This is a genomic window from Kitasatospora sp. NPDC059812 (genome assembly GCF_042732075.1).
Classification (GTDB): domain Bacteria; phylum Actinomycetota; class Actinomycetes; order Streptomycetales; family Streptomycetaceae; genus Kitasatospora.
Genome location: NZ_JBHWIO010000010.1, coordinates 73,363 through 131,033, shown reverse-complemented (window position 1 = coordinate 131,033; position 57,671 = coordinate 73,363). Strand labels below are relative to the sequence as shown.

The window sequence follows — 57,671 nt, the reverse complement described above, 5'->3', positions numbered from 1 at the left end:
GGTTCCGGCCGATGGACAACGAGCAGGGCTTCGACCGGATCATCACGCCCACCGCGACCGTCGACGTGCCGGCCGGCTGGGACGCCTACCGCGACCGGCTGCGGCAGGCCCTGCCCGAGGAGGCCGACCGGATCGCCGGCTTCCTCGAACTCGCCGAGAACGTGGCCGGCTCGACCCGCGCCGGCCTGAACGGCGAGTCCCTGGTCGACCTGTTCCGCAAGTCCCCGCAGACCATGCGCTGGTCCCGCCGCACCTTCGCCGACGCCCTGGGCCACTTCGGCCTCTCCGCCAAGGCGCGCACGCTGCTCGCGGCGCAGGCCGGCAACTACGGCACCATGCCCGACGGCATCAGCCTGGCCCACCACGCCTCGATGATGGACCACTACCTGCGCGGCGCGTACTACCCCGAGGGCGGCGGCCAGGCGATGGTCGCCGCGTTCGTCGAGGCGCTGGAGGCGCACGGCGGCGAACTGCGCACCCGCTGCGACGTCCGCCGCATCCTGGTCGAGAACGGGCGCGCCACCGGCGTCGAACTCACCGACGGGCAGCGGGTCTCGGCCCCGCTGGTCATCTCCAACGCGGACTACCGGCGCACCGTCCTCGACCTGTGCGGCGGCGAGGACGCCTTCCCCGCCGAGGTGGTGGCCCGCACCCGCGCGGCGACCATGCGCGGCTCCTTCGTCTCGGTGTACATCGGGCTCGACACCGAACTGCCGGGCCTGCCCAACGCCAACCTCTGGTGGCACGACAGCGACGACATGGAGGGCGCGCACGCCGCCATGCTGGAGCGGTACGCCCGGGACGGCTCGATGGACTCGGTGCCGGCGCTCACCTTCTCCTTCGCCTCCCTCAAGGACCCGGGCGCCACCGCCGTCTGCCCGCCCGGCCACAGCAACTTCCAGCTCATGACGGGCCTGCCGCCCGGCTACGAGTTCTGGGGCCTGGAGAGCGGCCCGGCCGACGGCGAGCCCTACCGCCGCAACGCCGCCTACCTCGCCCGCAAGCAGCAGCTCACCGAGGTCATGCTGGCCACCGCCGAGAAGGTCATCGGCCCGTTCCGGGAGCGCATCACCCACCTGGAGACGGCCACCCCGCTCACCCACGAGCGCTACATCCGGGCCACCGGCGGCACCCCGTACGGCATGGCCAGCTGGGGCGGCTCCAACCAGCGGCCGGACGTGCGCACCGAGGTCGAGGGCCTGTACGTGGTCGGCCAGAGCGTCCGCTACGGCAGCGGCATCGCCGCGGTCGCGAACAGCGGCATGGCCGCCGCCTCCGACATCATCGGCCGCGGGCTGCTTCGCGAGGTGTTCGGCGGCGCGGTGCTCGGCGACCCCTCCCGGCTGCCCGACCGCGGCCCGGACTGGGACCCGCTGGTGGTCTCGCGCGGGCGGGCGCGGCAGCGCGCCAAGGGCCTGGCCCGCATCGGCTGACCCCTCCTCCGCCCCTCCCGTTTCCCCACCCTCCGATCCGCACCCCTCCGACCAGGAGCACTGTTCCCATGAATCAGGTCCCTCCCTTCGCCGTGGTCTCCGGCGCCCAGGTGCACGAGGCCCTCGACGGGCACGAGGACGAGGTCGTCGCCACGGTCGAGGCCGCGTACCGGCTGCACGGCGAGGGGCAGACGGTCAACCCGGACTCGTACTTCCTGCGCTTCCCCGACCGCCCGTCCTCCCGGATCATCGCGCTGCCGGCCTCGGTCAAGGGCGAGGTCGGCGTGCACGGCATCAAGTGGATCTCCAGCTTCCCGGACAACGTGGCGGCCGGCCTCCCGCGCGCCTCGGCCGTCCTGATCCTCAACGACGCCGAGACCGGCTACCCGTTCGCCTGCCTGGAGAGCTCGATCATCAGCGCGGCGCGCACCGCCGCCTCCGCGGCCCTCGCGGCGGCCCGGCTCGCTGACGCCCGCGGCCAGCGCCCGACCCGGGTCGGCTTCTTCGGCGTCGGCCTGATCGCCCGCTACGTGCACACCTACCTCGCCGCCAACGGCTTCGACTTCACCGCGGCCGGCGTCCACGACCTGTCCGCCGAGCACGCCGAGGGCTTCTCCGACTACCTGCGCCGGACCGAGGGCGAGGGCGTGGAGATCACCGTCCACGACAAGGCCGAGGACCTGATCCGCTCCAGCGACCTGGTGGTCTTCGCCACCATCGCCGGCGAGCCGCACGTGACGGACCCGCAGTGGTTCTCGCACAACCCGCTGGTGCTGCACGTCTCGCTGCGCGACCTCTCCCCCGAGATCGTCCTCGACTCGTGGAACGTCGTCGACGACATCGAGCACTGCATGAAGGCCGGCACCTCGCCGCACCTGGCCGAACAGCGCGTCGGCCACCGCGAGTTCGTCGCCGGCACGCTCTACGACGTGCTCACCGGCACGATCACCCCGCCGTCCGACCGGCCAGTGGTCTTCTCCCCGTTCGGCCTCGGCGTGCTCGACATGGCCGTCGCCAAGCACGTCTACGACCGCGTCCTCGCGACCGGGCAGCTGCACACCGTCCCGGACTTCTTCCACGAGCTCAAGCGCTACGGCTGAGCCCTCCCCGCCCTGCCCCAGAGGCCCGCCCGCGCTCCCGGCGCCGGCGGGCCTCCGGCCTTTCCCGCCGCCCCGCCCCCTCCGCTGACGGCCAACTGACGGCACGCTGACCGAACGGCCCCCCGGCCTCCCGACGCCTTGTCCGCGCCATGGACGGCCGCCCAGAATCACCCGCATGAGATCCTTTGCCAACCTGGCCGAATTCACCGGGGCGACCGGGGAGCACCTCGGCTACAGCGAATGGCTCGACGTCACCCAGCACAGCGTCGACCAGTTCGCCGACGCCACCGGCGACCTCCAGTGGATCCACGTGGACCCGGAGCGCGCCGCCACCGGCCCGTTCGGCGGGACCATCGTCCACGGCTACATGACGCTCGGCCTGCTGCCCGCGATGATGCGCGCGATCTTCGAGATCCACAACGTCAAACTGGGCGTCAACTTCGGCCTGGACAAGGTCCGCTTCCCCCGCCCGATCCCGGTCGGCGCCCGGGTCCGCGGCGGCGCCAAGGTCACCAGCGTCCGCGAGACCCCGATGGGCCACCTGGCCGCGGTCCGGATGACGGTGGAGGTCGAGGGCCAGCAGCACGCGGCCTGCGTGGCGGACACCCTGTCCCTCTTCGTCGCCGCCCCCGACACCGCCGAGGGCGGCTCGGACGGCTTCTGAGCCCGCCCGCCGACGTCACCGCCGCCGCCAGGTAGAAGAACCTCCCCCTCCGGTCGTGCAAGAGGGGGGTTATTACTACCGATTCCGGCACGCCGTCCCCGCCAGAATGGTCACACGGCCACCACGGCCGCGGCACAGCGAACGGCACAGAGAGGAGCGGGTCATGGACCGCACGATGAAGCTCGGGGGAAGCCCCTCGGCGGTCGAGATCAGGGGATTCTCCGTCCCCGCCGGATTCACCGGGCTGCGGCGGGCACTGGCCCTCTGCTGGATGTCCGTCGCGGCCTTCGGGCGCTCGCTCGGGGTCACCGGCGCGATCTCCCTCGTCGGCCCCGGCCTCGGCCTGGTGCCGCGGGCCATGGAGCGCGTCCGGGCACTGGCCGCCCGCCAGCGCGGCCTGTCCGAGCGCTGGTCCGGCGTGCAGATCCCCGGCCCGCCCAGCGGCCTGCCGGCCGCCCCCGAGGGCGCCTCGGGGGCCGTCGCCCGCTACCGCTGGATCATGAGCGACCCGCAGACCAAGCGGGAGTTCACCTGGGTGCTCACCGACCCGATCGCCGGCGGCTTCCTCGCCTTCATGCCGATCGCCGTCCTGCTCAGCGGCTTCTGGGGCATCTTCCTGGCCTTCTTCGGCGTCCCGCTGTCGACCCAGTGGGACGGCCTCTGGTACCAGTTCATCCCGATCGACGGCCAGGCCACCGCGGTGCTGGCCGGCGTCCTCGGCGTCCTGCAACTGCCGCTGGCCCTGTGGATGGCCCCCCGCGCCGTCCGCAAGCACGCCCTGTACACCCACTCCATGCTCGCCCCCAGCGAGCAGGAACTGATGGCCAGCCGGATCCAGCACCTCACCACCACCCGCAGCACCGCCGTCGACACCCAGATGGCCGAGATCCGGCGGATCGAACGCGACCTGCACGACGGCGCCCAGGCCCGCCTGGTCGCGATGGGCATGACCCTGGACGCCGCCGAACACCTGCTGGAGACCAACCCCGAGGCCGTCCGGGCCCTGCTCATCGAGGCCCGCCAGTCCTCCTCCAAGGCCCTGGAGGAGATCCGCAACCTGGTCCGCGGCATCCACCCGCCGGTCCTCGCCGACCGCGGACTCGCCGACGCGGTGCGGGCGCTGGCCATGGTCTGCCCGGTCCCCACCGAGGTCGTCGTCGACCTCCCCGGCCGCCCCGAGATGCCCGTCGAGTCCGCCGCCTACTTCGCGATCTCGGAGATCCTCACCAACGTCGCCAAGCACTCCGGCGCCGACCGGGCCTGGATCGACATCCGTTACGATCACGGCATGCTGCGCATCACCGTGACCGACAGCGGCCGCGGCGGCGCCGACGCCACCCGGGGCACCGGCCTGCGCGGCATCGAGCGACGACTCAGCACGTTCGACGGGGTCCTGGCCGTGAACAGCCCCGTCAACGGCCCGACCATGGTGACGATGGAGCTTCCGTGCGTATTGTCCTCGCCGAAGACCACTTCCTCCTGAGGGACGGCCTGATCCGCCTCCTCCAGGCCTACGGACACGAGGTGGTGGCCGCCGTCGACAACGGCGCCGACCTCCTCGCAGCCCTCACCGAGCAGCAGCCGGACGTCGCGGTCGTCGACGTCCGGCTTCCGCCGAACTTCACCGACGAGGGCCTGCGCGCCGTCCTCACCGCCCGCCGCACCATGCCCGACCTCCCGGTCCTGCTCCTCTCCCAGTACGTCGAACCGCTCTACGCCCGCGAACTCCTCGCCAGCGGCGGCCGCGGCGTCGGCTACATGCTCAAGGACCGCGTCACCAACGGCTCCCAGTTCCTCGACTCGATCCGCCGCGTCGCCGACGGCGGCACCGCGATGGACCCCGACGTCATCTCCCAGCTCCTCGTCCGCAAGGAACGCGACGAGAACGTCGGCAGCCTCACCGACCGCGAACGCGAAGTCCTCGAATGGCTCGCCCAGGGCCGCTCCAACGCCGGCATCGCCCAGGGCCTCTTCATCACCGAGAAGGCCGTCGCCAAGCACATCAGCAACATCTTCACCAAGCTCGGCCTCCTCCCCACCGACGGCGACAACCGCCGCGTCCTCGCCGTCCTCGCCTACCTCGACCAGTGACGTCCGTCCACGGCGAGCAGGCCGTCAGCCGTGGCGGGCGCCCGAGTCCCAGACCCAGGCCGCGATGCCGACCCGGTTGTTCACCTTCAACTTCCGCTGCACGTGGGCCATGTGGGTCTTCACCGTGCCAGCCGAGATGAACAGCGCCTCCGCGATGTCGGCGTTGGTCAGGCCGTCCGCGACCAGCCGCGCGACCTCAAGCTCACGCGGCGTCAACTGCTCGACCTTGGGCGCCTTCTTCTGCTTCGGGCCGGCCAGGCTCCGCAGCAGCCGGGTGGTGATCTGCGGGCTGATCAGCGAGTCGCCCTCGACGGCGGCGCGCACCGCCTCGATCAGCAGCGGCGCACCGGAACGCTTCAGCAGGAAGCCGTACGCGCCCGCCTTCAGTGCCGAGTGGACGTACTCGTCGAGGTCGAAGGTGGTGACGATGACGACCCGTACGCCCGGGCTCTCCTCGGCCAGCCGGCGGGTCAGCTCCAGCCCGTCCATCCGCGGCATCCGGATGTCGGCGAGCAGGACGTCCGGCCGCAGCGTTCGCGCGATCTCGAGCGCCTCGTCACCGTCGCCCGCGACCGCGAGCACCTCCATGTCCGGTTGCAGGTCGAGGATGTGTCGAAAGCCTTCCCGCACGGTTGCCTGGTCGTCAGCGATCACGATGCGTGTCGTCATAGGCTGATCCTCGCACGGGGTAGCATCCGAGCACATGACAAATCAACTGGCCAGGATCGGACGCCCAGTTGGCACGGCGTTACTCGCGGCGGTCGCCATCTCGGTTGCGGTGTGGGCGGGTTCACCGGTTTCGGTACTGATCCGGGGCTCGACGACGGTGGCGGTGCTGGCCGCCGCGGTCCTGATCGTGTGGCTGCCGGGGCAACCACGGACCCGGAACCTGGTGACCGTCCCGGCGGCCTGCGCGATCTCGCTGTACGCGACGTTCCGCTACGAGGGCCCCGCCGACAACACCTCGGGGCTCTGGATCCTGGTCGAGTCGGTCGCTCTGCTGGTCACCGTCATGCCCGCGGTGCGCGGGTCCGCTCCGGCGGTCGCCGCCCTGCTGGGGCTGCTCCTGCTGGTGACCGCGACCCTGCTGCCGCTGCGGATCGCGCTGACCCTCGACCCGCCGGCCGGGCCGCGCGAGACCATCGGGCTCTGCGTGGTCTGGGGCCTGGCCGCGGTGGCCGCGGTGGGGGCGTCCTGCTACCTGCGCTCACTGGACAGCCGGCGCAGGCTGGCGGTCACGGAGGAGCGGCGCGCCCAACGGCTGCACGTCGCCCGGGATCTGCACGACTTCGCCGCGCACGACGTGACCGGGGTGATGGTGCTGGCGCAGGCGGCCCAGATGCTGGCCAAGGTGTCGCCGGAGAAGGCGCTGGCGCTGCTCCCGCAGATCGAGAACGCCGGCATCCAGGCGCTGAAGTCGATGGACCGGACGATCCGGATCCTCAGCGAGCTGGAAGAGGACCGCCGGCCGGGCCGGGACGGGGACGGGACGGCGGCGGACGATCCCGAGGAAAACACGGCGGCCCGGCCCCACTCGCTGGACGAACTGCCGGACCTGATGAACCGGTTCGAGCACACCGGGCTGATCCCGGCCCGGCTCGAACTCTCCCCCGGCGCCGTGGACGGCCTGCCGGAGCTGGTCGACGCCGTCGGCTACCGGGTGGTGATGGAGGCGCTCACCAACGTCCGCCGACACGCCCCCGCCTCGCCCAGGGTGACGGTCACCGCCGAGCGGGTGGCCGACGGCGGCGCCCTGCGGGTCCTGATCCACAACGAGCCGGTTCCGGCCGGCGCCCGGGCGGACGCCGCGGCGGCGGCCGAGCGCGAGGGCGGCGGCACCGGCATCCGGGAGCTGCGTCGGCGGGTCGCGGGGCTGGGCGGCGAGCTGACCGCCGGGGCCTGCGCGAACGGCGGCTGGCAGGTCGCCGTCGTCCTGCCGCTGGACGGCATCCCGGCCGCCCGCGGCATCGGCGACGGGGCAGGCGCCCCGGCCGGGCACGCTCGGGGCGCTCTCACCCGTCCGGGCGATCAGTCCTCTCCGGGTTGACCGACGTCCTCACCTGATCGGAGGACGGCAGCCGCAGCGAACCCGCCGCCGCGCCGGCCAGCCCGAGCATCGCCAGGCCGACGGCGCAGCCGAGCATCGCCTGGGTGCCGCTCAGCCACTGCGAGAGCAGCCCTCCCAGGGCCGCGCCGCCGGCCTGCGCGCCGCCGTTGAACAGGTTGGTCGCCGAACTCAGCCGGCCGCGCATGCCGTCCGGGGTGAGCAGGATCTGCTGCGTACCGACGACGGTGTACGCGGTCGGCGCGAGGAAGGCCATGGCGGCCAGGAAGCCGCCCCAGACCAGCGCGCCGCTGGTGACGGACATCAGCGGAACAAGCACCGCGAGCAGCCAGATGATCCCGACCACGGCCTGGTAGGGCGTGATCGAGCGGGAGATCCGCGGCGCCGCGAGCGCGCCGATCAGGCCGCCGACACCGAACATCGCGGCCATCGTGCCGACCTTCCCCGGCGAGGCCCCGTTCTGCTCGGCGGCCACGATGACGACCAGGTAGAGCGCCTGGAACAGCAGGTTGAGGCCGAGCAGCAGCAGGGTGGTCGAGCGCATGAACGGCTGGCGCACCAGGAAGGCGAAGCCGGCCACGATGTCACGCGGGATGGTCGAGATCGGGGAGGGCTTGCGCTCCTGCTTCGGCAGCCGGACGAACAGCAGCGTCACGAAGGCCACCAGGTGGGCGACGGCGTCGGCGAGGAACGGAACGGCCCGCCCCAGGCCGAACAGGAACCCGCCGCCCGAGGTGCCGACCAGCTGCCCGAGGTGCATCCGCGCGGTGTTCACCGAGAGCGCCGTGGGCAGTTGCTCGCGGGTCACCACCAGTGGCAGCGAGGCCCGCTCGGCCGGGTCGAACAGGCTGGTGGCCGCCCCGGCGACGGCCGCGGTGAGCAGCAGCAGCCAGGTGGTGACGTGCCCGGTGGCGGCGGCGAGCGCGAGCAGGCCGAGCATCACCGCCCGGACCAGCACGCAGACCACCATGATCTTCTTGCGGTCCCAGCGGTCCACCAGCGCGCCGGCCGGCAGCCCGACGGCCACCTGGGCCACCGCGTTGACCGCGCTCACCGCGCCGGCCACCCCGGGGGAGCCGGTCGTGGCGAGGGCGAGCAGCGGGAAGGCGATGGTGGAGACGTTGAGACCGGTCTCGGAGGCCGTGGTGCCGATCCACAGCAGGTGGTAGACCCGGTTGCGGCGGAGCGGGAGCTCCGGTTCCGTGACGGCCACCGGGCGGTCGGCGGCGGGTGCGAGCTCACTCATCCCCGCACCTCCCGGCACTCGCCGGCGATCGCGCGCAGCACGTCGGCGAACTCCGCGGCCAGCCGCTCCACCGTCCCGTGGTGGTGGACCGCCGGGGAGTAGTACCAGGTGAACTCCAACCGTCCGTCGTGGATCCCGCCGACGATCTCCAACACGTGCTCCATCCGGTCGTCCGGGCCGAGGTCCTGGCCGATCGCGCCGTGCACGGTGTGCACGAGCCCGCTGCCGGGCCCGCCGTCGCTGCGGTGCCGGCCGAGGAAGTTGAACACCACGTCCGGGTCCGGCCCGGTGAGCACGGTGTCCGGGTGCAGGTGGCGCAGCGGGCCGTGGCCCAGGCCCTTGCCGGGGACAGCACGCAGCTGCCGCCGCACGATGCGGGTGAGGGCCCGCCAGTCGTCGCCCTCGGGGACGGTGAGGCGGACGGGGTGCACCGCGGTGAACCAGCCGACCGTCCGGGACAGGTCGACGTCGTCGAGCAGCCGCTCGCGGCCGTGGCCCTCCAGGTCGACGGTGACCTCGTCCTCGCCGGTCCAGCGGGCCAGCACCCGGGCGAGCGCGGCGAGCGCGATCTCCTCGACCCTGGTGCGGTAGACGGTCGGCGCGTGCTCGGCCAGCTGGGCCGAGTCTTCGGCGCCGAGCCGCACCCGCACCTCCCGGCCGCCGCCCACGGTGGCGACGCCGTCGAGGTCGCGGGGCACCGGCCGGGCGGCGCCGACCCCGTTCCAGTGGTCGAGCTCGTGGTCCAGCGCGCCGGAGCGCACGTGCTCGACCAGGCGGGCGGACCACTCCTGGAAGGTGGTGCTCCGCGGGCCGAGGTCGACCGGCCGCCCGGCCGCCGCCTGGGTGTGGGCCGCGTCCAGGTCGTCCAGCAGGATGTTCCAGGACACGGTGTCGACCACCAGGTGGTGGGCCGTCAGGAACAGTCGGTCGCGGCGGCGTCCACCGGACTCGAAGAGGACGGCGGCGAGCAGCGGGCCGCGGTCCAGGTCGAATCCGGCCTGGGTGGCGCGGGCCTCCCGGTCCAGCAGCGCGCCCAGTTCGCCGTCGGGGGTGGCGGAGGTGTCCACCACCCGCAGCAGCGGCTCGCCGGCCCGGTAGGGCGGGTTCTCCTGGGCCCAGCCGTCGACGGTGCGGGTGTAACGCATCCGCAGCGCGTCGTGGTGCTCGACCAGGCTCTCCAGCGCGGCGGTGAGCGCCGCGCGGTCGGCCGGCGCGCCGAGCTCCAGCAGCACCGACTGGTTGAAGTGGTGCGGGTGGTCGTGGGTGTCGAAGAACCAGCGCTGCACCGGGGTCAGCGGGACGGGCCCGACGGCCGGCGGCCGGCCCTCGGCCGCGCCGTCGCCGATCTCGGTGGCGACGGCGGCGAGTCCGGCCACGGTCTGGTGCAGGAAGACGTCCTGGGCGTCCAGCCGCAGCCCGGCCCGGCGGGCCCGGGCGACCACCTGGATGCTGAGGATGGAGTCGCCGCCGAGGTCGAAGAAGCTGTCTTCGACGCCGACCCGCTCGATGCCGAGCGTCTGTGCCCAGATCCGGGCGAGCAGTTCCTCCTTCCGGTCGCGCGGCGCCACCCGGGCCGCCACGGCGGTGTCCGGTCCGGTCGGCGCCGGGAGCCTGCGCCGGTCCACCTTCCCGTTGGTGCCGACCGGGAGCTGGTCGAGCACCTGGACGGCGGCCGGCACCATGTAGCCGGGCAGGGCGCGGGCCACCGCGTCCCTGAGCACCGCGGGCGAGAGCTCGGAGGCACCCGACCGGGCGCCCGGGGCCACGTACGCGGCCAGCAGCTCGCGGCCGCCCTCCGGCTTGAAGACCACCACGGCGGCGTCCCCGACGCCGGGCTCGCGCAGCAGCACGGCCTCGATCTCGGAGGGCTCGACCCGGTGGCCACGAACCTTGAACTGCGTGTCGGTGCGGCTGACGAACTCCAGCTCGCCGCCGGCCACCCGGCGGACCAGGTCGCCGGTGCGGTACATCCGGCTCCCGGGCCCGCCGAACGGGTTGGCGACGAACCGCCCGGCGGTCAGGCCGGGCTGTCCGGCGTAGCCGCGGCCGAGCCCGGGGCCGTCGATGTAGAGCTCGCCGGGCACGCCGTCCGGCACCGGCCGCAGGTGGCGGTCGAGGATGTGCAGGCCGACGCCGTTGAGCTCGGTGCCGACCGGCACGGGGGCGCCCGCGGGCAGCTCGCCCGGACTCCACAGGGTGGAGACCAGCGTGGCCTCGCTCGGCCCGTACACGTTGAAGAACTCCCGGCCCTGTGACCAGGTGCGCACCAGGTCGGGCGGGCAGACGTCGCCGGCGGCGGCGACGGTGGGCAGCCGGCCGCGCAGCCGCTCGGCGTCCATCACCGCGAGCAGCGCCGGGGGCAGCACCGCCACGGTGGCACCGGTCCGGATGATCTCCCCGGCCGGGTCGGGCGCGGGGCGCGGGCTGGTGAGGCAGAGCGCGCCGCCTGCGGTGAGGGTGCAGAACAGGTCGCACACCCCGCCGTCGAAGCTGGCCGGCGCGTACTGCAGCACCCGGCTGTCGGCGGTGATGTCCCAGGCCTCGCGCAGCACCCGGGCGGTCCGGGCGATCGCGCCGTGGCTGATCACCACGGCCTTGGGGCGGCCGGTGGAACCGGAGGTGTGCACCACGTAGGCGACGTGGTCGGCCTCCACCCGGTACGGGGAGCCCGGCTCGCCGGGCAGCGCGGGGCCGGCCGGGGCCACCTCGCCGTCCGACCCGTCCGACCCGTCCGACCCGTCCGACCCGTCCGACCCGTCCATCCGCAGGACGGTGAACGGCCCCTCGGGGAGCCGCTCTGCCAGGTGCGCCTGGGTGAGCAGCAGCGGGACCGCGGTGCCGCTGATCATCGCGCCGATCCGGTCGGCCGGGTACTGCGGGTCCAACGGCACGTAGCCGCCGCCGGCCTTGAGCACCGCGAGCGCCGCCACCACCATCTCCACCCCGCGGTCGGCGAACACGCCGACCAGGGTGTCCGGGGTGACGCCCCCGGCGACCAGGCGGCGGGCCAGGCCCCCGGCCCGGGCGTCTAGTTCGCCGTACGAAACCTCGGTGCCGTCGTCGGCGACCACGGCCACCGCGTGCGGGCGCTCCTCGGCCCGCCGGCCCACCAGCTCGTGGGCGAGCACGCCGGCTTCCCCGTCCGGATCCCGGTGCCAGCGCCGGGGCTCCAGCACGAGCTCCTCGGCCGGGACGTAGGGGAGTTCGCGCAGCGGGTCGCCCGGGCGCTCGGAAATGCCGCCGAGCAGCAGGACCAGGGCGTCGGCCATCCGGCGGGCGGTGCTCCGGTCGAACAGGCCGACGCTGTACTGCAGGGCGGCGTCCAGGCCGCGGTCGGTCTCCTGGAACTGGAAGGTGAGGTCGAACGCGGCGCCGCCGGTGGGCAGGCCGAACTCCTCGGTGCGGGCGCCGTCGAGGCGCACCGGGCCGCCCGGGGCGTCCTGCAGGACCACCATGGCCTGGAACAGCGGGGTGCGGCTCGGGTCGCGCTCCGGCCGCAGCGCCTCGACCAGCCGGTCGAAGGGCACGTCGGCGTGGGCGAAGGCGCCGTTGACGGACTCCCGCACCCGGCCGAGGAAGCCGTCGAAGCCCTCCTCCCAGTCCACCTCGGAACGCAGCACCAGGGTGTCCACGAAGAAGCCGACCACCTGCTCCAGTTCGGGCCGGTCGCGACCGGCCGAGACGGTGCCCACCGCGATGTCGTCCTGGCCCGACCAGTGCGCGAGCAGCAGCTGGGTCGCCGCGACCAGCACGGTGAACAGCGTCGCGCCGCGGTCCTGGGCGATCCGCTTGAGCCGCTTGGCGGTCTCCGCGTCCACGGCGAACTCCAGCTGCGCGCCCTCGCGGCCGCGCACCGGCGGCCGGGGCCGGTCGGTGGGCAGCTCCAGCGGCTCCAGGCCGGCCAGCCGCTCCCGCCACCAGTCGAGCCGGCCGCTCCCCGCGCGCTCCCAACGGGCACGCTGCCAGGCCGCGAAGTCGGCGTACTGGATGGGGAGTTCCGGCAGGTCGGCGGTACCGCCGTGCCGCCGGACGCGGTACAGCTCGGCGAGGTCGCGGACCAGCACGCCGGCCGAGCGGCCATCGGTGACGATGTGGTGCAGGACCAGGGTCAGCACGTGCTCGTCCTCGGCCAGCCGGACCAGGTGGGCCCGGAACAGTGGACCGGTGCGCAGGTCGAAGGGGGTGGCGCCGTCGGCGCCGATGGCCTCCCGCAGCCGGTCCTCGCGCTCGTGCGCGGGGTGGCCGGCCAGGTCGGTGCGGGCCAGCGCGAAGGGCCGCCCGGCCGGGGCGATCAACTGCCGCCCCTCGCCGTCGACCTGGCCGAAGAGCGTGCGCAACGACTCGTGCCGGTCCACCAGGTCGGCCAGCGCCAGTTCCAGTGCGTCGGCGTCCAACGGGCCGTGCACCCGCAGGCCCAGCGGCGAGTTGTACTCGGCACCGGTCCCGCCGAACTGCCCGAGGAACCAGAGCCGTTGCTGGCCGAAGGAGAGCGGCGGGGCACTTTCCCGGCCGACCGGCGCCAGCGCGTCGGCGGGCGCCTCCCGCTCGGCGGCGAGCAGCGCGGCCAGCGACCGGACGGTCGGCGCGCTGAACAGGGCGCGCGGGGAGATCCCGGAGGCCACGTGCTGCCGCAGCCGGGACACCACCCGGATGCTCAGCAGCGAATCGCCGCCCAGCTCGAAGAAGTTGTCCTCGGCCCCGATCCGCTCGACGCCCAGCACCTCCGCCCAGATCCCGGCCAGCAGGATTTCCGACGCGCCCTCGGGGGCCAGGTACTCGCCGCCGAGGGCGAGGTCCTCGGGCGGCTCGGGCAGCGCCCGGCGGTCGGTCTTGCCGTTGGGCAGCAGGGGGACGCGGTCCAGTCCGACGAAGGCCGAGGGCACCATCGCCTCGGTGAGGCCGACGGCCAGTCGGGCCCGCAGCCCGGCCGGGTCGATCCCGGCGCCGGGCACGGCGGGCACCACGTACGCCACCAGCCGGTCCCGGCCGCGGTCTCGGCGGGCCACCACGACCGCCTCGGCCACGTCGTCCAGCGCGGTGAGCGCCGCCTCGACCTCGGCGAGCTCGATCCGGAAGCCGCGGATCTTGACCTGGTGGTCGGCCCGGCCGAGGAACTCCAGGACGCCGTCGGCCGTCCAGCGGCCCAGGTCGCCCGGCCGGTACAGCCGGCCGCCCGGGGTGAACGGGTCGGACAGGAAGTGCTCGGCGGTCAGCTCGGGACGCCGCCAGTAGCCGGCACTCACGCCGTCCCCGCCGATGTGGATGTGGCCGGGCACGCCGACCGGCACCGGCTCGCCCCGCTCGTCGAGGACGTACACCCGGGTGTTGCCGATCGGGCTGCCGACCGGCACGTAGGCGGCGAGGCGGGCCAGCCGCTCGGGGGTGGGTACGAACACCGTGGAGTCAACGGTGGCCTCGGTCGCCCCGTAGGCGTTGACCACCATGGTGTCCGGGTGGGCGTGCTCCAGCAGCTCGCGGCAGTCGTCGACGCGCCAGCCCTCCGAGCCGACCGACATCACCTGGAAGGCCGGCAGCCGCTCGCCGCGCCCCCCGACCTCCTCGACCAGTGCCCTGGCAAGTGAGGGGACCAGTTCGATCGCGGTACCGCCGACCCGCTCGACCAGCGCGAGCAGCCGGGCAGGGTCGGTGACCAGGTCGGTCGGCACGACGAGCATCGAGCCGCCGAAGAAGACCGAGCGGAGCAGGTCGGCCAGGAAGAGGTCCACCGAGAGGCTGGTGATGGAGACGAAGCGCAACCTGCGTTCCGTCAGGTCGTACAGCTCGTCCCAGGCGCCGGCGATGTGGAGCAGGTTCCGGTGGGTCACCACCACGCCCTTGGGCCGGCCGGTGGAGCCGGAGGTGTACACCACGTACGCCGGGTCGTCCGGCCCGGCGGCGACCTCCGGCGGAGTGTCCGGGCCGGTGTCGGCGACGGACTCGACGGTGACCAGGGCACCGCCGTGGCCGGGCAGCCGGTCGGCGATCGCGGCGTGGCTCAGCACCACCGCCGGCTCGGCGTCCTCCAGCATGAACTCCAGCCGCTCGCGCGGGTACGCCGGATCCAGCGGCACGTAGGCGGCACCGGACTTCAGCACGGCGAGCACGGCGAGCACCATGTCGGTGGAGCGCTCCAGGTGCAGAGCCACCCGCTCGCCCGGCCGGGCGCCGGCGGCGACCAAGCGATGGGCGAGCCGGTTGGCCCGGCGGTCCAGCTCCCGGAAGGTCAGCGGAGCGCCGCCGTCCGCCTCCAGGACGGCCACCTCGTCCGGGCGGGCGACGACCTGGGCGTCGAACAGCTCCTGGACCAGCGCCTCGGTGCGGCGCGGGCGCGCGGTGTCGTTCCACTCGGCGAGCAGGGTGTACCGCTCCCCCTCCGTGAGCCAGGGCAGCGCGGTCGGCCCGCGGTGCGGGTCCGCGGCCACGCCCTCCAGCAGGGTGCGCAGCCGGCCGCCGATCCGCTCCACGGTGGCGGCGTCGAACAGCTCGGGATCGTAGGTGAGTTCGATCCGCAGCGCGGTGTCGGCGTGACTGCTGACGGTGAGCGGCACGGTGCTGCTGTCCGAGGAGCGCAGCACCTGGACGCCCACCCCGTCGCGGCCGGTGGCGCCCTCGGCGACCGGGTAGTTTTCGAAGACCACCACGCTGTCGAACAGCCGCTCCCCGGAGGCCAGTTCGGCGCAGCGCCGGACGTCGGAGAGGGCCAGGTAGTCGTGCGCGGTGCTCTCCGCCTGCGCCGCCTGCAGGGCGCGCAGCCAGGCCCCGAGGTCACCGTCCGCCTCCGGTCCGGCCACCCGGGCCCGGACCGGGACGGTGTTGACGAACATGCCGATGCCGCTCTCGATCCCCGGCACCTCGGGGGTGCGCCCGGAGACGACGGCACCGAAAACCACGTCCGGCTCGCCGGCGTGCCGCGACAGCAGGATCGCCCAGGCGCCCTGCATCAGGGTGTTGAGGGTGATCCGGTTCTCCCGGCACCAGTCGGCCAGCACCCCGGTGACCGCCGGATCCAGGGCGAGCTTGTGCGAGCCGGCGGCCCGGGCGCGGTGGTCGGCGGCGGGCTGGCGGTCCACCGGCAGCGCGGTGGGCTCGGCGAAGCCGGCCAGCACCTGCCGCCAGTGCGCCAGGGCGGCCTCGCGGTCCTGCCCGGCCAGCCACTCCAGGTACTCGCGGAACGGCGGCCGGCTGACCGGGAGGGCGGCCCGCCCCTCGACGGCGGCGACGTAGTGCTCCAGCACCTCCTCGAACAGCTGGGCGGTGCTCCAGCCGTCCAGCAGCAGGTGGCTGAACGTCCACAGCTGGTGGACGGTCCGGTCGTCGACCCGGGCCAGGACGATCCGCATCAGCGGCCCGGCGGTCAGATCGATGCCACGCTCGCGCTCGGCCCGGACCAGCTCGTCCAGCCGCCGGCCGGGGTCGGGGTCCCCACGCCAGTCGAGCAGCTCGACCGGCAGTTCCAGGTCCGAGCGGATCAGCTGGACCGGCTCGGGCACGCCCTCCCAGCGGACGGTGGCGCGCAGCACGTCGGTGCGCCGGAACACCTCGCGCCAGGCCGCGGCCAGCGCCTCGGCGGCGACCACTCCCTCCAGCCGCAGGGCCAGCTGGTCGACGTAGGCGCCGCCGTCCGGGTCGGTCAGGGTGTGGAAGAGCATGCCGCCCTGCAACGGGGTGAGCGACAGGACGTCGTCCACGCCCCGGCCGTCGCCGACCAGCCGGTCGAGGGCCGCCTGGTCGAGCCGGGCCAACGGGTGGTCGGACGGCGTGCGGCCGCCGGCGCCGGGCTCGGCGCAGTGCGCGATGACGGCCCGCAGGTGCGCCAGCAGCGACTCGCCGAGCCGCCGGACGGTCTGCGGCCGGTGCAGCGCCCGGGAGGTGAACCAGGACAGCGTGAGCACCCCGTCGGAGACGGCGCCGACCACCTCGATCTGCGCGCTCCGCTCGTGGTCGCCGTCCCACTGCGGCCCGCCGTCGCCCAGGTGGGCGCGGTAGAGGGAGCGGGCGGCGAACGCGCCGTCCAGCTGCCCGTGGTAGTTGAAGGTCACGGCCGGCGCGGCAGCCGGGGTGAAGCCCGCCCGGTGGGCGGCCAGCGCACCGTGGCCGAAACCCTTGGCGGGGACGGCACGCAGTTGCTCCTTCACCGACTTCAGTCGCGCGGCGACCCCGTCGCCGGCCGCCACCGTCAGCGCGACCGGGTGGACGGCGGTGAACCAGCCGACCGTGCGGGAGAGGTCGGCACCGGGCAGGACGTCCTCACGCCCGTGCCCCTCCAGGCCGACCAGCACCCGCTCGCGGCCGGTCCACTCGGCGAGCGCGCCGGCCAGGGCGGTGAGCAGCACGTCGTCCACCCTGGTCCGGTAGACCGGCGGGACGTCGCGCAGCAGCGCCTCGGTCTCCTCGGCGGTGAGGGCGAAGTCCGCGCGCTCCAGCGAGGCCGCCGTGTTGGGCCCCGCACCGTCGGCGGGCAGCTCGAAGGACTCCTCGGCGATCCGCCGCCAGTACGGGAGTTCGTCGTCCAGGCCACCGTCGCGGACGTACTCGGCGAGCCTGGCGGACCAGGCCGCGAACGGGGTGGTCGGGGTGCCGAGGTCGACCGGTCGGCCGGCCCGGGCCTGCTCGTAGCCGGTCGCGAGGTCGTCCAGCAGGATGCGCCAGGAGACGCCGTCGACCACCAGGTGGTGCGCCGTCAGCAGCAGCCGGGGGCCCGCCCCGGCACCCTCGTCGAACAGCACGGCGCGCAGCACCGGGCCGCGCTCCGGGTCGAGGGCGCGGCGGGCCGACTCCGCCTCCTCGCGCAGCGCCGCCGCGCGCTCCGGCCCGCCCAGGCCGGCGGTGTCCCGGCGGCTCAGCAGCGGGCCGTCCTGGTGCGCCGCGGCCTCCTGCAGCCAGCCGCCGTCCGCGCGGCGCAACCGGGTGCGCAGCGCCGGGTGGTGGGCGACCAGGCCCTCCAGCGCCCGCGCCAGTGCGGCCGGGTCGGTGCCGGGAACCAGCTCCAGCAGCAGCGACATGGTGAACCGGGGGATGTCGACCGCACCGGCCAGCAGCCGGTGCTGCATCGGGGCCAGCGGTGCCGGCCCCTGGTGCTCGTACTGCTGGGCGGTGTCGGCCACGGTGGTGACGCCGGGGGCGATCCGGGCGATGGTCTGCTTGACCAGGATGTCCCTGGACTGGAGCAGGAACCCGGCGGCCCGGGCCCGGGAGACGGCCTGGATGCTGAGGATGGAGTCGCCGCCGAGGGAGAAGAAGTTGTCCTCGGTGCCGACCAGGTCGGCACCGAGCAGCTCGGCCCAGATCCCGGCCAGAGCCCGTTCGACCTCGGTGCGCGGCGGCACGTAGCCGGTGGCCGGCTCCGGCTCGACGGCGCTCTCCGGCAGGGCCCGGCGGTCGGTCTTGCCGCCGGCGGTGCGCGGCAGCGCCGTCAGGAAGGCGAAGGCGGCGGGGACGAGGTAGTCCGGCAGCAGGCCGTGCAGGTGGGCGCGGAGCGCGGCCGCGCCCGGCACCGCGGCGCTCGGCACCACGAAGGCCACCAGCCGCTGGACGCCGGCCCGGCCGGCCCGGGGCACCACCGCGCAGTCGTCCACCGCGGGGTGGGAGCGCAGCGCCGCCTCGATCTCGCCCGGCTCCACCCGGACGCCGTTGATCTTGACCTGGTCGTCGCCGCGGCCGGCGAACTCCAGCCGCCCGTCCGGCGTGCGGCGGACCAGGTCGCCGGTGCGGTACATCCGGGTGCCCGCGGGGCCGAACGGGTCGGCGACGAAGCGCTCGGCGGTCAGTGCGGCCCGGTGCAGGTAGCCGCGCCCGACCGGCGGACCGGCCAGGTAGAGCTCGCCGCGCACGCCGGCCGGGACGGGGCGCAGGTGCGCGTCCAGCACATAGGCCCGGGTGCCGCGCACCGGCAGGCCGAGCTCCGGCGCACGGGCGGTGTCCACCCGGGCGGCGAGGGTGTCGACGGTGCACTCGGCCGGCCCGTAGAAGTTGTGGGCGGTCAGCCCCGGGGTCGCGGCCAGCTCGCGCCACAGCTCCTCGCCGACCGCCTCGCCGCCGAGCACCAGCACTGCGGGCCGGTGCGGCGCGGCGGGGGCGAGCAGGCCGGCGTCGAGCACCGGGCGGGCGAAGGACGGCGTGAGCTGGAACAGGTCCACCTGCTCGCGCCGCGCGTAGGCCACCAGGTCGTCGGCGTTCAGCCGGGTCTCGCTGTCCACCAGGTGCAGGGTGTGGCCGTCGGCCACCGCCATCAGCGGGTTCCAGGACGCGTCGAAGGTCGGCACCGTGGTCAGCGCGACCCGCAGCGGGCGGCCGAGCAGGGCCGCCGCGGGCCGGAACAGCTCGTCCCGCTGGCGGGCGAACAGGTTGGCCAGCGAGCGGTGTTCGACCACCACGCCCTTGGGCCGGCCGGTGGAGCCCGAGGTGTGGATGACGTACGCGGCGTCCCCGGGGGCCGGGGCGGCCACGGGTTCGTCGTGCCCGTCCCGGGCGGCGACGGCGGCGACCACGGCGGGCTCGTCCAGCAGCAGCCGGGGCAGTTCGGCGGGCACCGCGCCGGCCAGCTCCCCGGTGCCGAGCACCAGCGCGGGCCGGATACCGCGCAGCAGGTCGGCGATCCGCTCGGCGGGCTCCTCGGAGTTCATCGGCACGTACACCGCGCCGGCCTTGAGCACCGCCCAGAGCGCGACCACGAAGTCGGTCGAGCGCGGCAGCACCAGTGCCACCAGGCTCTCCGCGCCGATCCCCAGGGCCCGCAGGTGGCGCGCCAACCGGTTGGCCCGGCCGTTGAGTTCGCCGAAGCCGAGCCGCTCGTCCCGGAACACCAGGGCGGGCGCGCCGGGGGTGGCGGCGGCCTGCCGCTCGAAGGCCTGGACCAGGGTGGCGGGGCCGTCGTCGGCGGTGGCGGCCGCCGCATCCCAGTCGCGGCGCAGCTCGGCCGCCTCCTCGGCGGAGACCAGCGGCAGCGCGCGCAGCGGGGTGTCCGGCTGCTCGCCGACCGCCTCGAACAGGGCGACCAGCCGCTCGCCGAGCGCCCGGACGGTCCGCTCGTCGAACAGCGCGGTGCTGTACGACAGGCCGAAGTCCAGCTCGCCGTCGCGCTCCTCGAACTCCAGCCCGAGGTCGACGGTGGCCTCCCAGCGCGGCAGCTCCAGCTGCTCGACGGCCACCCCGGGCAGAGCGAGCGGGGCTCCGAACGCGTTCTGCAGCACCATCATGGTCTGGAACACCGGGGTGCGGCTCGGGTCCCGGACCGGCTCCAGCCGTTCGACCAGCCGCTCGAACGGCACCTGGTCGTGCTCGAAGCCGTCCAGCACGCCGTCCCGCACCCGGGCGAGCAGCGCCGCGAACGGCTCCTCCTCGTCCACCGCGGTGCGCAGCGCGACGGTGTTGGCGTAGAAGCCGACGGCACGCTCCAGTTCGGGCCGGCCGCGGCCGGTGGTGACGGTGCCGACGGTGACGTCCGGCTGCCCGGAGAGCCGGGCGAGCAGCAGCTGGTAGCCGGCCAGCAGCACCGGGAACAGCGTGGTGCCCTCACGCCGGGCGAGGTCCTTGAGCCGAGCGGTCGACGCGGCGGGCACAGCCAGCCGCAGCACGGCGCCGGCCGTGCCGCGGACCGGCGGACGGGGGCGGTCGGTGGGCAGGCCGAGCGGCTCGGCGCCGCGCAGCCTGCTCTCCCAGTAGTCGAGCCCGGCCTTCACCCCGGGCCCGGTCAGCCACTCGCGTTGCCAGAGCGCGTAGTCCGCGTACTGGACCGCGACCGGCTCCGGGCGCGGCGTGCGACCGGCGGCGAACTCCGCGTACGCCGAGCCGAGTTCGTCGAAGAGCACACCCGAGGACCAGCCGTCGATGACGCTGTGGTGGGCGGTGATCAGCAGCACGTGCCGCTCCGGCGCGGACCTCAGCAGCAGGGCACGCAGCAGCGGACCCCGCGCGAGGTCGAAGGGCGTCGCGAGCTCGGCCCGTACGACGGCCGCAACACCGGGCTCCCCGGCATCAGGCTCCCCGGCATCGGCGGCGGGCTCGGCGAGGCGCAGCACCCCGGACGCCGCCGGGTGGACGACCTGGCGCACCCGGTCGCCCTCGACCCGGTAGCTGGTGCGCAACACCTCGTGCCGCTCCACCACCAGGTCCACCGCCCGGGCCAGCGCGTCCCGGTCGAGCGGACCGGTCAGCCGCAGGCCGAAGGCGCTGGTGTACTCGCTGCCCTCGGGGGCGAGGCTGCTGAGGAACCAGAGCCGCTGCTGGCCGGAGGAGAGCGGGACCTCCTCCGGGCGCGGGCCGGCGCCGATCGCGGCGTCCGCCGCGGCGGCGGGCGCTCCGGGCGCGTCCGGGGCCGCTCCCTGGCCGGCCAGCCGCCGCAGCAGCTTCTCGCGCAGCTCGGGCGGCAGCGCCGACAGTCGGTCGGGCCGGGACGTGGGACCGTTCATGCTCATGCTCCTCATGCCTCGCTGCTCGTGCCGGTGTCCGCCAGTCCCTCGGCGGCCAGGATGTCCGCCAGGACCTTGTCCTCGATGAGCGCCGCCAGCTCGGAGACGGTCCGGGCGGTCATGACCTCCCGCGGCGACAGGGAGATCCCGAACGCCCTGCGGACGCTTGCCATCACGCCCAGGCTCCGGATGGAGTCCCCGCCCAGGCCGATGAAGTCGTCGTGCGGGCCGACCTGCGCCACCCCCAGGACGTCCGACCAGATGCCCGCCAGGGCCTGCTCGGTGGGCGTCAGCGGCTCCTGCGGCTCCGGTGCTGCGGGCTCGGCGGGCTCGGTGGACCGTTCCGCGGGTCGGCCGAGCGCCGCCCGGTCGACCTTGCCGTTGGGGGTGAGGGGCAGCGCCGGGACGAAGGCGAAGCCCGCCGGGACCATGTGCTCGGGCAACAGCCCGGCCAGGAAGCGGCGCAGCTCGGCCGCGTCCGGCGCGTCCGGGCCGCCGGTGGTCACCACGTGCCCGCCGAGCACCCCGTCGGCGACCGTGGCAGCGGCCGCGGCGACGCCCGGGTGGCGGGTCAACGCACTCTCCACCTCACCGAGTTCGATCCGGAAGCCACGCACCTTCACCTGGTCGTCGACCCTGCCCAGGTACTCGATCACGCCGTCGGCGCGGCGCCGGGCCAGGTCGCCGGTGCGGTAGAGCCGTCCGCCGGGCGCACCGAACGGGGCGGCGACGAACCGCTCGGCGGTCAGCGCCGGACGGCCCCGGTAACCGCGGGCCAGGCCGTCGCCGCCGAGGTACAGCTCGCCGGTGACGCCGTCGGGCACCGGGCGCAGCGTGCCGTCGAGCAGGTAGGCCTGGGTGTTGCGGATCGGCCGGCCGATCGGGACGGCGCCCGGGGCGAGCGGCTGCCCGGGCTCGGCCCGGTACACGATGCAGCCCACGGTCGCCTCGGTCGGCCCGTACTCGTTGATCACCGCGCTGCCGGGGTGCCGGGCCCGCCAGCCGGCGAGGGTCTCGCCGGGCAACTGCTCGCCGCCGACCACCAGGTCGGCCGAGCCGGCCGCCACGTCGGGCAGGCGCTCCAGCAGCGGGAGGTGGCTGGGCGTCGCCTTGACGAAACCCACCGCGGTACCGGCGGCGGCCAGTTCGGCGAGCGCGTCCGGCTCCAGCGGGGACACCACGACCGTGCCGCCCAGGGTGAGCGGGGTCCACAGCGCGGTGACGGTGAGGTCGAAGGCGATCGAGGAGTGCAGCAGCGCCGAGGTGCGCAGGCCCGGGTACGCGTCGGCGGCGTGGGCCAGGTAGTGCGCCAGCGAGGCGTGCTCGACGACCACGCCCTTGGGGGTGCCGGTCGAACCGGAGGTGTAGAGCACGTACGCGGTGTCCGCCGGGGCGGGTCGGACGACCCCGGTGTGGTCGTACGGGCCGGCCAGGCCCGCCAGGTCCACCAGGTCGACCGGGCAGCCGGCCGGCGCCTCGCCGTCCAGGGCCGCTGCGCCCTCGGCGTCCGCCAGCAGCCGCACCGGACCGCACTCGGCGAGCAGGGCGCCGAGCCGCCGGGCCGGGTGCTGGAGGTCCAGCGGCACGTACCCGGCGCCGGCCTTCCACACCGCGAGCAGGGTCACCACCAGCAGCGCGGAGGGCCGCATGGCGACGGCCACCACGTCCTCGGTGCCGACCCCGGCGGCGCGCAGACGGGCGGCCAGCGCGTCGGAGCGCGCGGCCAGGTCGGCGTAGTCGAGGCGGCCGTCGGGGCCGGTCAGCGCGAGCGCCGCGGGAGTGCGCCGGGCCTGGGCGGCGATCCGCTCGGGCACGGTGGTGCGGTCCACGGCGACCGCGGTGTCGTCGTGGCCGGTCAGGTGCCGCCGCAGTTCGTCCTCGGTCAGCCAGGGCAGGTCCACCAGCCGGGTCGGCGCGTCCCGCTCCGGCTCGGCCATGCCGCCCAGCAGCAGACCGAGCCGGTCGGCGAAGGTCCGCACCGTCCGCTCGTCGAACAGGGCGGGGTCGTAGGCGAACGAGAAGGTCAGCCGCTCGGTCGGGTAGACGCCCACCGTCACCGGATAGTTGGTGGTCTCGGCGTCGGCGCTCACGTCGCGCAGGGCGAGGCCGCCGACGGTGAGCGCGGCGTCGTCCACCGGGTAGTTCTCGAAGACCAGCACGCTGTCGAAGAGCCTGGCCGGGGCGGCGATCCCGCTGCGGGCCTGGATCGCGGTGAGCGGCAGGTGCTCGTGCACGCGGGCCCGCACCTGCTCCTGCTGGAGCTCGCGCAGCCAGGGCCCGAGCTCGGCCTGCGGGTCCGCGAGGGCGCGGACCGGCAGGGTGCCGATGAACAGCCCGACCATGTCCGGCGCGCCGTCGAGGTCGTTGGGGCGGCCGGAGACGGTCGCGCCAAAGCAGACGTCGCCCTGCCCGGACAGCCGGCACAGCAGCAGCGCCCAGGCGCCCTGGACCACCGTGTTCACGGTGACCTGCCGGTCCCGCGCGGCCCGGTAGACCCGGGCGGACAGCTCGGCCGGCAGTTCCACCCGCAGCCGCGCGGAGGACCTGACCCGGTGCTCGCCGGTCGGCCTGCGGTCGAAGGGCAGCGGGGTGGCGGTGGTCAGGCTCGCCAGCCGCTCGGTGAAGTACCGCTGCGCCTCGTCGGTGTCCCGGGCGAGCTGCCAGGCCACGTAGTCGCGGAACGGCGGCCGCTCGACGGCGGCGGACGGCCGGCCGGCGCGCAGCGCCGCGTACTCGGCGAACAGGTCGGAGAGCACCTGGTAGAGGCTCCAGCCGTCCAGCAGCGCGTGGTGGAAGGTCCACAGCAGGTGGAGCGAGCCGCTGTCCAGCCGGGCCGCGGTGAGCCGGGTGAGCGGGCCGCCGGCCAGGTCCACGCCGAGCGCGCGGTCGGCGGCGAAGAGCCGCTCCAACGCCTCGGCCCGCCCGGCCTCGTCCAGTCCGCTCCAGTCCAGCACGGTCAGCGGGGTGGGGACGGTCCGCAGCACCCGCTGGACGAACCCGCCGGCCCCGGCGTCGGCGACCGTGGTGCGCAGCACCGGGGTTCGGTCGACGGTGCTGCGCCAGGCGCGTTCCAGCAGGTCGACGCGGTCCACGCCGTCCAGCACGAAGGCGAACTGGGCGAAGTAGGCGTCCTGACCGCCGGTCTCGGCGGCGGCCTCCAACGAGTGGAAGAGCATGCCGGCCTGCATCGCGGTGAGCGGATAGAGGTCCGCCACCGCTCGGCCGTCACCGGCCAGCCGGTCCACCGCGGCCTGGTCCAGCCGCAGCAGCGGGAAGTCCGAGGGGGTCCGGCCGCCGGCTCCGGGTTCGCCCGCGTGCGCGGCCAGCGCGCGCAGCGCATCGGCGGTGGCCTCGGCGAGGCGCCGTACGGTGGCCTCCTCGTGCACCTGGTCGGAGTACTGCCAGAGCAGTTCCAGGGCGCCGCCGTCGCCGAGGACGGCGATGACGTCGAGCAGGTGGGGACGGACCGACTCCGGGGACTGCCGCAGCCACATCCGCGGCCGGGTGCCCGCCTCGAACGGGCCGCCCTCGGGCAGTTCCTCGAAGCGGCCGAGGTAGTTGAAGCTCACCTCGGGCGCGCGGTCGCGCTCGGTGCGGTGGGCGGCCGCGTCGCGCAGCGCGCCGTGGCCGAGGCCGCCGCCGGGGACGTCCCGCAGCCGCTGCTTCACGGACTTGAGGACGGCCGGCCAGCCGGCGGCCGGGTCGGGCAGGTCGAGGGCGACGGGGTACACGGCGGTGAACCAGCCGACGGTGCGGGACAGGTCGGTGCCGTCCCGCTCGGCCCGGCCGTGGCCCTCCAGGTCCACCAGCACCTTCGGCAGGCCGGTCCAGGCGGCCAGCGCGGTGCCGAGCGCGCTCAGCAGGACGTCGTCCGGGCCGCCCCGGTAGCGGGCCGGGAGCTCCCGGAGCACCGCGTCCGTCTCGGCGGCGGTCAGCCGGACGGTCAGCGTGCGGGTCGAAGCCGCGGTGTTGGCACCTGCCCGGTCGCGCGGCAGCCGGGGCGTCGCCCGGTCCGGCACGCCGTCCCAGTAGGCCCGCTCGGGCTCGAACTCGCCGGCGGCGGTGCGGGCTTCGAAGTCGAGCGCCCAGGCCCGGAACGAGGTGGTCTTGGCGCCGAGCCGCACCTCCCGGCCGACCGCGGCCTGCCGGTAGGCGTCGGCGAGGTCCTCCAGCAGGATGCGCCAGGAGACGCCGTCGACCACCAGGTGGTGGGCCGCCAGCACCAGCACGTCCGGCCGCTCGGTGCCGCCGCGCAGCAGGGTGGCGCCGAACAGCGGGCCCTCGGCGAGGTCGAACTCCTCGGCCCGCTCGGCCACGTCGTCGATCCGGCGGTCCTGCTCGTCGACCGGCAGGCCGGCCAGGTCGACGACGTGCAGCAGGGGGCCGACCTGGCCGGGCGCGTGGTGGCCGACGGTCCCGGTGAAGCGCAGCCGCAGCGCGTCGTGCTGCGCGAACAGGGCGCGCAGCGCCCGCTCCAGGGCCGACTGGTCGACTCCGGGGGCCAGTTCGACCCGGACGGTCTGGTCGAAGTGCCCGGGCCGGGCCGGGTCGGTGCCGTGGAACCAGCGCTGGATCGGGGTGAGCGGCAGCTCGCCCTCGACCGGGCCCTGTTCGGCGGCGGGCGCCTCGTCCCGGGCCCAGACCGCCACGGCGGCCAGCGCGGCGACGCTCTGATGCCGCATCACGTCGCCGGAGCGCAGGGAGAGCCCCTCGGCGCGGGCCCGGGCGGCGACCCGCATGGTGAGGATGGAGTCCCCGCCCAGCTCGAAGAAGTTGTCCTCGACACCGACCCGTTCCACGCCGAGCAGCCGGGCCCAGGTCTGCGCGAGCAGCCGCTCCTTCTCGTCGCGCGGCGCCAGGTAGGCCCGCCCGGCGTCGGCCTCGGGCAGCGGCAGGGCAGCCCGGTCGAGCTTCCCCGCGGCGTTCAGCGGCAGCGCCGGCAGCGTGACGAAGGCGGACGGCACCATGTACGAGGGCAGGTGCTCCGCCAGTGCGGCGCGCACCCCGGCGGTGTCCGCGCCCTGCTCGGCGTCCCGGGGCACCAGGTAGCCGACCAGGCGCTTGGAGCCCGCGCCGTCCGGCAGGGCCAGGACGGCGGCGTCGGCCAGCTCCGGCAGCCGCAGCAGGGCAGCGACGATCTCGCCGGGCTCGATCCGGAAGCCGCGCACCTTGACCTGGTCGTCGGCCCGGCCGAGGAACTCCAGCACGCCCTCGGGCAGCATCCGGGCCAGGTCGCCGGTGCGGTAGAGCCGCTCGGCCGGGTCGAAGACCGCGGGGCCGAACCGCTCGGCGGTCAGCTCGGGCCGGCCCAGATAGCCGATCGCCAGGCCGTCGCCGGCCAAGTACAGCTCGCCGGGCACGCCGTCCGCCACCGGCCGGCCGTCCTGGTCCAGCAGGTGGACCCGGGTGTTGGCCAGCGGGCGGCCGATCGGCACCGAGGCCCGCTCCAGGTCCCGCCCGGTGATCCGGTGGGTGGTGGCGAACACCATGGACTCCACCGGTCCGTAGCCGTTGACCAGGCGCAGCCCGGGGTGGCGGCGCAGCACCCGGCCGACGTGCTCGACCGAGACCGCCTCACCGCCGGTCAGCACCTGGCGGAGCGTCCCGAAGATGCCCGGGTACTCCTCGACCATCACGTTGAACAGGCTGGAGGACAGCCACAGGGTGGTGACGCCGTGCCGCTCGACGAGCTCGGCGATCGCCTCCGGCTCGGGCGTGGGGGCCGGCTGGAGGACGCAGCGGGCGCCGTGCAGCAGCGCGCCGAACAGCTCCAGGGAGAACGCGTCCCAGGAGATCGGCGCCGTCTGCAGGACCACCTCGTCCGGCCCGAACCGGGCGTAGTCGGTGCCGACGAAGGTGCGCACGGTGGCGCGGTGGGCCGCCAGCACGCCCTTGGGCCGACCGGTGGAGCCGGAGGTGAACATCACCGTCGCCGGGTCCTCGGCGCTGCCCGGGACGGCCGGGTCAAAGCCGTCCTCGGCGTCGGTGGCCGGGTCGGTGAGCGACAGCAGGACCGGGTCGCCCGCGGCGGGCCAGGCCGCCCGGACGGTCGCCTCGGCGTCGGCCCCGACGAGCGCGACCGGCGCGGCCAGGTCCTCGATCATCAGCCGCAGCCGCTCGACCGGCAGGCCGGTGTCGAGCAGCGCGTAGGCGCCGCCGGCCTTGAGCACCGCCAGCAGCCCGACGACCATCCCGGGCGAGCGCCGGGCGCAGACCGGGACGAGCGTGCCGCGCCCGACCCCGGCGGCCGCCAGTCGGCGGGCCAGCCGGTTGGCCTGGGTGTTGAGCTCGCCGTAGCGGACGACGGTCTCCTCGTGCACCAGGGCGACGGCCTCCGGGCGGAGCCGGGCGACGTGCTCGAACAGCTCGTGGACCCGGGCCCCGCGCGGGTAGGTGGTCCCGGTGTCGTGCCAGTCGGCCCGGGCCCGCCGGGCCCCGGCGTCCTGCGCGCCGACCAGGGCGAGCTCCCCGGCGGGCGTGTCGGCGCCGGCGACGGCCGACCGGAGCAGGCCGAGCAGGTGGTCCGCCAGCCGGGCGACCGTGGCGGCGGTGAACAGGTCGGTGCTGTACTCGATGCCCGCGCCGAGCGTGTCGCCGTGGTTCCAGAACTCGAAGAGCAGGTCGAACCGCGAGGAGGAGCGCGGGAGTTCGGCCTCGGCCAGGTGGAGCCCGGCGGCCGCCGCCCCGGGGCGCAGCAGCGACTCCTGGTAGGTGACGGCGGTCTGCACCAGCGGCATCCGGCCCGGTTCGCGGACCGGACGCAGCGCCTCGACCAGCCGGTCGAACGGCACCTCGCCGTGCTCGACCGCAACCAGGGTGGACTCCCGTACGGCGTCGACGAGTTCGCCGAACGGCCGGGCGGGGTCGAGCGCGGTGCGCAGCGGCACCAGGTTGGCGAAGAAGCCCTGGGTGTCGTCGTCCACGCCGTCGCGGCGACCGGCGGTGGCGATGCCGAGGGCGAAGTCGCGCTGGCCGCTGTGCCGGGCCAGCAGGACGTGCACGGCGGCGGTCAGCGTCATGAAGACGGTGGCCCGACGGGCCCGGGACAGGGCGCGCAGCCCGGCGGCCAGCTCGGCCGGGACGCGGAACCGGTGCAGGGCGCCGGCGCCGGTGCGGGCCGCCGAGCGCGGCCGGTCAGCGGGCAGGTCGAGCGGCGGCAGGTCGGCGAGCCGCTCGCGCCAGTACGCGATGTCGGCGTCCCAGGCGCCGGCCCGGGCCCGGTCGCGCTGGTCGGCGGCGTGGCGGGCGAACTGGTCGGGCGCCGACGCCACCGGGCCGAGCGGCCCGCGCACGGCCCGGCCGTAGAGCTCGAAGAGCTCCCGGAGCAGGGCGCGGGTGGACCAGCCGTCGGTGACGATGTGGTGCTGGTCCAGCACCAGCACGTGCCGCTGCCCGGGCAGATGGATCAGCAGGGTGCGCAGCAGCGGCCCGGCCACCAGGTCGAACGGACGGGCCGTCGCCTCGGCGAGCAGTCGCTCGTGCTCGTCCGCCGCCTTCCCGGCCGACAGCGCGGTGAGGTCGACCACGTCGAGCGCGGGCTCGCCGGGCTCGTGCACCACCTGCACGCCGCCGTGCTCGCCGGCCCGGAAGGTGGTGCGGAGCACCTCGTGCCGGGCGAGCACCGCGCCCAAGGCGGCGCGTAGCGCCTCGTCGTCCAGTTCGCCGGTCAGCTCGATGCCGACCGCGGCGCCGTACCCGGCCAGGGCCGGGGCGGCATCGTGGAGGAACCAGAGGCTCTCCTGGGCGAAGGACATCGGCACGGTGCCGCCGTGACCACCCGGCGCGCCGTCGCGCGCGACGGCCCGGACCGGGGCGGGGGTGTGCCCGGCCGGTCCGACCAGGGCGGCGACCGCGCCCGCGGTCGGCGCGGCGAACAGCTCGCGCAGACTCGGCGCGGTGCCGAACTCCGCCTTCAGCCGGGCCAGGACGCGGGCGCCCAGCAGCGAGTCGCCGCCGAGGTCGAAGAAGTCGTCGGTGGTCCCGACACCGGTGGTGCCGAGGGCCTCCTCCCAGATCCGGACCACGGCCTCCTCGACCGGGCCGTCCGCCGGCACGTGGGCGACCCCGCGGCCGGTCCGGTCCGGCGCGGGCAGCTTGGCGCGGTCCACCTTTCCGGAGGGGTTGAGCGGGAAGTGCCCGACCGGGACCACCGCGGAGGGCAGCAGGTGCTCGGGCAGGGTGCGGCGCAGGTGTGCGGCGAGCTCGGCCCGGGTGGGCGCGGCCAGGCCCGCCTCCGCGCGAACGTGGACGACCAGTCGGCGGTGGCCGCGCTCGTCCTCGGGTGCTCCGGCGGCGGCCTCAGCGACGGCCGGGTGGGTCAGCACGGCGGCCTCGACCTCGCCCAGCTCGACCCGGAAGCCCCGGATCTTGACCTGGTCGTCGGTCCGGCCGCGGTAGCGCAGCACGCCGTCCGCGGTCCACTCGGCGAGGTCGCCGGTGCGGTAGAGGCGGCCGCCGGCCGGTCCGTACGGGTCGGCGACGAAGCGCTCGGCGGTCAGACCGGGGCGGCCCAGGTAGCCGAGCGCCAGCCCGTCCCCGGCCACGTACAGCTCGCCGACGGCGCCGGGGGCGACCGGCCGCAGCCGCTCGTCGAGAACGTGCACCCGGGTGCCGGTCACCGGGCGTCCGATGTCGGGGGCGGTGCCGTCCCCGGGGATCGGGTCGCTCATGGTGGCGCAGACGGTGGACTCGGTCGGCCCGTACCCGTTGACCATCAGCCGGCCGGGCGCCCAGCGGGCCGCGACCGCGGCGGAGCAGGCCTCGCCGGCCGTGACGACGGTGACGCCGGCCGGGACCGCCCCGTCCGGCAGGGTGGCGAGCACCGCCGGCGGCAGGGTGACGTGGGTGATCCGCAGTTCGGCCAGCAGGTCGCCGAAGGCCGGACCGGGTACCAGCCGCGCGGCGTCGGCCAGGACCAGCGTGCCGCCGGTGAGCAGCGCCATGGAGAGTTCGAACACCGAGGCGTCGAAACTGGGGCTGGCGAACTGCAGCACCCGGGAACCGGGGCCGGCCGCCAGCTGGGCGACGTGCTGGGCGGTGAGGGCGGCGAGGCCGTGGTGGGGCACGGCCACGCCCTTGGGGCGCCCGGTGGACCCGGAGGTGTAGATGACGTACGCGGCGTCCAGTGGGTGTCCCGGCCCGACCTTCCCGGCCGCGGCCGGGTCGGTGTCCGGGCAGCCCGCCAGCGCCTCGGCGACGGCCGGGTCGGCGAGGTCCAGCACGGCCGGCGGGCCGTCGGCGGCCCGGACCGAACCGGCGCCGTTGGTGAGCAGCAGCCGCGGCGAGGCGTCGGCGAGGACGTAGGCGACCCGCTCGGCCGGGTAGGCCGGATCGACCGGCAGGTAGGCGGCACCGGCCTTGGTGGTGGCGATGGCCGCCAGCACGAGATCCGCGCCGCGGGCCATGCCGAGCGCCACGATGCTGCCGGGGCCGACGCCCCGGTCGATCAGCAGGTGTGCCAGCCGGTTGGTCCGGCTGTCCAGCTCGGCGTACGAGAGGGTGCCGGCCCCGGACACCAGGGCGGGCGCCCTCGGGGCCCGCTCGACCTGCCGGCGCAGCAGCTCGGGCAGGGTGCCGGCGGCGGGCGCCGGCGGTCCCGCGTGCCACCCTGCCGCCTCCGCCGACGCCGGGTCGGTGCCAGTGATGAGCCGTGCGTCCGGGGAAGCCGCCTCGTGCGACATGGTTGTGTCTCCTGCCCTTCGGTCTGCTCTGCCCGTTCAGCCGGCCGTCCGGTCCGACGACGGCTTCGGACTCCCGCGGGTCGCGGGAGTCCGGAACACGCTGGTTACTGCCGTGTACCGCCGCTCACCACCGGGCCGCCAGGCGCCCGCCGACCTGCATGCGGTCGATCCGCCCGGTGTCCGGGTCCCGGTGGAAGCGGCCGGTGTAGCCGGTCCGCTCGGTGGTCAGCTCGACGACCGAGAACGCCAGGTCCGACCGGACGGCGAGCCGGGCGAACGGTCGGCCTCCCTGGTCGAGCCGCAGGCCGTCCGGGTCACGGACCAGGCGGTACTCGGTGGCGCCGTTGCGGTAGGTCCCCGCGCAGTCGGCGAGGAGGTGCTCGGGGGCCGGCGGCGCGTCGCCGCGCAGCCGGGTGAACGGGTGACTGCCGACCTCGATCCCGGCCTCGCCCAGTTCGGCCAGCAGGTCGTCCCAGAGCGCGAGTCCGGTGCCCGCGTTGGTGGTCAGCGCGACGACCGTGCCCTCCTGCGGGTCGACCCGCAGGTGGCAGGAGGTGCCGTCGCCGGTGCCGTCGTGACCGACCCAGGTCCGGCCGTCCGGGGCCAGGTGGTGCGCGAGGCCGAGGCCCCAGGCGTCGGCCAGGCCGAACGCGTCGGTGTTCGGCTCGATCCGGCGCATCGCCTCGGTGACCCGGGGCGGCGGCAGCAGCGGCCCGCGCGGGCGCACCGGTTCGTCCGCGAGCAGGGTGCCGAACCGCAGCAGGTCCGCGGCGGCGAGCGCGAGCGCGCCGGCCGGCGCCTCCACCGGCGGCAGCAGCTGGGCCACCGGGCGGGCGGTACCGTACGCCGGCTGCGCAGCGTGCCCGGGGACGTGCCCGGCGGCGGCGCCCGAACCGGTGACGAAGGCCGCTCGGATGCCGAGCGGACGCAGCAGGACCGAGGTGACGGCCTCCTCCCACGGCATTCCGAGGGCCAGTTCGGCGACTCGGCCGGCCGCCACCAGCCCGACGTTGGAGTAGGAGAAGGCCGTGCCCGGCGGGCAGACCACGGTCGCCGCGGCCTCCCTGAGGTACTGGTCGCGGTCGGCCGGCGGTTGCTCGGCGGGGTGACTCCCGGGCAGTCCGCCGGTGTGGGTGAGCAGGTGCCGCAGCGTCAGTTCGCTTCCGAGCGCCCCGGGCAGCGCCGCGAACTCGCGGAACTGCTCGCCGAGCGGGGCGTCCGGGTCCACCTCGCCCTCACCCGCCAGGGTCGTCAGCAGCGCGGCGGTGAACGGCTTGGTGAGCGAGCCGACCGGGAACCGGGACTCCGCGACGACCGGCCGGCCGCTGTCGTGGCGCTCCTCCCCGGCCACCACCACCGAGGTCACGCCCCGGTGCAGGATGGCGAGTTGGGCTCCGGGGACGGTGTGCCGGCGGATCAGTCGATGCAGCAGCCGGCCGAGCCCGCCGGCGCTGGCCGGGTCGACGCTCCTGGTGGGGGTTGCCGAGGTGGTCGTCATGGTGTCGGGGTCACTCCAACTCGAAGACGACGGAGGCGGCGGGCGACTCGATCCGCTGCTCGCCGGCCAGCTTCCAGCCGGTCTCCTCGAAGACCCCGTACCACTCGTCCAGGGTGGGCACGTACACCCCCATCAGGTCGTGGGCGGACTCGAAGCCGAGGTTGAACAGCGGGATCCCGCGGTCCGGGTAGCCGACCGTGCGGGTGGTGTCGCCCAGCAGGAAGCGGCGCACGTTGGGGAACCGCTCGCGCAGGGTGCGCATCGACTTGACGGCGTTCTCGCGGGGCCAGAAGTCGTGGCCCATCATGAAGCAGGTGAGCAGCTCGACCTCCGCGAAGACGGGGTGCGGGGCCAGGTCGCGGGCGTCCGCCTGGAGAGCGGTGATGCGGTCGGACAGGCCGGCCCTGGCCACCTCACGGGTGGTCATCTCGACGGCCGGGAGGCCGATGTCGAGGCCGAGCCCGCGGGTGCCGGGGTAGCGGTTGGCGAGCTGGATGAGCCGCTCGCCGCTGCCGCAGCCGAGGTCGGCGGCGACCTTGAAGTCGAACGGCAGCCGATCCATCGCGGCCCAGAACGCCGGGTCGAACGAGAACGAGGACAGCTCGCGGCAGGCGTAGCCGATGGCCGCGCCGTCACGGTGGTGGAAGGAACCGACCCGGTTCTCTTTTCGGAGCACCGAGGGCATTTCGGTATAAAGACCGGAGCAGCCCCGGCTGAGCCAGTGGAAGTACGACCGGTAGGTGTTCACCTCGTCGAAGATCGGGCCGGGGCTGACGGTGCCGCCATCGCGGGTGACGACCCCGACCGAGGCGAGCGCCTGGAACATCCCGCGGGACGCGACCGGGTCCAGCCCGAGCTTTTCCGCCAGTTCCTCCGCATCCAGAGAGGCGGCGCCGTCCAGTTCGTCGAGCGCGCCCACCTCCCAGGCTGCGGCAATTGCCCAGGATGCCACCGCCGAGTTGTAGATGTCGGCCGATGTCAGTTTTGCCCCGGGTATCGCCACTTCAGTGATCGACATGGATGCCTCCTGTTCGGTTTCCGGCAGGTGCCATCAGTTTCGACCGGAACCAACAGCAGGCTCCAGCTCCTTAAGCAGGGCACGATAACCGCAGGTCAGCGCGATATACCGGCCCGCCACAGGCATTCGGCGAAGCGAAGCCGAAGGGTCCGTTTTCTGATTTAAGGCCTGGCTTAACGAGCTTGTCAGCACGCCGAACCGATTCCCAGCATGAGCGGTGCCAGTGCCAGCCCCACCAGTTCAGGGAGAGACGAATGGGCAACCCGTTCGAGAACGCCGACGGCACCTTCCGGGTTTTGGTCAACCAGGCGAACCAGCACAGCCTCTGGCCGGATTTCCTCGACGTTCCAGACGGTTGGTCGTCGACGTACGGACCCGACTCCAGGGAGGAATGCCTGAATTACGTCGAGAGCAACTGGAACGACCTCCGCCCACGCTCCATCGCGTCCTGACCGGAAATCCCCAGGGCGCACCGACGCGAAAGAAAGGAAAGCGGTGTCCACGCTGCGGTTGCACGATGAAGAGCGCGACGAGATCGCGGTTCTCGCCGATGAATTCCTGGAGTCGCTGAACGGCGACCAGGACCCCTCGCGGATGTCCGCGGCCGCCACCGGCGCCGCCCAGCGGCTGCCCGAGCGGCTGCGGACCTTCCTCGCCGCGACGCGGACCGGCGGGGAGGCCATCACCGTGGTCTCCAACCTGCCGGTCCGGGCCGATCTGGAGCCCACCCCGCTCGGCTGGGAGCCGGCCGCCAAGCTCGGCGCGGGCTGGCACGAGGAGGGCGTGCTGGCCCTGGTCGGCGCCGGACTCGCCGAGCCGTTCGGCTGGACCAGCCAGCAGGCCGGCCGGCTGGTCCACGACGTCTGCCCCACCCCCGAGGACGACAACTCGCTGACCAGCGCCAGCAGCACCAGGGAGCTCAACTTCCACACCGAGGACGTCTTCCACCCCTGCCGCAGCGACTACGTGGCCCTGCTGTGCCTGCGCAACCCCACCCAGGTGGGCACCACCTACGTCCGCGCCGAGGCACTCGACCTGCCTCAGGACGTCCGCGAGGTGCTGTTCCAGGAGCGCTTCCTGTTCCTCCCGGACGACTCCCACAACCTCGGCTCGCTGCCCGACAGCGCCGGCGACGGCTCGCAGCTCGGCGCCGTGCTGTTCGGCCCCCCGAACACCCCCTACCTGCGCTTCGACATCGACTTCATGCGCCCGCTGCCCGGCGACGACGCGGCCGCCGAAGCCGTGGAGACCGTCCAGGCCGTCCTCGGCGAGCACGTGGAGCGGATCTCGCTCGCCCCCGGCGACCTGGTCTTCGTCGACAACTTCCGGGTGGTGCACGGCCGGGAGTCCTTCCGCTGCCGCTTCGACGGCACCGACCGCTGGCTCAAGCGGGTCAATCTCACCCGCGACGCCCGGCGAATCAGCGCCGTCACCGGAAAGCGGACCGTGCTGATCTGAGGCCGGAGCCGGCGGCCCGCGACAACCGCTTCCGAACACCCCTTCCCCGCCCGCCCGGCACGGCCTTCATCGGCCCGTGCCGGGCGGGCGCTCTTTCCCCGAGGAATTCGTATAGTGAACCCCCGGTCCACCCGAGTCCGTTCACCCGTGCCGCCCCAGCCGAAAGAACGAGAGCACGTCCTCGGCCAAAGGGACGAGGCGCCCCGCCGATCTCTCCCGAAAGGCGGATGTTGCCGCCCCGGCCCCGCCGGGAGCATGACGGGTATGAAAATGTCGACCGCCAAGCTGGCCTGGGTGGCCCCGATCTCCGCGCTGGCCATCGCACTCACGGGCTGCGGTGTGAGCGACGACCTGGACGCCCAACCCCGCAACGATTCCAAGGACTTCGGCTTCCAGGGCACGCACCTCACCGTGGACACCGACAAGGATGTGACCCTGGTGCCCGCCGACGGCACCACCCTCAGGGCCGACCGCAGGCTCGCCGGCCAGGCCGCGAAGGACGGCAACGCCGCCTGGACGCTGGAGGGCGAGACCCTCAAGCTGTCCGGCAAGTGCAGCGGCATCGTCCTCAACTGCAAGGCCCAGTACACCGTGCACGTCCCCAAGGGCGTGGCCGTGACCGTCCAGGGCAGCGGATCGGCCGGCGTCACCGCCAAGGGCGTCGACGGCAAGCTCGACGTGAAGACCGAGCAGGGCTCGGTGGACCTCGACGGCCTCGCCGCGCCGCTCACCGTCCGCACCGACAAGGGCAAGGTCGACGCGAGCGGCCTCTCCTCCACCGACGTGGACGTCGCCAACGAGAACGGCAGCGTGAAGCTGACCTTCGTCAAGGCGCCCGACAGGGTCAAGGCCGAGTCCGACACCGGCAGCATCACCGTGCGGGTCCCCGAGGACGGCACCCGCTACCACGTCGAGGCCAAGGCCGGCTCGTCCAACCCCCACGTGGAGGTCGGCGAGGACCCGAACTCCGCCCACGCCATCACCGTCGCCTCCAAGGTCGGCGTCGTCCGCGTCAACACGAAAGACTGAGCGATGGAACTCCAGATCACCGACCTGACCAAGGAGTACCGCGGCGGCAAGCGCGCGGTGGACTCCTTCTCGTTGACCCTGCGCCCCGGCGTGCTCGGCCTGCTCGGCTCCAACGGCGCCGGCAAGTCCAGCCTGATGCGGATCCTGGCCACCGTCACCAAGCCGACCTCCGGCCAGGTGTTCTGGAACGGCACCGACATCGCCGAGAACCCCGGCCCGCTGCGCCGCACCATCGGCTACCTGCCACAGGACTTCGGCGTCTACCCGCAGCTGACCGCCCGCGAGTTCCTCTCCTACCTGGCCTCGGCCAAGGGGCTGCAGGGCCGTTCCGCGAACGCCCGGATCACCGAGCTGCTCGACCTGGTCAACCTCTCCGGAGCCGCCAAGCAGCGGCTCGGCTCGATGTCCGGCGGCATGCGCCAGCGGGTCGGCATCGCCCAGGCGCTGCTCAACGACCCCCAGCTGCTGATCGTCGACGAGCCGACCGTCGGCCTCGACCCGGAGGAGCGGATGCGGTTCAGCAACCTGCTCACCGGCCTCGGCTCCGAGCGGATCGTGATCCTCTCCACCCACATCGTCTCCGACGTGGCGGCCACCGCTGACCGGATCGCCATCATGGGCAAGGGCCGGCTGATCCACCACGGCACCCCGGAGGAGCTCCTGCGGCTCGCCGAGGGCTCGATCTGGGAGCTCACCGTGGCCTCCGACCAGATCCCGGCCCTGCGCTCGCGCTTCGTCCTCGGCGGCACCACGCGCACCCCGCAGGGCGTCCGTGCCCGGGTGATCTCCCCGCACGCGCCCGCCCAGCACGCCGAGCCGGTCCCGCCGCGGCTCGACGACGCCTACCTGCTGCTGACCTCCGCCCCGGCTCCGGCCGCCCCGCAGGCGGTGGTGCGCTGATGGCGGGCACCGTCACCGCGCTCGCCCTCGCCGACTTCCGGGAGCGCCGACGCCGCCCCGCCTACCTGGTGGTCCTGCTCGGCACGCTCGCCCTGGGCCTGCTGGCCGCCCCGGTCGGCTCCTCGACCTGGCAGGTCTTCCAGATCAGCGGCTACCGGGGCCTGTACACCAGCGGCTACGTCGGCACCGTCACCGCGCTCGGCGGCGCCGTCTGGCTGGCGCTGGCCGGCTTCAACATCACCCGCGGCACCGTCCCCAAGGACGAGCGCAACGGCGTCGGCCAGATCCTCGCGGCCACGCCGATGACCCGGCCCTCGTACCTGTTCGGCAAGTTCTGCAGCAACCTGCTGGTGCTCGGCTCGATGCTGCTCGCCCTCGCGGTGACCGCGTTCGGCGTGCAGCTGGTCAAGGGCGAGTCGTACCACGTCGACGTCGTGCGCCTGCTGCTGCCCTTCGTCCTGATCACGCTCCCGCTGCTGGCCCTCGTCGCCGCCTGCGCGGTGCTCTTCGACACCCTGCCGGGCCTGCGCGGCGGCATCGGCGCGCTGATCTGGTTCGTGGTCTGGCTGGTCGGCATCATGGCCTCCCAGGCCTCCGGCGCGTACGACCTGCTGAGCATGGAACGGATCAGCGAGTCGATGCGCCAGGCGATCTCGGCGGCCGGGCACCCGGCCGAGGCGGTGCGCTTCGGCGTCGGCCTCACCTCCGACGACAAGACCCCGGTCACCTTCGACTGGCAGGGCCTCGGTCTCGGCAACCTGGGCGGCGGTCTGCTGGCCAACGCCGCGCTGCTGGTGGCCGGTTCGCTGGTGGCCGCGCTGCTGTCGGTGCTCTGGTTCCGCCGCTTCGACCCGTCCGCCGCCATCGGCGCGGTCGGCGCGCTGGTCCCGGGCGCCAAGGGCGCGGCCGACCGGACCGGTGCCGAGCACGCGGACCACGCCGAGGAGCCGGCCGCCGGCGCGGGCACCTCCTTCGGCCTCGACCCGTCCCTGTTGACGCCGCCCCGGACGGGCTCGTCCTTCCTGCCCACACTGGTCGGCGAGGTGCGCATCCTGCTCCAGGGCATGCGCTGGTGGTGGCTGGGCACGCTGGCCCTGGCCGTGCTCGCCGCGTTCGTCCCGAGCGGGAACGTCCTCCACCCGGTGCTGCCGCTCACCGTGCTCTGGCCGGTGCTCATCTGGTCCCGGATGGGCAACCACGCCGGCGCCGGGAGCATCGACGACCTGCTCGCCGCCTGCCCGGCCGCGGGCCGCCGGCTGCTGGCAGGACTGCTCGCCGGGATCGCCGTGGCGCTGGCCGTCACCGCGGTGCCGATCGTCCGGCTGAGCGCCTCCGGCGACACCGGCGCGGCGGTCGCCGCCCTGGTCGGCGCTCTGGTGGTGCCCGCCCTGGCGATGCTCTGCGGGATCGTCAGCCGCGGTCCCCGGCTGTTCCAGGCGCTCTACCCGCTGCTCTGGTACGCGATGTTCAACCGCATCCCCGAGGTCGACTTCCTCGGCGTGGCGGAGGGCAAGGGCCCGGGCACGGCCGCGGTGGCCGCCGCCGCGGTGCTACTGGCCGCCCTGGCCCTCGGCGTGGACTCCGTACGGCGCGCCAACCGCTGAACCACCGCCCTCCGAGACAGGCCCCGGCCCCCGGCGCCAGGCCCCGAGCGGCGCCCGGCACCCCCGTCCGGGCGCCGCTCCGACCGTCCCCGTCCAGCCGACGGCACCGACCGCCCGACCCGCCTCACCCGCCCCGCTCCCCCGCGACCTTCCGGCCTCCCGTTCCCTGATCGACCGTCCGACTCCACCGACCCGAAAGGCCGGCCCGTGCGGCTCCCCAGCCTCCGAGACCTCCTCGCCCACCCGGCCCCGGACGAGGCGTCCCCGGCGACGCCGGTGTCCACCCTGCCGCGCGCCGCCCGGGCCGCCCTGGCGGTCGGGTTCGGCGTGCTGTGGCTGCTGGACCTTGCCATGAGTCTGGACACCGCCGGACCGCTGCTGCCGCTCGCCGGGCTGGTCCCGGCCGCCCTGGTGCTGTTCGGCCCACGCGGCCGGCCCGAGCTGCGCGCCGGGGCGGCCGCGCTCTGGTCGCTGATCTGGTCCGCCGTGGGCTTCGTCCGCGGCACCGAGCAGGACTCCCCCGGGCTGATGGAGCTGCTCGCGCTGAGCCTCCTGCTGATCACCACCGCCCGGCACATCCGCGCCCGCGCCGCCGTCCTCGGCACCTGCACCGCCCTGGTGACCGCCCTACTGGGGCTGGCCGCACGGGTCTCCCGCAGCGCCTCCGGGACAGTGCTGACCGTCATGCTGCTGGCCATCGTCGCCGGCGCCGCGATCGCCCTCGGCTGCTACCTGCGCGCGGCCGACACCCGCCGGCTCCGGGCCGTGGAACAGGTTCGCCGCGACGAACTGATCGACCTCGCCAACGACCTCAACGACTTCGTCGCCCACCACGTCACCGGCATCATCGTGCTGGCCCAGGCCGGCCGGGCGATCTGGCAGACCGCGCCGCAGGAAGTCGTCCCGATCTTCGACGACATCGAGCAGGCCGGCAGCGAATCCCTGGAATCGATGCGGCAGTTGGTCGCCATGCTGCGCGAGGGAACCGACCTGGCCGCCGCCTCGCCGCTCTCGGGGCAGGGCATCGCGCACATACCCGTCATGGTGGAGTCCTTCCGCCGGGGCGGCACTCCGGTGGACCTGCAGCTGGACGAGGCCGCGCTCACCGCCCGGCTCGCGCCCGAGATCGTCACCACCGCGCACCGGGTGATCACCGAGGGCCTGAGCAACGTGCGCCGGCACGCCCCGGACGCCACCGGGGTCACCGTACGGATAGGCCTCGGCCCGTCCACCCTGGAGGCCACCGTGCGCAACGGACCGCCACGCGGGGGAACGCCCCGCAAGGGTCTGCGTGTCCCCCACCTCGGACAGCAGGACCTCGGCCTCCTCGGGCTCCAGGAGCGCGTCCGGGCGGTCGGAGGAACGCTCACCGAGCGCCCGGACGATACGGGAGGATGGGAACTGACGGCCCTGCTCCCCGTGAGGAACACGGACCCCAGCACTCGGAGGATGCCGGCATGACCATCAAGGTGCTCATCGCGGACGACCAGGACATGGTCCGCACCGGCTTCCGGCTGATCCTCGACAGCCAGCCCGACATCGAGGTGCTCGGCGAGGCCGCCGACGGCGCCACCTGCGTCGAACTCGCCCGCCGGCTGAGGCCCGACGTCTGCCTGGTAGACATCAGCATGCCCCGGTTGAACGGCCTGCAGGTCACCCGGCTGCTGGCCGGCCCCGGGGTGAGCGACCCGCTGCGGGTGGTCGTGGTCACCACCTTCGACCTGGACGAGTACGTCTACGGCGCGCTGCGCGGCGGCGCCCAGGGCTTCCTGCTCAAGGACAGCGGATCGACCCTGCTGATCGAGGCGGTCCGCGCGGTCGCCGCCGGCGACGCGATGGTCTCCCCCGCCGTCACCGTGCGGCTGCTCAAGCGGCTCTCCGCCGCCGGGCCCGGAGCGGCCCAGGCCGCCGCGACGACGCTCTCCCCGACCGTCCTGACCGACCGGGAACTCGACGTGGCACGGCTGGTCGCCCGCGGCCGCACCAACCAGGAGATCGGCGAGACGCTGGCCATCTCCCTCTCCACCGTCAAATCCCATCTGGCCAGTGTCCAGACGAAGTTGAAGGTGCGCAACCGGGTCGAGATCGCCGCCTGGGCCTGGGAGGGCGGCACCATGCAGCGGGGTGGGGAATAGGGACGAAACCCGGGTGGAACACCCCCTGTTCGCCGCACCTCCACCGCCCCCACCCTTCCTGTCACCGTGTGCGACTCCTCGGCCCGCCCCTGCGGATCTCCCGAACGGGGGATACCCCGGCGCGCCGGCGAACGGCGATGATTGCCCCCAGTCGAATAGGGGGAGCTTCGGCCGAACGTCCGCGTGGCCAAGTTCTCTTCGGGGGAAGGGAAAACACGTTCGTGAGCCGCATCGTCTTTTCCATGGAGGATCTCGTCCGCGTCCGGGTCGCCGGACCACCGACAGCCGAGGCCGAGGCGGCGTTCGCCTTGGACAACTGGTCGAAGAACTCGGGTGGTTACTTCCGAAGATGGCATCAGACAGTCACCAACAGCGTACGGAGCCGAGAAGAGCTCCAACGCCTGATACACCGCTTCGACCTTTCCGGACGGACCATCTGGGATCTGCTCGGCGCTCCGCCGCCGCAGGTGGACGATCCGTCCGACCCGTTACCGCGACTTCCGACACGAACCGCCGGTGAGGACCTCTCCTCCGGACCGGACGGCCTGGTCCAGGAGTTCGGCACGATCGCCGTCCTCCCGTACTGGCAGGCCATCCACGCCCGGCTGGTCCGCGACACCGACGCCTACCGGCAGATCATGAGCGCCTCCGGGGTGGAGACGCTGCTCCAGGCCCTGCACCCGCGCGTCCACTGGCGGGCACCGGTTCTGGAGGTCGAGGACGACCGGGACCAGACCATCGAGCTCAGCGGCCGCGGCCTGCTCATCACGCCGTCGCTGTTCCTGACCGCGCCCGCCGTGGTCCCGCCGCACGCCACCGTGGTCAAGGCCGAACCGGCCCCGGCCCTGGTCTTCCCGATCCGCCCGGACTCCCGCGGGGACGCCGTGCTCGGCACCCGCGAGGCCGAGCGGCCGCTCGACTCCGCCCAGGGCGAGGCCCTCGCCAGCCTCGTCGGCAAGACCCGGGCCGCCCTGCTGGAGGCCCTGCTCAACGGCAGCACCAACGGCGAACTCGCCGACCGCGTCGGCGTGTCCAACGCCGCCGTCAGCCAGCACACCTCGGTCCTGCGGGCGGCCGGCCTGATCGCCACCCGTCGCACCCGCAACCTCGTCCTGCACACCGTGACGCCCCTGGGCCGTTCCCTGCTGAACGGCGGCACCCGCCTCCTGGCCCACCCCCCGGGCACGGCGCCGCACCGGAACGCGCCCCACGGCAGGTCCGTCCTGGCCGGCCGGTAGCCCTCGGCCCACCGCCGGGGCCCCGGCCCCGGCGCGGCCCCGGCCCCGCGTTCGCCAGACGTTTTCGGGCCTCTCTTAATCGCCTGTCCCCGGCGGCGGCCACGCCGCGAAGATGATGGCGTTCCCGATCCCCGCCACCACCGCACAGACGAGGTGAAGCCGCCGTGACGAGATCGCGTACGGACCTTGAAGTGTCCTTCCTCGAAGAGAGCGGGACGGTGCAGCCCGTCGCCACCGTTCCCGACCGGGCGGAGCGCGGCGAGTGGCTGCTCGCCCACCGCCCCGAACTACGCCGACTGACCCTGCGCCACGGCTCGCTGAGGCTCGTCGGCGCCGCAGTCGCCTCCACCGACGAGCTGGCCGGGGTGGCCGCCGTCCTCGGCGGCGGCGCCCTGGAGTACACCGAGCGCTCCACTCCGCGCTCGCGGGTCGCCGGCAGCGTCTACACCTCCACCGAGTACCCGGCCGACCAGCGCATCCCCCAGCACAACGAGAGCTCCTACTCCTCGCGCTGGCCGGACCACCTCTTCTTCCTCGCCACCCGCACCCCGAGCACCGGCGGCCAGACCCCGGTCGCGGACAGCCGCACCGTCCTCACCGGACTTCCGGCCGAGCTGGTCGAGAAGTTCTCCGCCCTCGGCGTGCGCTACACCCGTGCCTACCACGACGGCATCGGCCTCTCCTGGCGGGAGGCCTTCCAGACCGAGGACCGCAGGCACATCGAGGCCTACTGCCGCGACAACGGCATCGCCTGGGAGTGGGAGGGTGACCTGCTACGCACCAGCCAGGTCCGCCCGGCGCTCACCCGGCACCCGGTGACCGGCGAGACCGTCTGGTTCAACCAGGCCCACCTCTTCCACATCGGCTCGCTGCCCGCGAGGACCACCGAGGCGCTCCTCGCCGTCTTCCCCGAACAGAACCTGCCGCGCAACGCCTACTTCGGCGACGGCAGCCCCATCGACGCCGACACCCTGGCCGAGATCCACGCCGCCTTCGACCGCACCACCCTCGCCCCCGACTGGACACAGGGCGACGTCATGGTCGTCGACAACATCCTCGCCAGCCACGGCCGAGCCCCCTACACGGGCGACCGCACCGTCCTGGTCACCATGACCTCCGCCGCCTGGGCCGACTGGCCCACCCCCTGACCCCCACCCCACGCACGCAAAAGCCCCAGGTCACGGCGAGTGAGTCCTGGGGCTTCTACAGAGCCGCCTGCGGGATTCGAACCCGCGACCTACGCATTACGAGTGCGTTGCTCTGGCCAGCTGAGCTAAGGCGGCACCGTTGTCACGCGTGGTGGCAACGCGGGCCAGTCTACACAGGTTTCGCGGGTGATCCACACCCGGTTGGCGGGGGTGGGGGTCAGGCGGAGGAGACGGCGAGTTTGGCGGCGAAGCCGGCGAAGAGGACGGCGACGCCGCTGGTGAGGGTGGCGGAGAGGCGCCTGCGGCGGCGGAAGGTGGCGGCGAGGGTGGTGCCGGCGAAGATCAGCAGGGAGAGGTAGAGCACGCTGAAGGTCTGGAGGATGCCGCCGAGCAGGCCGAAGGAGAGGGCCGGCTGACCGTAGGCCGGGTCGACGAACTGGGTGAAGAAGGAGAGCAGGAAGAGGATCGCCTTCGGGTTCAGCAGGCTGATCACCAGGGCGCGGCGGAACGGGCGCTCGACGGGTTCGGCGGCCGGTTCGGCGGTGGCGGCGGGGTTGTCGGGGTTGTCGGCGGTCCGGCGTTCGCGCCAGAGCTGGCGGGCGGCGCGGAGCATGCCGTAGCCGATCCAGAGCAGGTAGGCGGCGCCGCCGAGCTTGACCACGGCGAAGACGGCCGGGTTGGCCTTGAGGAGGGAGGCGGCGCCCAGCGAGGTGAGGCTGATCAGGGTGAGGTCGCCGACGAAGACGCCGGCGGCGGCCTGGTAGCCGGTCCGGATGCCCTTGCGGGCGGCGACGGACAGCACGTACAGGGAGTTGGGGCCGGGCAGTAGGACGATGACGAGGGCGCCGAGGACGTACGTCGCCAGGTCGTTGACTCCGAGCACGGTGCGCTCCGGGGAGGGGATGAGGGCGGGGGGGGCGCTCATCGTAACGTCGCACCGGCGGTCGGTTGAAGCGGAAACCATCCCGCCTACCGGGCGCAGCGCCTGCCCGGCTCCGGTGCCTCACCCGCCAGCAGGTAGCGGTTGACCACGCCGTCCACGCAGGCGTCGTGGTGCCCGTACGCGGTGTGGCCGTCCCCGTCGTAGGTGAGCAGGCGTCCGGACTCCAGTTGCCCGGCCAGCGCCTGGGCCCACGCGTACGGGGTGGCCGGGTCGCGGGTGGTGCCGACGACGACGATGGGGGCGGCGCCGGCGGCCCGGATGGTGTGCGCCGTGCCGGTGGCCCGGACCGGCCAGTAGGTGCAGGCCAGCGCCATCCACGCCATGTCGCGGCCGAAGTGCGGCGAGGCCTGTTCGAAGTCCGGCACGGCGCGCTGGACGTCCTCCGGCCCGGCGAACGGGGCGGGCAGGTCGAGGCAGTTCACCGCCGTGTTGGCGAACATCAGGTTGGGGTACGAGCCGTCCGCCTCGCGCCCGTAGTAGGAGTCGGAGAGCCTCAGCAGGCTGGTGCCGTCGCCGGCCTTGGCGTCGGTGAGCGCGGTACGCAGCTTGGGCCAGAGGAAGTCGGCGTACATGGCCTGGATGACGCCGGTGGTCGCCTGGGCCGCGGTGAGTCGGCGGCCGTGGTCGGTGCTGGGCAGCGGGTGGGCCTGGACGGTGGCGAGCAGGGCGGTGAGCTGATCGCCGATCTGCTGTTCGGTGCGGCCGAGCGGGCAGTCCTCGTGCTTGGCGCAGTCCTTGGCGAAGGCGGCCCAGGCGGTCTCGAAGCCGCCGGCCTGGGTGCGGTTGCCGGTGACCGAGTCGAGCGACGGGTCCACCGCGCCGTCCAGCACCAGCCGCCCGACCCGGCCGGGGAAGAGCCCGGCGTAGGTGGCGCCGAGGAAGGTGCCGTAGGACTTGCCGACGTAGTTCAGCCGCTCGTCGCCGAGCAGGGCGCGCAGCACGTCCATGTCGCGGGCGGCCTCGACGGTGCCGAGGTGGCCGAGCGCCGCCCCGGCGCGCTGCCGGCAGCCCTCGGCGAACTCCTTGTCGGCGGCGATCAGCGCGTCGATTCCGTGCTGGTCGCCGGGGGTGAGGTCGACGGCGGTGTAGGCGTCCATCCGGTCGCCGCTCAGGCAGGTGACCGGGTTGCTGCGGCCGACTCCGCGCGGGTCGAGGCCGACCAGGTCGTACCGGGCGCGCACGCCGCTGTCGTACGTCCGGGCGGCGGCCTCCAGGTACTCGACCGCCGAGCCGCCGGGCCCGCCGGGGTTGAGCAGCAGCGAGCCGAGCCGGCCGCCCCCGGCCCCCTCCGCGGAACCCGAACCCGAACCCGAGCCCGCTGGGACGGCGGTGGCGCGGGCCGCCACCAGGGTGAGGTCGCCGTCGCCGGGGCGGTCGTAGTCCAGCGGCACCCGGAAGGCTGTGCACTCGAACCCGCCGTCGCACGACTGCCAGTCGAGCCGTTGCGCGTAGTACGGGGCCAGCCCGGCCGGGACGGCGGCGGGCAGCGGCTCCAGCGGCGTGACCCCGGGCGGGGCCGGGGTGGACGACCCGGCGCCCCCCGCCCCGGACGAACCCGCTGAGCCCGCTGAGCCGTCTGAACCCGACGAGCTCGACGAACCCGACGAACCCGCACCGCACCCGCCCGCCAGCAGCCCGACGGCGAGCGCCGCGGCCAGTACCCGCCCGGTGGCCCTCATCCGACCCCTCGCGATCATCCGAGCCCTCTCGATCGTCACCCAGGGTCGTCGCCCGGCGACCCGCCTCGCATTGCACCACAGCGCGCCGCCCGGCACCCGCCACGGGCACCGGGCGGCGACGCCCCGTCCACACCGGGTCAGGACGCCTTGGCCAGCGCGTCGGCCAGGTACTGCGCCGCCTGCCGGACGAGCCGCATCCGCTCCCGGTCGGGGGTGTAGTCCTGCACGTTGTCGGAGATCTTCACCTCGGCCTTGGCCGCCGGTCCGGCCCCGGCCTGGAGCGCGGCCTGGAGCTTGCGGGCCGCGTCCAGCCCGGCCGTGTCGGCCTTGGCGGCGGCCAGCAGGAGCTTCGCCGCGCTGCCGGCCGGGGCCTCGGCGCCGGCCTGGGTGAGCGCGGCGGCGTCGTAGCGGCCGGACACCGCGGCGGCCGCGCCGTACAGATCGGGGCGGGACAGCCCGGCGGCGGCCGCGCACGGAGCACCGCCCTCGACACCGAGGGTGCCCCAGGAGGCCGGGCCGGGCGCCAGGATGCGGAACGAGGCGGCGATGGCGGCGCGCAGCGTCTCGTCGTCGGCGACGGCGGCCGGCGCGGCGGCGACCAGGTCGCAGGGGTGCGCGGTGCCGTTCGGCGCCTCGGGGGCGACCAGGATGAAGGGGCGGGCGCGGCCGGTCTGCAGGGCCGCGGTGAGGCCCTCGAAGACGTCCGGGACCTCGGCGTCGGCGGTCTTGCGCGGGGTGGCCGCCTGCATCACGACGACCGGGAAGCGCGCGTTCGGCTCCTTGGCGTACTGCGGCGGCAGCCAGACCCGGACGGTGCGCGGCTGCCCGTCCGGGCCGGGCACGGCGGACTGCAGCAGTTCGCCGCCGCCCGGCTGGCCGACGCCGTCGAAGTGGCTCACGGCGGCCGACGGGGCGCCGGAGGCCGCGGCCGGCTCCGCCACGACGGGCGGCGCCGGCTGCTGCCGGACCGCCGGTCCCCCGCCCGGGCCCGCACCCGCCGCGCCGACCATCGACTCGGCCCGGTCCGATTCCTGGCCGCGGGGGGTCAGGCCGCCGAACGCCCCGAGCGCCGTGAGCAGCGTCAACGCGGTGACGCAGACCCCGCAGATCATCGCTCCGGCCGCCCGCACCAGCATCGGCCAGCGTTCACCGGCCAGTTCGTAGGTCGCGGCGGCGCGCAGGTCGCGCCAGCGCTGGAGCGCGCCGCGGGCCAGCCAGATCCCGCCCAGCGCGGCCATCAGCAGGGGGATGACGAGGAGCGAACGAACCATGGGACGCACCGCCTCGGGAGGAGGGCCGGCGCCGGACGGGACCCGGTGCCGTACGGGGGCGACGGCCCCGGCACCGGGGCACAGTCGGCCCCCAGCGTGCACAACGGGCGGACGGTCGCACGCGGGTGTGACCGGCGCGTATCGATCGTTCACTCGAAGGTGGGACAACGGGACGGCTCCGGGAGGCCTACGCCGGGCACCCGGCCCGACGGTCCCACCCCGAACGGCCCAGTGGTCCAAGGGCCCAGCGGCCCAACGGACCAGCGGCCCAACGGACCAGCGGCCCGACAGACCGACGGCCCGGCAACGCAGCTCAGCCCGCGCGCAGCGCCACCGTCATCGCCTCGACGGCGAGCAACGGGTCCACGTTGCGGTCCAGCGCCTGCCGGCAGGCGAGCACCGCCTCGATCCGGCGCAGCGTGCCCTCCGGCGGGCCGTCCTGCGCGACCCGGTTCAGGGCCTGCCGCTGGTCCTCGTTGGCGAGGGTGCCGCTGGAGCCGAGCTGGAGCGCGAGCACGTCCCGGTAGAAGCCGAGCAGGTCGAGCAGCGCGACACCGAGGGTCTCCCGGCGGGTGCGGGTGGCCCGGCTCTTCTGCCGCTTCTCCAGCTCCTTGACCGCCCCGGCCATGCCGCGCGGCGCCTTGCTGCCCTCGGCGGCGCCGTAGGCGGCCTTCAGGTCGTCGGTCTCCTTGGCGTCCTGGGTCTCGGCGAGCGCCTCGGCGTCGGCCTTGGCGGTGTCGACGAGACGCTGGGCGGCGGCCAGGCAGCCGCCGATGTCGCCGACCTCCAGCGGGATCCGCAGCACCTCGGCGCGGCGGGTGCGGGCCTGGTCGTCGACGGCGAGGCGGCGCGCGCGCTCGACGTCGCCCTGCCCGGCGAGTGCGGCCAGCCGGGCCGTCTCCGGGTCGACGCCGTCGCGGCGGACCAGCATGTCGGCGACGGCCTCGGCGGCGGGCGTGCGCAGGACGAGCAGGCGGCAGCGCGAGCGGATGGTCGGCAGCACGTCCTGGACGGAGGGGGCGCAGAGCAGCCAGACGGTGCGCGGGGAGGGCTCCTCCACGCCCTTGAGCAGCGCGTTCGCGGCGGCCTCGGTGAGCCGGTGGGCGGCGTCGACCAGGATCACCGACCAGCGGCCGCCGGTCGGGTAGCTGGAGGCGCGCAGCACGAGCTCGCGCATGTCGCCGACGCCGATGGACAGGCCGTCGGTCCGGACGTACTTGACGTCGGCGTGGCTGCCGGCCAGCACGGTGTGGCAGCCGTCGCAGAACCCGCAGCCGGGCGTACCGCCGAGCGCGAGGTCCGGGCTGGTGCACTGGAGGGCCGCGGCGAACGCGCGCGCGGCGGTGACCTGCCCGGCCCCGGGCGGGCCGGTGAACAGCCAGGCGTGCGTCATCAGGGAGGCGTTCCCGCCCGGCTGCGGGCCGGCACCGCGGCCGGCCGCGATCGTCGCCCCGGCCGACCGGGCGGCGGCGGTCAGCTGCTCGACCACCCGCTCCTGGCCCACCAGGTCGTCCCAGACGGCCACTGCTGCTCCCAAGCTCAGTACGGCAGCGCTCCCGGCGCCTCTTCCCCGCCGTCGAGCATACGTGTCCGCTCCGACAGCCACGGCGCCCTCCGGAGCGCCCACCGCCGAAGGAGGCGCCCCGCCACCGAAGGCGACGGGCGGCGCCGCCGGGGCTCTCCACCCCGACGACGCCGCCCGTCGTCCGTACCGCTGTCCTACCGTCGTCCGTACCGCCGCACGCCCGAGGCCGGCCCCGGCCGCCCCTCAGCCCCGACGGCCCCAGCGCCGGCCCTTGCCCTTGCCGCCGCCCTCGCCGACCCCGCCCTCGCCGACCCCACCCTGGTCGCCCCCGGGGGCGGGCCGGTCCTGGCCGCCACGCGGGTCCTGCGGGGCCGGGCCGCCGTGATTCCAGCGCGCCCACTCGTCACGCGAGCCGAGCAGGGTGTCGGTGAGGCTCGGCAGATCATCCATCGGCGTCTCCTCGGCCCACTCCGGCCGGGGTCGCTCGGCGGTGGCCTGCGACTCGTCGGCGGGCTGCGGCTCGTCGCCGACCACCGGCAGCTCACGGGTGCTGTCCACCGGCTCCTCGCGCCACAGCCCCAGCGGCACCCGGTCCTCGGTACGGCCCGCCCCCGCACGGCCCGGCTCCACCCGGCCCGGGGCCGGACGCTCCGACAGAGAACGCTCCGACACAGAACGCCCCGGCGCCGGACGCCCCGGCTCGATCCGCGGCAGCACCGCGGTCCGGTCCGCCTCCTCCGTGACCTTCGGCAGCACGGCCGTCTCGTCCACGGCGGTCAGCGGGACGACCGGCAGCTGGGCGGTCGCGTCGGCGGCCTCCGCCGCCCGGACGGCCGCCTGGCTGTCCCGCAGCGACAGCTCCCGCGTCGCCTCGTCGGTGCCGCCGGGCCCGGGAGTGCCCACGGGCCCCGCCCCCGGGACGTCCCGGACGGCCCGCAGCTCGGTGGTCACGGCGTCCCCGGGAACCGAACCAGCGGCCGGACCGGCAGCCTGACCAGCAGCCGAGCCCGAGGCCGAACCGGCCGAGCCCGCCAGGCCGGCCGATCCCGCCGCCGCCCGATCCGCCGCCGTCTGCGCCGCCGCAGCCGCGGCCGCGAGCGCGGCGGCCTGCGCCAGCCGGGCCTCCTCGGCCCGCTGCAGCGCCTCCTCCGCCCGGCGACGCTGCTCCTCGCGCTGGAGCTCCCGCTGCCGCTGCAGCTCCGCCTGGGCGGCCGCCTCGTCGGCGAGGCGCTTGCGCTCGGCGGCCTCCGCGGCCAGCCGGGCGTCCTCCTCGGCCTTCCGCTTGGCCTCCTCCTCGGCGCGGCGGCGGGCTTCCTCCTCCGCCCGGCGGCGGGCCTCCTCCTCGGCCTTGCGCCGGGCCTCGGCGGCGGCCCGTTCGGCCTCCTCCTTGGCCAGCCGCTCCTGCTCGGCCTGTTCGGCGCGCAGCTGCGCCAGCACTTCCTGCCGCTTGCGCTCGGCGGCCTCGGCCTCGGCCTTCTTGCGGGCCTCCTCGGCGGCGCGGCGCTCGGCCTCTTCGCGGGCGAGCCGCTCCTGCTCGGCGCGGGCGTCCTTCTCCTGCTCGGAGAGCGGCAGCTCGCGGTCGAGCCGGTGCCGGATGGCGGTGGTGACGAAGCCGGGGGCCTGGCTGCCGTCGACGACCAGGTAGCGCGCCGGGTCGGCGGCCGCGAGGGCGAGGAAGCCGGCCCGGACCCGCTGGTGGAACTCGGTGGGCTCGGACTCCAGCCGGTCGAGCGCCTCGGTGAAGCGCTCCCGGGCCCTGGTCGGGTCGACGTCCAGGACGACGGTCAGGTCGGGCAGCAGCCCGCCGGTCGCCCAGCGGGAGATCCGGGCGACCTCGGTGGCGGCCAGGTCGCGTCCGGCGCCCTGGTAGGCGATGGAGGAGTCCATGTACCGGTCGGTGATCACCACGGCGCCGCGGGCGAGGGCCGGCCGGATGACGTTCTCGACGTGCTCGGCCCGGTCGGCGGCGTAGATCAGCGCCTCGGCGCGGTGCGACAGGCCGGTGTTGCCGACGTCCAGGACGAGGCCGCGCAGCCGCTGGCCGACCGGGCTGCCGCCGGGCTCGCGGGTGAGCACGACCTCGTGCCCCTTGCCGCGGATCCACTCGGCGAGCGCCTGGGCCTGGGTGGACTTGCCGGCGCCGTCGCCGCCCTCCAGGGCGATGAAGAAGCCGGTGCCGGCGCCCTGGCGCGGGGCCGGGCCGACGGCGCCGCGCACCGCGTCGACCAGGTCCCGGCCGAAGGGCGCGGTGCCGCGCCGGTCGTCGGTCCGCAGCAGGACGACGGCGGCGAGGACCAGCGTGAGCAGCCCCGAGGTGGCGACGGCCAGGGCCGCACCGCCGTGGATGAAGGTGAACGAGCCGGGCTCGACCGTGCCGTACTCGACGTCCCCGTACGCCGCGGCGATCAGCGGGACGACGACCAGCGCGGCGCCGACCACGACCCGCAGCACCGCGTACAGGTGCTCGGTGACCTTCGGCAGCCGGGCCTCCTCGACCTCCTGGCCGAGCAGGGTGCGCCCGGCGGAGACGACGATCCCGGCGGTGAGGCCGGCCAGCACGATGAGGGCCAGGACGAGGACGAAGTCCAGCACCAGCCCGGCCAGGATCAGCGCCACACCCTCGGTGAGCAGCGCCAGCGCGAGCAGGCGGCGGCGGGAGAGCGCGGGCAGCGTGGCCCGGGTGAGCCGGGAGCCGAGGGCGGGCGCCGCGGTGGCGGCGAGGACCAGCAGGCCGTAGCCGATCGGCCCGGCCCGGTGCTCGGCGGCGGTGAGCAGCGCGAGCGCGGCGACGCCGGCCATCGAGGCGTACCCGGCGGCGACGGCGAAGGTGAAGTACGGGGCGCTGCCGGTGCGGCCCTTGCTCAGCGCGGGGCCGGGCGTGGCGTCGGTGGGGGCGCGCAGGCCCTGCAGCGGCGAGTGCGGGGCGACGGCCACCGGGCCGACGGGCAGCTGCTGGAGGTAGTCGCGGGCGGCCGAGGCGGCGAACAGGCCGGCCGCGCCGAGCGCGGCGAAGGTGACCTGGTGGGCCCGGAGCCAGTCCGAGCCGAGAGCGGCGCCGATGTTGTTCAGCAGGGTGAGGGCGACCAGGCCGGCGGCCGCGAGCGGCAGGGTGGCCCAGCCGGTGAAGCGGTCGATGCTCCGGACGGTGTCCAGGTGGGCGGCGGCGGGCCGCTGCTCGGCCGCGGGGGCGTACGGATCGGCGGGCGGCAGCAGGCCGGGGACGGCGGCGTCCTTGGCGATCCCCCGGACCCGCTCGGCGGCACCGGTGACGAACACGGTGGCGAGCAGGACGTAGGCGGCGGCGCCGGAGGGCTTCGGGCCGGAGCCCAGCCAGACGGTCCACCAGGGCGCGAGGCCGATCAGCAGGGCGCACAGCGCGTCGGCGCCGAACAGCGTCCAGCGCCGGTCCAGCCGGCCGGCGACCAGTCGGTGCACCGGTCCGAGCAGCGCGACGCCGACCAGCCCGGTGGCCGCCAGCCGGACGGCGAGGACCGCCGTGACGGCGAAGGCGAGGCTGCGCGGCAAGGCGCCGAACTGGCCGCCGAGGGCGACGGCGATCACGGTGAGCGCGAGCAGCACCAGCAGGCCGAGCCGGTCGGCGGTGCCGCCGATCAGCTGGGTGGTCCACAGGCGCCGGTAGGGGCGCGTCCGCAGCAGCGCGCGAGCCCGGTCGACCGGGGTCCCGGCTGGCGCGACCTCGGGCAGCCCGGACGTGGCGTCGCGGGCGGCCGGGGCGGCGCTGGGGGTGGGCTGCTCCTCGCTCGTCATACGGTCAGCGTAGCGGGCTGGGGTTGACCGGAATGAGATGAACGGGGTTCCGGATCCCGCTCATCACCGGGTTGTGACGTTCCGCGCACACCGTCCGACCGGCCTCGGGCCCGCGTCCCCGGGGTGGGGTCGCGGGCCCGTAAGCACTGGCGGGGCACTGGCGGCGGCGCTGGCAGCGGCACCGACGGAGCCCCCTGCCGGAGGATCCGGAGGAGATCAGCCCTCGTCGGTGGCCGCGGCCTTCCCGACGGCGGTCTTCTTGGCCGCCGTCTTCTTCGCCGCGGTCGCCTTCGTCGCCGTCGTCTTCGTCGCGGTCTTCTTGGCGGCGGTCTTCTTCGCGGCCGCGGTCTTGGTGGCCGCGGTCTTGGTCGCCGTCGCCTTCTTGGCCGGGGCCTTCTTCGCCGGGGCCTTCTTCGCCGTCTTCTTCACCGGCCCGCGCGCCCGCTTCTCGGCGAGCAGCTCGTAGCCGCGCTCCGGCGTGATGGTCTCGACCTCGTCGTCCTTGCGGAGCGTGGCGTTGGTCTCGCCGTCGGTCACGTACGGTCCGAAGCGGCCGTCCTTGACCACGACGGGACGCTCGCTGACCGGGTCGGTGCCCAGCTCCTTGAGCGGCGGGGCGGCGGCGGCCCGGCCGCGCTGCTTGGGCTGGGCGTAGATGGCCAGGGCCTCCTCCAGGGTGACCGTGAACATCTGCTCCTCGTCGGTGAGCGAGCGGGAGTCGGTGCCGCGCTTGAGGTACGGGCCGTAGCGGCCGTTCTGCGCGGTGATCTCCACGCCCTCGGCGTCGGCGCCGACCACGCGCGGCAGCGAGAGCAGCCGCAGCGCGTCCTCCAGGGTGACGGCGTCCAGCGACATCGTCTTCAGCAGCGAGGCGGTGCGCGGCTTGACCGCGTTCTTGCCGGTCTTGGGCGTGCCCTCGGGCAGGATCTCGGTCACGTAGGGGCCGTAGCGGCCGTCCTTGGCGACCAGCATGTTGCCGCTGACCGGGTCCGGGCCGAGCTCGAAGTCGCCGCTGGGCTTGGCCAGCAGTTCCTCGGCCAGCTCGACGGTGAGCTCGTCCGGCGGCAGCTCGTCGGGGATGTCGGCGCGCTGGCCGGGCTCGCCCTCGACGTCGGAGGCGCGCTCGACGTACGGGCCGTAGCGGCCGACCCGCAGGGTGATGTCGTCGCTGATCCGGAACGAGCTGATCTCCCGGGCGTCGATCGCGCCGAGGTCGGTGACCAGTTCCTTCAGGCCGCCCAGGTGGTCGCCGTCGCCGTTGCCGGCCTCGGCGGCGCCGCCGGTCGCGTGGCCGTCGCCCTCGCCGAAGTAGAAGCGCTTCAGCCACGGCACGGACTTGGCCTCGCCGGCCGCGATCCGGTCGAGGTCGTCCTCCATCTTGGCGGTGAAGTCGTAGTCGACCAGCCGGCCGAAGTGCTTCTCCAGGAGGTTGACCACGGCGAAGGAGAGGAAGGACGGGACGAGCGCCGTCCCCTTCTTGAACACGTACCGGCGCTGGATGATCGTGTCGATGATCGACGCGTAGGTGGAGGGGCGACCGATCTCCCGGTCCTCCAGCTCCTTGACCAGCGAGGCCTCGGTGTAGCGGGCCGGCGGCTTGGTGGCGTGGCCCTCGGGGGTGAGCTGCTCGGCGGCCAGCGGGTCGCCCTCGACGACCTGCGGCAGCCGGCGCTCGCGGTCGTCCAGCTCGGCGTTCGGGTCGTCCGCACCCTCGACGTAGGCCTTGAGGAAGCCGTGGAAGGTGATGATCTTGCCGGAGGCGGAGAACTCGACGTCACGGCCGTCCGCGGACGCGCCGCCGACCTTGACGGTCACCGACTGGCCGACCGCGTCCTTCATCTGGGAGGCGACGGTGCGCATCCAGATCAGCTCGTAGAGCCGGAAGTCGTCACCGGTCAGGCCGGTCTCGGCGGGGGTGCGGAAGCGGTCGCCGGAGGGGCGGACGGCCTCGTGCGCCTCCTGCGCGTTCTTGACCTTGCTGGCGTAGGTGCGCGGGGCGTCCGGCAGGTAGTCGGCCCCGTACAGCTGGGTGACCTGCGCGCGGGCGGCGGAGATCGCGGTCTCCGACAGCGTGGTGGAGTCGGTGCGCATATAGGTGATGAAGCCGTTCTCGTACAGCTTCTGGGCCACCTGCATGGTCCGCTTGGCGCCGAAGCCCAGCTTGCGGCTGGCCTCCTGCTGGAGCGTGGTGGTGCGGAACGGCGCGTACGGCGAGCGGCGGTAGGGCTTGGACTCGACGCTGCGGACGCTGAACGCGGTCTGCTCCAGGGCGGCGGCCAGCTGCCGGGCGGCCTGCTCGTCCAGGTGCAGCGTGTTGGCGCTGCCGGCCTTCAGCCGGCCGTCCGAGCCGAAGTCGCGGCCGGTGGCGATCCGCTTGCCGTCCACCGAGGACAGGCGGGCGCCGAGGGTCTCCGGGTTGGCCGCGTCGGCCGGGGTGCGGCCGGTACCGAAGGTGCCGACCAGGTCCCAGTACGAGGCGGTACGGAAGGCGATCCGCTCGCGCTCGCGCTCGACCACCAGCCGGGTCGCGACGGACTGCACCCGGCCCGCCGAGAGCTTCGGCATGACCTTCTTCCACAGCACCGGCGAGACCTCGAAGCCGTAGAGGCGGTCGAGGATGCGGCGGGTCTCCTGGGCGTCGACCAGGCGCTGGTTGAGCTCGCGCGGGTTGGCCACCGCCTCCTGGATCGCCGTCTTGGTGATCTCGTGGAAGACCATCCGGTGCACCGGCACCTTGGGCTTGAGCACCTGCTGGAGGTGCCACGCGATGGCCTCGCCCTCGCGGTCCTCATCGGTGGCGAGGAAGAGCTCGTCGGACTCCGCGAGCAGCGACTTCAACTTGCTGACCTGGGACTTCTTGTCCGCGTTGACCACGTAGATGGGGGCGAAGTCGTGGTCGACGTCCACCCCGAGGCGGCGCACCTCGCCGGTGTACTTGTCCGGGACCTCCGCCGCGGTACTGGGGAGGTCGCGGATGTGCCCGACGCTCGCCTCGACGATGTAGCCGGGGCCCAGGTAGCCCTTGATCGTCTTCGCCTTGGCCGGCGACTCGACAATGACGAGTCGCTGTCCGTGCGCGGTCTCGCTGCTCGGGGACACCTTCGCTCTTCTCTCCCGGTCCTTATCTGGGCTGGTCGGCGCCGGCAGCACGGGCTGCGCTCCGCCCGACCCCTCCACCGCCCCGGGGCTGCCGCTGTACGACGACCCCACCAGCGGAGTGTGACCGTACCCCGGCCACTCTTGTCAAACGGAAGGATCCCGCGTTTTCACTTTGCCGGGCTCACCGACGCCACTCGAACGGTAACCCGATGACAGAGGTTCGCGCCCCGTGGAGGGGGGGTTCGGCGGGTTCCGGAGGATGGAATGACGGATTTCAAAATCTGTCAACGGAATATCGACGGCCCCACGGAGGGCCGCAGCGGGGCCTCCGCAGAGCGCCGGCCACCGGTTCCCGGCGAGCCCGACCGGGGTCGGGCATACGCCCAGGATTCAGCCGTTGACCGCCACGAGCAGCCCGGCACCCGCCGCCAGACAACCCATGCCGAGCACGCTCCACAGCAGGTCGGCGACGGCGGCCCGGCGGACCTCCCCGGCCGCCAGCACCACCCGGCTCGGGCGGCGCGGGTCGTAGCAGATCCGCACCGGGGCGCCCGGAGTGAAGCGGTCCGGACGGCGCAGCGGGGTGTGTCCGCGCGGACGGGTGAGCACCAGCTCGGCGATCCGGCCCGCTCCGGCCCCTTCGGCCGGGGGCAGGACGGAGAAGGAGAGCAGCGGGGCGCTGTCGAGCTGGCCGTGCGCCTCGTCCTCGGCCACGACCGTGGCCACCGCCGACGCCCCCGAGCGGCGCATCCGGTGGCGCAGGCGCACCTCGGCGGCGCACCAGAGCAGCAGCACGCCACCGAAGAGGGCGAGCACCAGCCCGCCCACCGTCGCCGTCGTCGTGTCCACCCCTGGCCCCCGGCTCCCCAGCTCTGTCCACAGCCTGTGGACAGAGCCTCACAGCAGGGGGCCAACGCGCGGCGGCCGACCGGAGACCGCCGGACGAACCGGGGAGTACGGGAAGGTGAACCGGCGCCGACCGCCCCCGCCAGGGGCGCCACACCGAGGGCGCCGCGCCCGGGTGCATCACCCCGAGGACGCCGCGCCGGGTGCGCCGGGTGCCCCGCGGGTCAGGCGCGCCACGCCAGGTGAACCGGGTCAGCCTGCCGGGCGGATGAACCCCTGCTCGGTCAGCAGCCGCAGCGACTCGGGCACCCGGTCCCGCAGGACCACCCGGTCCTCGCCGAGCAACTGCGCGATGGCGTCCACGATCTCGCCCGCCGACAGCGAACCGTCACAGACCCCGACGAAACCGGCACCCACCGTGTCCACCTTGGTGGCCCGCCGCATGCCCCGGTTGTGACGCAGGATCACGTGCTCCGGGTCCTCCGCGCCCGGCTCGCCGACCTGCTCCTGGACCACCTCGTCGGCCAGCACGTAACGGGTCGCGAGCAGGCCCGCGTCGTCGTGCGAACGCAGGAAGTCCTGCCGGTCGAACCACTCCTCGATGTGCGGGCCCAGCGGCTGCTCCACCGGGTGCGGCCACTCCTCCACCCGGACGGTCGGGCGCTCCGCGCCGCTCGCCCGCAGGGTGATCCAGCCCATGCCGATGCCCTCGACCCGGCCCGCCTCGAAGGCGTCCAGCCACTCGCCGTACCGGGCCTGGTAGTCGCCGCCCGGACCGCGGTGATCGCCGCCGTCCCGCAGCCACAACTCGGCGTACTGGGCGACGTCCTGAACCTCCCGCTGGACGATCCAGGCGTCCAGTCCGGTGCCCGCCACCCAGCCGGCCAGCCGCTCGTGCCAGTCCTCGCCCTTGACGTGCTGCCAGTTGGCGAGCAACTGGCAGTAGCCGCCCGGCTCCAGGTGGTCGGCGGCCGAGCGGACCAGGCTGCGGCACAGGTCGTCGCCGACCATGCCGCCGTCGCGGTAGGTGAACCGGCCGGTCGGCGAGATCACGAACGGCGGGTTGGAGACGATCAGGTCGAACCGGCGCTCCCCGACCGGCTCGAAGAGGCTGCCGGTGAGTGCCTCCCGCCGCTCGAAACCGGACAGCGCCAGGGTCAGCTCGGAGAAGCGCAGCGCGCGGGGGTTCAGGTCGGTGGTGGTCACCTGCCCGGCGTGCCGGGCCGCGTGCAGCGCCTGCACACCGGAACCCGAACCGAGGTCCAGCGCGGACCGGACCGGACGGCGCACGGTGATGTTGGCCAGCGTCGTCGACGCGCCGCCGACCCCGAGCACCAGGTCCTTGCGGGCCACCCCGTGCGCGGTCTCGCCGGATCCGATACCGCCCGCGCCACCCACCGCGCAGCCCAGGTCGGACACCACCCAGGCGTCCGAACTGTCCATCCCGGCCACCTCGTTGGCGTACGGCCGGACGTCCACCGTCGCCCGCACCAGCTCACCGTCGGAGCGCAGCCAGCCGTCGGCCAGGCAGTCCTCGACCGGCAGCGCGGCCGCGGCCACCCGGTACGGCACCGGCTGCTGGAGCAGGAACAGCCGGACCAGCGTCTCCAGCGGGCTGCCGCCCCTGGTCGCCCGGAGCGCCGGCACGGCCTCGCTACGGGCCAACGCCGCATAGCCGGTGGGCCCGAGCAGGTCGAGGCAGCCATCGGCGGTGAACGAGGCGGCGAGCAGCGCCTCACGCAACTTGGCGAGGCGGGTCTGGTCGAGAACGGGGCTACTGATCACCCCGCCATTGTCCCCCCCCCCGCGAACGGGCGCCCCCCGGT

The 57,671-nt window shown here is 74.6% G+C and carries 29 protein-coding genes and 1 tRNA gene (1 of these 30 running past the window's edge); 15 read left to right on the top strand and 15 right to left on the bottom strand.

Translation table 11 applies throughout. The features are described 5' to 3' along the window. The 5 genes from ACFV6D_RS08205 to ACFV6D_RS08185 all read left to right on the top strand — a co-directional run. Positions 1-1,433, top strand: partial view of a phytoene desaturase family protein gene (locus tag ACFV6D_RS08205; RefSeq protein ID WP_380372980.1) — the 3' portion only. Its footprint begins 268 nt before the window's first position; the window shows 1,433 of its 1,701 coding nt (coding positions 269-1,701); the start codon falls outside the window, past its left edge; its stop codon occupies positions 1,431-1,433. A gap of 68 nt (positions 1,434-1,501) precedes the next feature. After that, complete coding sequence (sbnB, locus tag ACFV6D_RS08200; protein ID WP_380558921.1) at positions 1,502-2,533, top strand: 2,3-diaminopropionate biosynthesis protein SbnB; 1,032 nt, start codon at positions 1,502-1,504, stop codon at positions 2,531-2,533. A gap of 175 nt (positions 2,534-2,708) precedes the next feature. Continuing rightward, positions 2,709-3,197: a MaoC family dehydratase gene (locus tag ACFV6D_RS08195; RefSeq protein WP_063348721.1), complete on the top strand. Its 489-nt coding sequence runs from the start codon at positions 2,709-2,711 to the stop codon at positions 3,195-3,197. Between the two features lie 163 nt (positions 3,198-3,360). Beyond that, positions 3,361-4,680: a histidine kinase gene (locus ACFV6D_RS08190; RefSeq protein WP_063348720.1), complete on the top strand. Its 1,320-nt coding sequence runs from the start codon at positions 3,361-3,363 to the stop codon at positions 4,678-4,680. Then, complete coding sequence (locus ACFV6D_RS08185) at positions 4,644-5,288, top strand: response regulator transcription factor (RefSeq protein WP_063348719.1); 645 nt, start codon at positions 4,644-4,646, stop codon at positions 5,286-5,288. The genes ACFV6D_RS08190 and ACFV6D_RS08185 overlap by 37 nt, the downstream gene beginning before the upstream one ends. Before the next feature lie 24 nt (positions 5,289-5,312). On the opposite strand, the gene ACFV6D_RS08180 is transcribed toward ACFV6D_RS08185, so the two are convergent. Then, entirely contained in the window at positions 5,313-5,957 is a 645-nt protein-coding gene (locus tag ACFV6D_RS08180) for a response regulator transcription factor (protein ID WP_063348718.1), read from the bottom strand. 34 nt (positions 5,958-5,991) lie between these two features. On the opposite strand from ACFV6D_RS08180, the gene ACFV6D_RS08175 reads away from it, so the two are divergent. Further along, complete coding sequence (locus tag ACFV6D_RS08175; RefSeq protein ID WP_380558919.1) at positions 5,992-7,335, top strand: sensor histidine kinase; 1,344 nt, start codon at positions 5,992-5,994, stop codon at positions 7,333-7,335. Here the strand turns inward: ACFV6D_RS08175 and ACFV6D_RS08170 are convergent. The 5 genes from ACFV6D_RS08170 to ACFV6D_RS08150 form a co-directional block, all read right to left on the bottom strand. Further along, entirely contained in the window at positions 7,301-8,599 is a 1,299-nt protein-coding gene (locus ACFV6D_RS08170; RefSeq protein WP_380558917.1) for an MFS transporter, read from the bottom strand. The two genes, ACFV6D_RS08175 and ACFV6D_RS08170, sit on opposite strands and share 35 nt — an antisense overlap. Further along, complete coding sequence (locus ACFV6D_RS08165; protein ID WP_380558915.1) at positions 8,596-21,006, bottom strand: amino acid adenylation domain-containing protein; 12,411 nt, start codon at positions 21,004-21,006, stop codon at positions 8,596-8,598. Before ACFV6D_RS08165 ends, ACFV6D_RS08170 begins: the two co-directional genes overlap by 4 nt. An 11-nt stretch (positions 21,007-21,017) precedes the next feature. After that, on the bottom strand, positions 21,018-30,686 hold the full coding sequence (locus tag ACFV6D_RS08160) for an amino acid adenylation domain-containing protein (RefSeq protein ID WP_380558913.1): 9,669 nt from the start codon (positions 30,684-30,686) through the stop codon (positions 21,018-21,020). A gap of 124 nt (positions 30,687-30,810) precedes the next feature. Next, positions 30,811-32,184: a serine hydrolase gene (locus ACFV6D_RS08155; protein ID WP_063348713.1), complete on the bottom strand. Its 1,374-nt coding sequence runs from the start codon at positions 32,182-32,184 to the stop codon at positions 30,811-30,813. Between the two features lie 10 nt (positions 32,185-32,194). Beyond that, positions 32,195-33,202 carry a cyclopropane-fatty-acyl-phospholipid synthase family protein gene (locus tag ACFV6D_RS08150; RefSeq protein ID WP_063348712.1) on the bottom strand — a complete coding sequence of 336 codons (1,008 nt, stop codon included), beginning with the start codon at positions 33,200-33,202 and terminating at the stop codon, positions 32,195-32,197. A gap of 254 nt (positions 33,203-33,456) precedes the next feature. On the opposite strand from ACFV6D_RS08150, the gene ACFV6D_RS08145 reads away from it, so the two are divergent. The 9 genes from ACFV6D_RS08145 to ACFV6D_RS08105 all read left to right on the top strand — a co-directional run bounded on the left by ACFV6D_RS08145 (position 33,457) and on the right by ACFV6D_RS08105 (position 42,714). Next, positions 33,457-33,654, top strand: coding sequence for an MbtH family protein (locus ACFV6D_RS08145; RefSeq protein ID WP_063348711.1), 198 nt, complete (start codon positions 33,457-33,459; stop codon positions 33,652-33,654). A gap of 43 nt (positions 33,655-33,697) precedes the next feature. Next, the gene (locus ACFV6D_RS08140; RefSeq protein WP_244293424.1) at positions 33,698-34,660 is read left to right on the top strand and encodes a TauD/TfdA family dioxygenase; all 963 of its coding nucleotides are present in this window, start codon (positions 33,698-33,700) and stop codon (positions 34,658-34,660) included. Between the two features lie 264 nt (positions 34,661-34,924). Continuing rightward, entirely contained in the window at positions 34,925-35,689 is a 765-nt protein-coding gene (locus ACFV6D_RS08135) for a DUF4097 family beta strand repeat-containing protein (protein WP_159398483.1), read from the top strand. Positions 35,690-35,692: 3 nt separating this feature from the next. Beyond that, the gene (locus ACFV6D_RS08130) at positions 35,693-36,589 is read left to right on the top strand and encodes an ABC transporter ATP-binding protein (RefSeq protein WP_063348709.1); all 897 of its coding nucleotides are present in this window, start codon (positions 35,693-35,695) and stop codon (positions 36,587-36,589) included. Then, on the top strand, positions 36,589-38,193 hold the full coding sequence (locus ACFV6D_RS08125; protein WP_380558911.1) for an ABC transporter permease: 1,605 nt from the start codon (positions 36,589-36,591) through the stop codon (positions 38,191-38,193). Before ACFV6D_RS08130 ends, ACFV6D_RS08125 begins: the two co-directional genes overlap by 1 nt. A gap of 207 nt (positions 38,194-38,400) precedes the next feature. Further along, complete coding sequence (locus tag ACFV6D_RS08120) at positions 38,401-39,654, top strand: sensor histidine kinase (protein WP_380558909.1); 1,254 nt, start codon at positions 38,401-38,403, stop codon at positions 39,652-39,654. Then, on the top strand, positions 39,651-40,328 hold the full coding sequence (locus ACFV6D_RS08115; RefSeq protein ID WP_063348706.1) for a response regulator transcription factor: 678 nt from the start codon (positions 39,651-39,653) through the stop codon (positions 40,326-40,328). Before ACFV6D_RS08120 ends, ACFV6D_RS08115 begins: the two co-directional genes overlap by 4 nt. A 242-nt stretch (positions 40,329-40,570) precedes the next feature. Beyond that, positions 40,571-41,566 carry an ArsR/SmtB family transcription factor gene (locus ACFV6D_RS08110; protein WP_380423305.1) on the top strand — a complete coding sequence of 332 codons (996 nt, stop codon included), beginning with the start codon at positions 40,571-40,573 and terminating at the stop codon, positions 41,564-41,566. Between the two features lie 191 nt (positions 41,567-41,757). Then, entirely contained in the window at positions 41,758-42,714 is a 957-nt protein-coding gene (locus ACFV6D_RS08105) for a TauD/TfdA family dioxygenase (RefSeq protein ID WP_380558907.1), read from the top strand. Positions 42,715-42,775: 61 nt separating this feature from the next. On the opposite strand, the gene ACFV6D_RS08100 is transcribed toward ACFV6D_RS08105, so the two are convergent. From ACFV6D_RS08100 to ACFV6D_RS08060, 9 genes are all read right to left on the bottom strand, one after another. Then, positions 42,776-42,849 (bottom strand) — tRNA-Thr (locus tag ACFV6D_RS08100). An 82-nt stretch (positions 42,850-42,931) separates the two neighbouring features. Continuing rightward, the gene (leuE, locus tag ACFV6D_RS08095; protein WP_063348703.1) at positions 42,932-43,597 is read right to left on the bottom strand and encodes a leucine efflux protein LeuE; all 666 of its coding nucleotides are present in this window, start codon (positions 43,595-43,597) and stop codon (positions 42,932-42,934) included. 86 nt (positions 43,598-43,683) lie between these two features. Further along, entirely contained in the window at positions 43,684-45,336 is a 1,653-nt protein-coding gene (locus ACFV6D_RS08090) for an alpha/beta hydrolase (protein WP_380558905.1), read from the bottom strand. Between the two features lie 137 nt (positions 45,337-45,473). Beyond that, on the bottom strand, positions 45,474-46,607 hold the full coding sequence (locus ACFV6D_RS08085) for a hypothetical protein (RefSeq protein WP_380558903.1): 1,134 nt from the start codon (positions 46,605-46,607) through the stop codon (positions 45,474-45,476). A 313-nt stretch (positions 46,608-46,920) separates the two neighbouring features. Then, complete coding sequence (locus ACFV6D_RS08080) at positions 46,921-48,132, bottom strand: DNA polymerase III subunit delta' (RefSeq protein ID WP_363370692.1); 1,212 nt, start codon at positions 48,130-48,132, stop codon at positions 46,921-46,923. A gap of 243 nt (positions 48,133-48,375) precedes the next feature. Further along, entirely contained in the window at positions 48,376-51,900 is a 3,525-nt protein-coding gene (tmk, locus tag ACFV6D_RS08075) for a dTMP kinase (protein ID WP_380558902.1), read from the bottom strand. Between the two features lie 216 nt (positions 51,901-52,116). Then, a complete protein-coding gene (gene topA / locus ACFV6D_RS08070; RefSeq protein ID WP_380558900.1) occupies positions 52,117-54,999 on the bottom strand; it encodes a type I DNA topoisomerase in 2,883 nt (960 codons plus the stop codon). A 390-nt stretch (positions 55,000-55,389) separates the two neighbouring features. Beyond that, positions 55,390-55,848 carry a DUF3592 domain-containing protein gene (locus ACFV6D_RS08065; RefSeq protein WP_063348697.1) on the bottom strand — a complete coding sequence of 153 codons (459 nt, stop codon included), beginning with the start codon at positions 55,846-55,848 and terminating at the stop codon, positions 55,390-55,392. Between the two features lie 249 nt (positions 55,849-56,097). Continuing rightward, positions 56,098-57,630, bottom strand: a complete 1,533-nt coding sequence (locus tag ACFV6D_RS08060) for a methyltransferase (RefSeq protein WP_380558898.1) — start codon at positions 57,628-57,630, stop codon at positions 56,098-56,100. Positions 57,631-57,671: the final 41 nt, after the last annotated feature.

What these genes read in the sequence shown, in the direction of transcription:
- ACFV6D_RS08145 (WP_063348711.1), top strand. Translation starts at nt 33,457, where the DNA reads ATGGGCAACCCGTTCGAGAACGCCGACGGCACCTTCCGGGTTTTGGTC.
- ACFV6D_RS08115 (WP_063348706.1), top strand. Translation starts at nt 39,651, where the DNA reads ATGACCATCAAGGTGCTCATCGCGGACGACCAGGACATGGTCCGCACC.
- ACFV6D_RS08165 (WP_380558915.1), bottom strand. Translation starts at nt 21,006, where the DNA reads ATGAACGGTCCCACGTCCCGGCCCGACCGACTGTCGGCGCTGCCGCCC.
- ACFV6D_RS08110 (WP_380423305.1), top strand. Translation starts at nt 40,571, where the DNA reads ATGGAGGATCTCGTCCGCGTCCGGGTCGCCGGACCACCGACAGCCGAG.
- sbnB (WP_380558921.1), top strand. Translation starts at nt 1,502, where the DNA reads ATGAATCAGGTCCCTCCCTTCGCCGTGGTCTCCGGCGCCCAGGTGCAC.
- ACFV6D_RS08090 (WP_380558905.1), bottom strand. Translation starts at nt 45,336, where the DNA reads ATGAGGGCCACCGGGCGGGTACTGGCCGCGGCGCTCGCCGTCGGGCTG.
- ACFV6D_RS08180 (WP_063348718.1), bottom strand. Translation starts at nt 5,957, where the DNA reads ATGACGACACGCATCGTGATCGCTGACGACCAGGCAACCGTGCGGGAA.
- ACFV6D_RS08190 (WP_063348720.1), top strand. Translation starts at nt 3,361, where the DNA reads ATGGACCGCACGATGAAGCTCGGGGGAAGCCCCTCGGCGGTCGAGATC.
- ACFV6D_RS08170 (WP_380558917.1), bottom strand. Translation starts at nt 8,599, where the DNA reads ATGAGTGAGCTCGCACCCGCCGCCGACCGCCCGGTGGCCGTCACGGAA.
- ACFV6D_RS08195 (WP_063348721.1), top strand. Translation starts at nt 2,709, where the DNA reads ATGAGATCCTTTGCCAACCTGGCCGAATTCACCGGGGCGACCGGGGAG.
- ACFV6D_RS08135 (WP_159398483.1), top strand. Translation starts at nt 34,925, where the DNA reads ATGAAAATGTCGACCGCCAAGCTGGCCTGGGTGGCCCCGATCTCCGCG.
- ACFV6D_RS08130 (WP_063348709.1), top strand. Translation starts at nt 35,693, where the DNA reads ATGGAACTCCAGATCACCGACCTGACCAAGGAGTACCGCGGCGGCAAG.
- ACFV6D_RS08155 (WP_063348713.1), bottom strand. Translation starts at nt 32,184, where the DNA reads ATGACGACCACCTCGGCAACCCCCACCAGGAGCGTCGACCCGGCCAGC.
- ACFV6D_RS08085 (WP_380558903.1), bottom strand. Translation starts at nt 46,607, where the DNA reads ATGGTTCGTTCGCTCCTCGTCATCCCCCTGCTGATGGCCGCGCTGGGC.
- tmk (WP_380558902.1), bottom strand. Translation starts at nt 51,900, where the DNA reads ATGACGAGCGAGGAGCAGCCCACCCCCAGCGCCGCCCCGGCCGCCCGC.
- ACFV6D_RS08175 (WP_380558919.1), top strand. Translation starts at nt 5,992, where the DNA reads ATGACAAATCAACTGGCCAGGATCGGACGCCCAGTTGGCACGGCGTTA.
- ACFV6D_RS08125 (WP_380558911.1), top strand. Translation starts at nt 36,589, where the DNA reads ATGGCGGGCACCGTCACCGCGCTCGCCCTCGCCGACTTCCGGGAGCGC.
- ACFV6D_RS08160 (WP_380558913.1), bottom strand. Translation starts at nt 30,686, where the DNA reads ATGTCGCACGAGGCGGCTTCCCCGGACGCACGGCTCATCACTGGCACC.
- ACFV6D_RS08150 (WP_063348712.1), bottom strand. Translation starts at nt 33,202, where the DNA reads ATGTCGATCACTGAAGTGGCGATACCCGGGGCAAAACTGACATCGGCC.